Source organism: Flavobacterium tegetincola DSM 22377 (assembly GCF_000425485.1).
Classification (GTDB): Bacteria; Bacteroidota; Bacteroidia; order Flavobacteriales; family Flavobacteriaceae; genus Flavobacterium; species Flavobacterium tegetincola.
The window spans coordinates 57,672-99,034 of the sequence record NZ_AUDN01000024.1 but is presented as its reverse complement, the minus strand read 5'-3'; the positions used below and the strand labels follow the sequence as shown (position 1 = coordinate 99,034).

At 36.0% G+C, this 41,363-nt stretch carries 41 protein-coding genes and 1 riboswitch (1 of these 42 only partly in view); of the genes, 9 read left to right on the top strand and 32 right to left on the bottom strand.

Annotated features, from left to right (window positions below):
• Positions 1 to 1,224 precede the first annotated feature (1,224 nt).
• A complete protein-coding gene (locus H602_RS0107205; RefSeq protein WP_026977412.1) occupies positions 1,225 to 1,668 on the bottom strand; it encodes a DUF4268 domain-containing protein in 444 nt (147 codons plus the stop codon).
• A 59-nt stretch (positions 1,669 to 1,727) separates the two neighbouring features.
• On the opposite strand from H602_RS0107205, the gene H602_RS0107200 reads away from it, so the two are divergent.
• Positions 1,728 to 2,366: an NUDIX hydrolase gene (locus H602_RS0107200; RefSeq protein WP_026977411.1), complete on the top strand. Its 639-nt coding sequence runs from the start codon at positions 1,728 to 1,730 to the stop codon at positions 2,364 to 2,366.
• Between the two features lie 50 nt (positions 2,367 to 2,416).
• Positions 2,417 to 3,229, top strand: coding sequence for a lysophospholipid acyltransferase family protein (locus H602_RS0107195; RefSeq protein ID WP_026977410.1), 813 nt, complete (start codon positions 2,417 to 2,419; stop codon positions 3,227 to 3,229).
• On the opposite strand, the gene H602_RS0107190 is transcribed toward H602_RS0107195, so the two are convergent.
• From H602_RS0107190 to H602_RS0107175, 4 genes are read right to left on the bottom strand one after another with little or no spacing between them, the layout of a single operon-like run.
• Positions 3,226 to 4,077 carry a TraB/GumN family protein gene (locus tag H602_RS0107190; RefSeq protein WP_026977409.1) on the bottom strand — a complete coding sequence of 284 codons (852 nt, stop codon included), beginning with the start codon at positions 4,075 to 4,077 and terminating at the stop codon, positions 3,226 to 3,228. The two genes, H602_RS0107195 and H602_RS0107190, sit on opposite strands and share 4 nt — an antisense overlap.
• A 52-nt stretch (positions 4,078 to 4,129) precedes the next feature.
• Positions 4,130 to 4,774, bottom strand: a complete 645-nt coding sequence (locus H602_RS0107185) for a hypothetical protein (RefSeq protein ID WP_026977408.1) — start codon at positions 4,772 to 4,774, stop codon at positions 4,130 to 4,132.
• Between the two features lie 14 nt (positions 4,775 to 4,788).
• Positions 4,789 to 5,283 (bottom strand): RNA polymerase sigma factor, encoded by a 495-nt coding sequence (locus tag H602_RS0107180; RefSeq protein WP_026977407.1) that lies wholly within the window; start codon positions 5,281 to 5,283, stop codon positions 4,789 to 4,791.
• Between the two features lie 48 nt (positions 5,284 to 5,331).
• Complete coding sequence (locus H602_RS0107175) at positions 5,332 to 6,399, bottom strand: DUF3810 domain-containing protein (RefSeq protein WP_026977406.1); 1,068 nt, start codon at positions 6,397 to 6,399, stop codon at positions 5,332 to 5,334.
• A 395-nt stretch (positions 6,400 to 6,794) separates the two neighbouring features.
• Here H602_RS0107175 and H602_RS0107170 point away from each other — a divergent pair, with 395 nt between their 5' ends.
• The 4 genes from H602_RS0107170 (at position 6,795) to ung (ending at position 10,035) form a co-directional block, all read left to right on the top strand.
• A complete protein-coding gene (locus tag H602_RS0107170) occupies positions 6,795 to 7,049 on the top strand; it encodes a (2Fe-2S) ferredoxin domain-containing protein (protein ID WP_026977405.1) in 255 nt (84 codons plus the stop codon).
• Positions 7,050 to 7,125: 76 nt separating this feature from the next.
• Complete coding sequence (locus tag H602_RS0107165) at positions 7,126 to 8,589, top strand: aminoacyl-histidine dipeptidase (protein ID WP_026977404.1); 1,464 nt, start codon at positions 7,126 to 7,128, stop codon at positions 8,587 to 8,589.
• A 189-nt stretch (positions 8,590 to 8,778) separates the two neighbouring features.
• Positions 8,779 to 9,318: an NADPH-dependent FMN reductase gene (locus H602_RS0107160; RefSeq protein ID WP_026977403.1), complete on the top strand. Its 540-nt coding sequence runs from the start codon at positions 8,779 to 8,781 to the stop codon at positions 9,316 to 9,318.
• Between the two features lie 42 nt (positions 9,319 to 9,360).
• Positions 9,361 to 10,035, top strand: coding sequence for a uracil-DNA glycosylase (gene ung, locus H602_RS0107155; RefSeq protein WP_035759099.1), 675 nt, complete (start codon positions 9,361 to 9,363; stop codon positions 10,033 to 10,035).
• Between the two features lie 911 nt (positions 10,036 to 10,946).
• Here ung and lysM read toward each other — a convergent pair.
• From lysM to H602_RS18345, 7 genes are all read right to left on the bottom strand, one after another.
• On the bottom strand, positions 10,947 to 11,405 hold the full coding sequence (gene lysM, locus H602_RS0107150; RefSeq protein ID WP_026977401.1) for a peptidoglycan-binding protein LysM: 459 nt from the start codon (positions 11,403 to 11,405) through the stop codon (positions 10,947 to 10,949).
• A 276-nt stretch (positions 11,406 to 11,681) separates the two neighbouring features.
• Positions 11,682 to 12,614 (bottom strand): hypothetical protein, encoded by a 933-nt coding sequence (locus H602_RS0107145; protein WP_026977400.1) that lies wholly within the window; start codon positions 12,612 to 12,614, stop codon positions 11,682 to 11,684.
• A 22-nt stretch (positions 12,615 to 12,636) separates the two neighbouring features.
• Positions 12,637 to 13,485, bottom strand: a complete 849-nt coding sequence (locus tag H602_RS0107140; RefSeq protein WP_026977399.1) for a substrate-binding domain-containing protein — start codon at positions 13,483 to 13,485, stop codon at positions 12,637 to 12,639.
• A gap of 39 nt (positions 13,486 to 13,524) precedes the next feature.
• Positions 13,525 to 14,391: a nucleoside phosphorylase gene (locus H602_RS0107135; RefSeq protein ID WP_026977398.1), complete on the bottom strand. Its 867-nt coding sequence runs from the start codon at positions 14,389 to 14,391 to the stop codon at positions 13,525 to 13,527.
• A gap of 139 nt (positions 14,392 to 14,530) precedes the next feature.
• The gene (locus tag H602_RS0107130; RefSeq protein ID WP_026977397.1) at positions 14,531 to 14,863 is read right to left on the bottom strand and encodes a translation initiation factor; all 333 of its coding nucleotides are present in this window, start codon (positions 14,861 to 14,863) and stop codon (positions 14,531 to 14,533) included.
• 78 nt (positions 14,864 to 14,941) lie between these two features.
• Positions 14,942 to 15,892 (bottom strand): isopenicillin N synthase family dioxygenase, encoded by a 951-nt coding sequence (locus H602_RS0107125; protein WP_026977396.1) that lies wholly within the window; start codon positions 15,890 to 15,892, stop codon positions 14,942 to 14,944.
• A gap of 124 nt (positions 15,893 to 16,016) precedes the next feature.
• A complete protein-coding gene (locus H602_RS18345) occupies positions 16,017 to 17,246 on the bottom strand; it encodes a DUF2254 domain-containing protein (RefSeq protein ID WP_035759097.1) in 1,230 nt (409 codons plus the stop codon).
• 464 nt (positions 17,247 to 17,710) lie between these two features.
• Here H602_RS18345 and H602_RS0107115 point away from each other — a divergent pair, with 464 nt between their 5' ends.
• Positions 17,711 to 19,687 carry an alpha-ketoacid dehydrogenase subunit alpha/beta gene (locus H602_RS0107115; RefSeq protein ID WP_026977395.1) on the top strand — a complete coding sequence of 659 codons (1,977 nt, stop codon included), beginning with the start codon at positions 17,711 to 17,713 and terminating at the stop codon, positions 19,685 to 19,687.
• 134 nt (positions 19,688 to 19,821) lie between these two features.
• Here the strand turns inward: H602_RS0107115 and H602_RS18340 are convergent, their stop codons facing one another.
• From H602_RS18340 to H602_RS19320, 13 genes are all read right to left on the bottom strand, one after another.
• Entirely contained in the window at positions 19,822 to 21,636 is a 1,815-nt protein-coding gene (locus H602_RS18340) for a M14 family metallopeptidase (protein WP_084404219.1), read from the bottom strand.
• A 134-nt stretch (positions 21,637 to 21,770) separates the two neighbouring features.
• Entirely contained in the window at positions 21,771 to 23,015 is a 1,245-nt protein-coding gene (locus H602_RS18335; RefSeq protein WP_051224245.1) for a serine hydrolase domain-containing protein, read from the bottom strand.
• Between the two features lie 180 nt (positions 23,016 to 23,195).
• The gene (gene rplT, locus H602_RS0107100; RefSeq protein WP_026977394.1) at positions 23,196 to 23,540 is read right to left on the bottom strand and encodes a 50S ribosomal protein L20; all 345 of its coding nucleotides are present in this window, start codon (positions 23,538 to 23,540) and stop codon (positions 23,196 to 23,198) included.
• A 178-nt stretch (positions 23,541 to 23,718) separates the two neighbouring features.
• Positions 23,719 to 23,916 (bottom strand): 50S ribosomal protein L35, encoded by a 198-nt coding sequence (rpmI, locus tag H602_RS0107095; RefSeq protein WP_022827375.1) that lies wholly within the window; start codon positions 23,914 to 23,916, stop codon positions 23,719 to 23,721.
• A gap of 96 nt (positions 23,917 to 24,012) precedes the next feature.
• Complete coding sequence (gene infC / locus H602_RS0107090) at positions 24,013 to 24,561, bottom strand: translation initiation factor IF-3 (RefSeq protein WP_084404218.1); 549 nt, start codon at positions 24,559 to 24,561, stop codon at positions 24,013 to 24,015.
• Between the two features lie 22 nt (positions 24,562 to 24,583).
• Positions 24,584 to 26,530 carry a threonine--tRNA ligase gene (thrS, locus tag H602_RS0107085; RefSeq protein WP_026977392.1) on the bottom strand — a complete coding sequence of 649 codons (1,947 nt, stop codon included), beginning with the start codon at positions 26,528 to 26,530 and terminating at the stop codon, positions 24,584 to 24,586.
• A gap of 377 nt (positions 26,531 to 26,907) precedes the next feature.
• A complete protein-coding gene (locus tag H602_RS0107080) occupies positions 26,908 to 28,698 on the bottom strand; it encodes an ABC transporter ATP-binding protein (protein WP_026977391.1) in 1,791 nt (596 codons plus the stop codon).
• 85 nt (positions 28,699 to 28,783) lie between these two features.
• Positions 28,784 to 29,467 (bottom strand): DUF421 domain-containing protein, encoded by a 684-nt coding sequence (locus H602_RS0107075; protein WP_035759092.1) that lies wholly within the window; start codon positions 29,465 to 29,467, stop codon positions 28,784 to 28,786.
• 15 nt (positions 29,468 to 29,482) lie between these two features.
• The gene (locus tag H602_RS0107070) at positions 29,483 to 29,695 is read right to left on the bottom strand and encodes a hypothetical protein (RefSeq protein WP_026977389.1); all 213 of its coding nucleotides are present in this window, start codon (positions 29,693 to 29,695) and stop codon (positions 29,483 to 29,485) included.
• Between the two features lie 10 nt (positions 29,696 to 29,705).
• The gene (locus tag H602_RS19855) at positions 29,706 to 29,864 is read right to left on the bottom strand and encodes a hypothetical protein (RefSeq protein WP_157504954.1); all 159 of its coding nucleotides are present in this window, start codon (positions 29,862 to 29,864) and stop codon (positions 29,706 to 29,708) included.
• Between the two features lie 102 nt (positions 29,865 to 29,966).
• Positions 29,967 to 30,911 (bottom strand): L-histidine N(alpha)-methyltransferase, encoded by a 945-nt coding sequence (locus H602_RS0107060; RefSeq protein ID WP_035759088.1) that lies wholly within the window; start codon positions 30,909 to 30,911, stop codon positions 29,967 to 29,969.
• A gap of 7 nt (positions 30,912 to 30,918) precedes the next feature.
• A complete protein-coding gene (gene egtB / locus H602_RS0107055) occupies positions 30,919 to 32,124 on the bottom strand; it encodes an ergothioneine biosynthesis protein EgtB (protein ID WP_425402320.1) in 1,206 nt (401 codons plus the stop codon).
• A gap of 439 nt (positions 32,125 to 32,563) precedes the next feature.
• Positions 32,564 to 32,908, bottom strand: a complete 345-nt coding sequence (locus H602_RS19320) for a DUF5763 domain-containing protein (RefSeq protein ID WP_051224242.1) — start codon at positions 32,906 to 32,908, stop codon at positions 32,564 to 32,566.
• Positions 32,909 to 33,120: 212 nt separating this feature from the next.
• A riboswitch (cobalamin riboswitch) is annotated at positions 33,121 to 33,322 on the top strand.
• Positions 33,323 to 33,496: 174 nt separating this feature from the next.
• Between H602_RS19320 and H602_RS18325 the strand changes: the two genes are divergently transcribed.
• Positions 33,497 to 34,798, top strand: a complete 1,302-nt coding sequence (locus tag H602_RS18325) for a T9SS type A sorting domain-containing protein (protein WP_051224239.1) — start codon at positions 33,497 to 33,499, stop codon at positions 34,796 to 34,798.
• Positions 34,798 to 35,775: a T9SS type A sorting domain-containing protein gene (locus H602_RS0107035; RefSeq protein WP_026977385.1), complete on the top strand. Its 978-nt coding sequence runs from the start codon at positions 34,798 to 34,800 to the stop codon at positions 35,773 to 35,775. Before H602_RS18325 ends, H602_RS0107035 begins: the two co-directional genes overlap by 1 nt.
• Before the next feature lie 272 nt (positions 35,776 to 36,047).
• On the opposite strand, the gene H602_RS0107025 is transcribed toward H602_RS0107035, so the two are convergent.
• The 7 genes from H602_RS0107025 to H602_RS0106995 form a co-directional block, all read right to left on the bottom strand.
• Positions 36,048 to 36,701, bottom strand: coding sequence for a lipase chaperone (locus tag H602_RS0107025; RefSeq protein WP_026977384.1), 654 nt, complete (start codon positions 36,699 to 36,701; stop codon positions 36,048 to 36,050).
• A 111-nt stretch (positions 36,702 to 36,812) separates the two neighbouring features.
• A complete protein-coding gene (locus H602_RS0107020) occupies positions 36,813 to 37,265 on the bottom strand; it encodes a hemerythrin domain-containing protein (RefSeq protein ID WP_026977383.1) in 453 nt (150 codons plus the stop codon).
• A gap of 135 nt (positions 37,266 to 37,400) precedes the next feature.
• Positions 37,401 to 37,613 (bottom strand): HU family DNA-binding protein, encoded by a 213-nt coding sequence (locus tag H602_RS0107015; RefSeq protein WP_026977382.1) that lies wholly within the window; start codon positions 37,611 to 37,613, stop codon positions 37,401 to 37,403.
• 54 nt (positions 37,614 to 37,667) lie between these two features.
• A complete protein-coding gene (locus H602_RS0107010; protein WP_026977381.1) occupies positions 37,668 to 37,880 on the bottom strand; it encodes a dodecin family protein in 213 nt (70 codons plus the stop codon).
• A gap of 305 nt (positions 37,881 to 38,185) precedes the next feature.
• Positions 38,186 to 40,480: a DNA topoisomerase 3 gene (locus H602_RS0107005; protein WP_026977380.1), complete on the bottom strand. Its 2,295-nt coding sequence runs from the start codon at positions 40,478 to 40,480 to the stop codon at positions 38,186 to 38,188.
• 205 nt (positions 40,481 to 40,685) lie between these two features.
• Entirely contained in the window at positions 40,686 to 41,069 is a 384-nt protein-coding gene (locus tag H602_RS0107000) for a DUF3037 domain-containing protein (RefSeq protein WP_026977379.1), read from the bottom strand.
• On the bottom strand, positions 41,047 to 41,363 hold the 3' end of the coding sequence (locus tag H602_RS0106995) for a HipA family kinase (RefSeq protein WP_026977378.1). It continues 466 nt past the right edge of the window; the window shows 317 of its 783 coding nt (coding positions 467–783); its start codon lies beyond the right edge, outside the window; the stop codon is at positions 41,047 to 41,049. Before H602_RS0106995 ends, H602_RS0107000 begins: the two co-directional genes overlap by 23 nt.

The following is a 41,363-nucleotide window of genomic DNA, read 5'->3' as shown; positions in this document are numbered from 1 at the left end:
TTTATCCTGAATTTATTTTAGGATCTTTAAAAACCCTTATCCTTGCGGATAAGGGTTTTTTGTTTTATAAAATAGTATAGTTTTGTGGGACCGCTGATAGCTATCCGAGGTCATCGCCTTTCTTTATTCGAACACTGTTATAATTTTTATCAAAGTCTCCATAAAATGAGGCTACTTTTGTTTAAATAACTCTCGAATTTAGTGGGATTGCTCTAACTATATTGAGGAATAGTTAAAATTAAAAAGAAATAAATTTTAAATGTTGTCAAATATTCGTGCTATTTTACATTTTGATAGATAAAAAGCTATCTTTCTTAGTACTTTAATCTGACTTCTCCACACTTTTATTCTTGCGTTACAATAAGCTGTAGAGGCTTGGGGTATCTAATGATCACATTCGTTCTTGAAAGACTCTTGCTTCAATTATCCCAAAATTACAGTGACTTCCGTACACTATCTGTTTGTTTTAATTAATTAAGCTCATTTTTCCGTGTATTAAGCACTTTTTTTTAAAAATATCCGTAATTCCATTAGAATTATTTTCTACCAAGCAATGTTATTATAGTACACGACGAATTTCCCGCTCGAAATTTCCTGTCGAATCCTAATAAATGATAAATAATCATCTTTTAACGTTTTCAATTTTCATATAAATTTCTTTTTTCAGCCAAATGGAGGTTTTAAAGTATGACAATCGTGGACATTTTGCACTGTAATGGAGAAAATTTCTACTCTTATTTTCATACTAAATTTAGAGTAGTTTTGATTTCCTAGATGTACTAATTTAGTTGGGAGTTTGAGTTAAAAGAAAAAACCTTACATTTAACATATTACAGAGGAGTGAAAAATTTTTGACGCAGCATTTAAAATAAAAGCTTTAAAAGTTAGCAATTAAGGTTCCAACATAAATAAATTTGCCAGAGAATTAGGTATCCGATGAATATTTAAGTTTTTATGGATACATTGAAAGATGATATGATCAAAAAAGAAGATTTTCAGTTTTAAAATATCGTGAAATAAGGGAATATCACAATTAATCAATTAGTCATATTAATGTTGCTTAACTTAAATTTGCAATATAAGATTTGTAACTGGATTGCTTAAAGTAATTTCACACAAATAAAACTGAATTGCTACTCAAATTTTTAATACAATTAATGGACTAAACAAGTTCACAAAATTTATTATAAACGCCTTATATTTTACGATTTTCGTTTTTAACCTTTAAACATTCATTTCTAAATCCTCAATATAATCTTTGTATTCATAAAAAAACAACTCAAAAACACTCATTTTTTCATTGAAAAAGGCGAAAATTTCAGGCCATGTATTTTTATTAAATACACTGATGCCGGTTTTTTCAACCCAAATTTTACTAATTACTTTTCCCGTTTCCAGATGGAAGTTGCGCTCAAAAATGGCATCACTCATAAAATCATCATGCAAAATCTGCTTCAGAGATTCGATTTTCTCAAAGTAAATTTTTCTTTTTCCCTCATCTTTCGGTTCGATGTCCAGGGTTACTTGTGCTCTTTTATTATCAACATAAAATTTAAAGCTGAAATCTTTTATTTTAGTATCGTATAATAACCATTTTCTTGGATATACTTCGGCAAATTCAATCCAGAATTCTCTTTTAATTTTTTGGGAGTCGGCTTTACTAAACATAATTGGAAAGGCTAAAAATGAAGGAATTTTTGTAATTTAGATTTTTAAAACAAGTAAAAATGATTTTTACCGATTTTCTCAAATATGTTCCAAAAATAGCAAAAGAAAACCTCATAGGCGAAGAAGCACACCAAAAAATGTCGCCTCCCGAAAGATTAAATTTTGTAAAAGAAAATAAAGACGCAATTTTAAATTCAAGAAAGGCAGCAGTTCTGATGCTTTTCTATCCAAAAAATACTCAAACGCATTTGATTCTAATTGTCCGAAATGCATATCCTGGTGTACATTCCTCTCAAATTGGTTTTCCTGGCGGTAAAGTGGAAGCGTTTGATATCAATTTGGAAGCCACAGCTTTGCGGGAAACGCACGAAGAAGTGGGTATCGCTCCCGAAAAAATTTCAGTAGTTAAGGCGTTTACACAATTATATATACCACCGAGTAATTTTACCGTGTTTCCTTTCTTAGGCTATAGTACTGAGGAATTGGTTTTTAAACCCGATCCTCGAGAAGTTTTTGGAATTATTGAAGTGTCCCTGAATGATTTTCTAGATGAGAATAATTTTACCACAGAAAATTTGCAAACTTCTTATATGAAAGAAATTGAGCTTCCAGTATTTAAATTTGATGATAAAATTGTTTGGGGTGCTACTGGAATGATGCTTAGCGAACTTAAAGAAGTCCTAAAAAAAGTGTTGTAAAAAGATAGTTTTCGTATGTTTGTAACTTAACTTCTAACATAAATTTAGGTATGAGGTGGTTCAAACGCAGTCCTTTTGGTCAATTACTTTTTCTGAAAAAATGGATTATTCGGATTTCTGCTCTTCTAACGCACAGGAGGTACCGCGGTTTTAATGAATTGCAAATTGAAGGTTCGGAAATCATCACTAATTTACCAGACCGAAATGTGCTTTTCATTTCTAATCATCAAACCTACTTTGCAGATGTTGTAGCTATGATTCATGTTTTTAATGCAAGCTTGAGCGGTCGAGTGGATAGTATTAAAAATGTGGGATACATTTGGAATCCAAAGCTCAACATCTATTATGTAGCGGCAAAGGAAACTATGAAATCTGGTCTTTTACCGCGAATTATGGCATATGCAGGAGCTATTTCTGTGGAGCGTACTTGGCGCGCCGAAGGCAAAGATGTACAGCGAGAAATTAATCCAAATGATACTAAAAATATTCAAATTGCGCTAGAAGACGGCTGGGTTATTACATTTCCGCAAGGTACAACCAAATCGTTTAAACCTGTCAGAAAAGGAACGGCTCACATCATCAAGATGTATAAACCCATTGTAGTTCCCATTGTTATTGACGGATTTCGACGTTCTTTTGATAAAAAAGGTTTGCGCTTAAAAAAGAAAGGCATTCTACAATCATTTATCATCAAAGAACCGTTAGAAATTGATTATGAAAATGATACGATTGAACAGATAGTGGAAAAAGTAGAATTTGCTATTGAGCAACATCCTTCGTTTTTAAAAGTTATTCCGCCACAGGTTAGAGAAGAGGAGGAGGAACTTAATGAAAAAAGACGATACAGTTATAAGGAAGATTAATTTGCAATTGCTTCCACTATGTAACCATTTTGGCGAAGCAGACTAATTACACCTTCTTTTCCCAATAAATGTGCAGCACCTACACCAAAGAATGTTGGCTTTTCTTTACTCACTTTCTCAATGATAGGAATCCAATTTTTGTTCCGATTGGTCAGAAGCAAGTCCTCATAATCAGTCATCATGGTACTTTTAGTTTCCTTAGTCAATCGCTGCATTTCATTCAAATCCTTCATTGCGTAGCTTTTCAACATTTGATTGATTTCTTTCTTATCTTCTTTAAAATCATTTTTAATTGATTTTATTAGTTCTTCGGCTTGCAGTTGATAGGGAATTTTATCAAAAATAGACATTTGTTCCTTTACCGTTTCCAAGCCAAAAACCGGCTCGTTTTGTAAGGCAGAAATGCGCATTAGTTCCGCTTCTATAGATTGAGGTTTGCAATCGAGCAGCGTGGTCAGAAACATTGCACTGATGATAAATGGTTTATACGTATCAATCATTTTAGCAGATAGGTTTAATTTTGCCTGCATATAATCGTCCAATATATTGAAATCTTCATTGGTAAGTAGCGCGCTAATCGTAGTGCCATTTTGCATTGGCATCAGTTGCATCATTTCTGTTTGCATTGCGGCATCGTCCATGTCCAATTCCAAGTAGAGTTGAGCGGTTGCATCCAGCGCTTTATTTACCGCTCCATCCAATTTTGCATCACAAGTAATATGAATGGTTCCAAAAACATAAGAAGGTTGAATTCCCTTGCCGGAAACGCGATACAAGAGCGCATTTTCATTTTGTGCAAAAGAAACAAAGGAAATAAGGCTTAACGCCAAAATAAATATGTTTTTCATGTGCGTGTGTGTGACTTTCTACTGTTCGTAACCTCGTATGTAAAAGTGTAATTTAATAATCTATTTTTTTTAATTCCTCATAATTTTTGTACAAGCGTTTGAGCAATACACCGTAAATGAGGCGATAGAATAACCAAATAAATCCTACAAAAATGGCGAGAAATACTAAAGTAATTATAATATAAATGCCATATACTAACCCAGTGCTGTTTCCTTTTTCCGATACTTCAGCAATCATCTTCATCACTTGAGGATCATAATTAAATTGAATATAAAGTACTATAATTGAACTTGCTACGGCATATATTATATTAAACCATACATATTGATGTACCGTTTTTCTTGTTTTAAGTATGGTACGAATTAATTTTTGAGCATTGTCCGTAGCTGTGATTTTTCTGTAATTCATGAAAAATTGAAAGAAAAAGTAAAACAGTCCCACGTAACCAATAATCATAAAAGGCCTCATGATATTTTCTACATGATAAGCGTCAAATTGCTTCATGACTTTCGAATCCTTCATCAAAAAGGAAAGCGCAGACCATAATAAAAATTCTAAAATACTGATTATAAAAATCCACTTCACAATAGAGCTGGAACTCTTGTGAATCATCTTATATATTTGTTTTTCCGAAACTTGCTCAAAAGAACTTTCCTCTTTCTTCCAATGTTTCTTTAATAAATCTAACTCTTCCATATCTTTTCTTCTCCTTACGGATTTAAAATTTTCTTCAACTTCCCCTTGATTCGATTCATTTTTACCCGTGCATTTACTTCGCTAATTCCCAAAGTTTCCGCTATTTCTTCATAATTTTTATCTTCGAGGTACATATAGACCAATGCCTTTTCAATATCATTCAATTGATAAACGGCTTTATACAACAATTTTAGTTGTTCTTCCTCTTCGTAATTGTAATCTTCCGCTTTAAAGAAATGCTTTGTAGTATCGTATTCTGTAGTAGCAATGGAGCGTTTGCTTTTACGGTATAAAGTAATAGCGGTATTTAAAGCTACACGATAAGCCCAGGTAGAAAATTTGCTTTCTCCTCTAAACTTCGGAAATGCTTTCCAAAGCTGGATGGTAATTTCTTGAAATAAATCCTTGTGCTCGTCATCGCCAGAAGTATACAACCTACAAATCTTGTGGATTATATTCTGATTATCTTGCAATTGCCGTACAAAATTCTGTTCTAAAGAAACACTCATATTACCATTAGTAGGTTTTGTAGCACATTTGTTACAGCATTATTAAAATTACGATGTAATTGCATTGTTTTTGGAGTAGTTAATCAAGAGGTTTAAAAATTTACTGTAACTTTCTAAGCCGTCTTGTTGCTGGTTTGCTTTTAAAAAATGGTTGTAAAAACCCTTAGAGCCGTCCTCAATTATGCCTTCATATTCCAGCCAATGCAGCCTTGAATCTTCATAGTTATCCAAGACGCCAGCATTAATCTCTAGTACTAATTGTGCTGCAAGTGCAGGATTTCTAGCTTGCCAATTGCTCAAGCAGTACAATAAAGCAGTACTGTAACCCGCATATTTAAAATGTAAATTCTTATTTTGAGTAACCGTCAGAAACCCAATAAAATTCGCTTCACTTTCAGAGGCATAGCCAATTTGGTGCGCCATTTCGTGACAAACGGTCATCGGAAAACCAGTCATCGGAACCCGATCATTGACCTGCGCTTCATTGGTAAATGGATTTAAATAACCCGCAAATCCCATATAGGAAAGCGGTATACTCAGTAGCGATTTCTTCATACTTAAATTTTTGTACGCAAAAAAGGGATGATGTTCTGCTAAGATTTGGTAACCCTCAATGCTCTTTTCAAAAATTTCCTCTTGAGTCAAATTAGAAGTTACTTTTACTATACTATCGTTAGTTATAGCAACCTGCGTTTCATTGGTCAACCGAATCATCTCTTTTGTGAAACGTAACAAATCGGCATCGCTGTAGTCTCTTTCAATTTGCATTTTGTCAAAAAGAGGTTCTCGGTAATAATTAGTTGCCCATAGAAGGTGAAATAAAAAGTAAAAAACACTTACAGCAGCACCCATTTCAATAAGAATTGCGCTCCATTTTTTAGGCTTTCGGAACAAATTGACCACCCACAACAGCAACAGAAATCCTACAAAAAAATAAATAAAATCACCCACCGAAAATGGAATCCATCCCAATATAATTCTGGAAAAAGAACTTATATACGGAAACAGGCCATTGCTATAAAAACGCTCCACAAATGATGGAAAGAAGCCCAATATTTGCACCAATAGTACCTGAATCCCCAAGAAAATAACCCAAGCCAACCGACGGTTTTTCATACATTCTATTTATAGAAGCGAATATAATAAATACTTCTCAATTGATGCATAAACAAATGATTTAGGATTTGGAGCACAGCGCTCGGGCCCTTGTTCAGTCCATGTTCCCGTCTTCCGTTTCAATCTCCCGAAGAAAGATCGGGAGGATTTCTCACTGCAACCGGGGCTATTTTAAAAGCTTAAGGCTTCTTTTCAACTTAAGGTTTTGCGCAATACGTAAAATCTGTACACCAAAATTTTCCGTATGTAAGTAGGTCAACCCTACGGTACTACTTTTGTAATCTTAAGGAGTAACGTACAATAAAAACTTAAAATTTAATCCTTTATTTAGAATAGATTAAAATAATAATGTATTTTTGTGGCGCAATAATTTATACAACTTCACTTCACTACGAATGGGCAAGAAAAATAAAGAAAAGGTAATTCTATTTTGCGACGGCAAGAAATGCTGTAAGTACAATTCAGAGGTAAAAGAATGTTTCAAAGACTTAGTTCAAGAAGCAGGATTGTCTGATTTGGTTACCCTTCAAAAAATGAAATGCCAAGGTTTTTGTAAAAGTGCTCCAATCATTTGCATACATAAAAACGAATGTGTTGGAAACGTATCGACACAAGATGCTAAAAAACTTTTTGCAAAACACATTGCATAATTTTAGCACTATTTTTAGACCTTTCCCATGCTAACTTTGTAACTTTACGGCCATAACTTTATAATTAATTATAAGCATGAGCCAAGAAATTCGCAACCTCGAACCAAAACAACTCTGGAATAAATTTGCCGATCTTAACGCTGTTCCGCGTCCTTCTAAAAAAGAAGAACGTGTAATTGCCTTCATGAAAGATTTTGGTACTACATTAGGTTTTGAAACCATTGAAGATGAAGTAGGAAACGTCATCATCAAAAAACCGGCTACTGCTGGAATGGAAAACCGCAAAACCATCGTAATGCAGTCGCATTTAGATATGGTGCACCAAAAAAATGCCGATACTGTATTTGATTTTGACACACAAGGAATTGAAATGTATGTGGATGGCGACTGGGTTCGTGCCAATGGAACAACACTCGGAGCCGATAACGGTTTAGGAGTTGCTACAATTATGGCCATTTTAGAATCCACAGATATTGCACATCCTGCCATTGAAGCATTGTTTACCATTGACGAAGAAACAGGAATGACTGGAGCGATGGGTTTAAAAGGAGGCTTACTTTCTGGTGAAATTCTCCTAAATCTAGATACTGAAGAAGACGACGAAATAGACATAGGTTGTGCAGGCGGAATTGATGTAACTGCAACCCGTGAGTACAATGAAGAGGAAGTTCCTGAAGATGCAGTAGCGTATAAAATTACTGTAAATGGATTGAACGGCGGACATTCTGGAATGGACATTCATAAAGGTTTAGGGAACGCTAATAAAATAATGAACCGATTACTTTTTGGTGCATTTGAGAATTTCGGATTGCAAATTGCCGAAATTAATGGTGGAAGTTTGCGCAATGCCATTCCTCGAGAAAGTGTTGCAACAGTTGTAATTGCAGGTATGTACGACGAAGCATACGTTTTTGACATGCAAGAAATCATTGGCGATATCAAAACCGAATTCAAAACGATGGAACCAAAATTGGCCATCACAATAGAAAAAACGGATTTGCCCGCAAAAATTATGGATTTAGGTGTGCAAGAAGGTTTACTTCGTGCAATTTACACGGCCCATAACGGTGTGTACAGAATGAGTCCAGACATGGCTGATTTAGTAGAAACATCTAATAATATTGCTCGTGTTATCGTTAAAGACGGTGAAATTTCGGTAGGTTGTTTGACGCGTTCTTCAGTTGAAACTTCTAAAATGGATTTGGCTAACGCTTTACGTTCTGCATTTGAACTAATGGGTTGCGAAGTAGATTTTTCAGGTTCGTATCCGGGTTGGACACCAAATGTGACTTCAGAAATCTTAGATGTTCTAACCGATTTATACGAGAAACAAAACAACGAAAAGCCTAAAGTAGTAGCCTGTCACGCAGGTTTAGAATGCGGGCTTCTAGGAACTCATTATCCAGAGATGGACATGATTTCTTTTGGACCAACAATTCACGGTGCACATTCGCCTGACGAAAGAGCTTCAATTTCTTCGGCTCAAAAGTACTGGAAGTTTGTATTGGAAATATTGAAAAACATTCCGGTTAAAAATTAATCCACCCGCTTAAATATTCAAAAACCCGTTGCATCTGTAACGGGTTTTTTTATGATTTAAAATTTCATGTTGTACATTTGTAACGCTACGTACTTATAAACCAGCTTTAAAAGCAAACTAAGAAACAATTAAGGCGCTTTATGAAGATAAATGAACTGCCTTAAAGCGTTTAAACTAAAAAATAATTATATGAAAATCATCGCATTTGCAGGAAGTAACAGTTCAGTATCCATTAATAAAATGTTGGCAACTTATGCCGCAAGTCTTTTTGAAGGTGCCGATGTGGAAATCCTCGACTTGAACGATTATGAAGCACCACTTTATGGTATTGATATTGAAAATAAAATTGGACAAGCAGAACAAGCTGTACAATTTTTACTGAAATTAAAATCCGCAGATATATTTGTGCTTTCATTAGCTGAAAATAACGGCAATTATTCGGTGGCATTTAAAAACATTATCGACTGGTGTTCCCGCATTGAGAGGGATTTTTTCAACAAAAAACCTATGCTACTGATGGCAACTTCCCCAGGTAGAGGAGGAGGAAGTCTTGTTTTGGAAATTGCAAAAAGTAACTTGCCGCGATTTGATTCAAATGTAAAAGCCGTCTTTTCCTTACCGAGTTTTGAATATAATTTTAATCAAGAAACCAGTACGATTTCAAATGCTGAATTGGATTCCGAACTTAAAAAAGCCGTGAAAATCGTTCAAGAAGCAGCCCAAAATTAAATCCTAAATCGTAATTCAAAAATCTTATCACAATTCGCCTCCATGACTCCTGAAACTTTAAATATAAATTCCGTTTGGTTCAATCAGTTGCAATCTGAATTTGAAAAACCGTATTTTGAAAAATTGTGGAGCGAAGTTGCAGACGCTTACGATCTAACCACTTGCTTTCCGCCAAAGCGACTCATTTTTGAAGCGTTTAATTACTGCGAGTGGGATCATTTAAAAGTGGTAATTGTGGGTCAAGATCCGTATCATGGTTTGGGAGAAGCGCACGGTTTATCCTTTTCAGTTCCGGATGGCACACGGATTCCGCCGTCCTTGCGAAACATTTTTAAAGAACTCAACGAAGATTTGGGAACGGACTTGCCCATTTTTGGAAGTTTAGAACGTTGGGCCAAACAAGGCGTTTTACTTTTAAATGCTGGTTTGACAGTGGAAAAAGACAAAGCCAACAGTCATAAACATTTGAATTGGAGCGTTTTTACCAATGCGGTAATTGAACACATCAATCAGGAGAAAGAAGGTGTTGTGTTTTTATTGTGGGGAAATTTTGCACAAAAAAAAGGTGCTAAAATTGATCTCGAAAAGCACTTGGTTTTGACAAGTGGACATCCGTCGCCCATGAGTGCCAACCAAGGGAAATGGTTTGGCAACAAGCATTTCAGCTTGACGAACAAATATTTGCGAAAAGCAAAGAAGAAGGCAATTAAGTGGTAGTTTTTTACAATAAATGTTCAGATCAAGAGTTCATTACCTTTAAACATTTTGCTGTAGAGTGGCATAAGTGAGAAATAACACTTCGTTCCTTCAAAAAATTGTAACAGATTAAATAAGGATTAAACTATACTTCATGTGCCCATATAGGAAGATACTATAGATTACTTGCGCTAATAGCATATTCCTATAGGTAGATGCTATAAATTCCTCACACTGGTACTACCTTCCTATAGGATGATGCTATGGTTTACTTGTAATGATATTACATTCCTATGGGAAGGTGTTATAATTTCCACGCGATGCTAATACCTTCCTATAGGAAGGTGTTATAGTTTACTTGTAATGATACTACATTCCTATAGAAAGGTGCTATAAATTCCATGCAATGATAGTACCTTCCTATAAGAAGATGATGGTACTAGAAGCGGTATGGGATGTAATCATAAGGAAGTGCCACAAATGGGATAAAATTGTAGATAGGAGAGTTTAAAAATTAATTATAATTGAAGAGGACGATTATAGTATACCATCACCCATACGCTCAAAATAATTAAGTACTCCTCGAACTCTAAAAGACTTTCATTATAGGAATCACTAATTGTTATAAACTTGTTTCAGCTCAGGTTCTTTAAAAATAGCGGTACGCTTAAAATCTTCTCTTTTTCCACTTCAACTCAGCAAGAGGAGCACGTCATGTTGAAAATGCAACGTTGTTTTGCGATTTTTTTTGCTAAAAAGCACATAGAAAATAATATATATCATTAAAAGCAAAATGAGGTAGTATTGCACTTCCATCAACTCTATGAATTTTACTGCAATACACTTATATCAACTTTCTACGGTTCATTACGTACTATACAAACAAAAAAAAGAGCCGTAAAACGACTCTTTTAACAGTTATAGTATGAGTATTATAATTCGGGAATACGCAATACTTGTCCGGGATAAATCTTGTTTACATCGGTCAACATTGGTTTATTTGCCTCAAAAATACTGTTGTACTTCATTGCATCACCATAGTACGTTTTAGAAATTTTTGAAAGCGTATCGCCACTCACCACTGTGTGAAATTTAGAAACAGGTTTCGGTTCGGATACTTCCATATTGTTGTCCACCGTATCCACACCAGTTACATTTCCAACAGCAAGTGTAATTCGTTCAGAATCGGCTTGATTGGCTACTTTTCCTTCTAGAATTACGTCGTCACCGCGAAGTGTGATTTTCAAAATTTCGTATTTTAATCCTAATTTTTTTACGTATTCCATCAATTCGCCTGCCTTCAATTGGTGCGTTTCAACTGCTGGAGTGCTAGCCTCTTTTTTACTGAAAATATTTTCTCCAACTCCTTTAATAAACGAGAATAAGCCCATAATAATTTGTTTTTAATTGTTACAAAAATGATTATTACGAAGTTAGGGCTTTCATCAAGTGGGTGGGTTACACTATGAAAAACTTTTGTTGTGAGATTTCAACACTACTTTTTTAAGATCATTTATAGTTTTACTTTCCTAAACTAATATAAGTAGCATCAGCTTAAACTATGGTATAACTTAGCTTTTTATGAAGCAAAATGATTCATTACATTAGGGAATTTAAATTCAAAGTAGTTTACTATTGCACCTAATTGCAGCAAAGCAGTCACCATATTAATTCAATGTCAAAGCACCTAAAATTTCTTCGGACATAAAAGGACCTCCGGGATATTTGGCAGTGTAATCGAGGTTGAGCCAGATTTGGCCGCGTTCATCAATGTGGTAATGAATTTCTTTTCCTTTACTTTCCCGCTGAAAAAGGACTTCCTTTATGAGGTAATTAATGGTTTCCAAATCCTTTTTATCACCAATTAACATTTCAGGATAAATGTGTCCACCCGTATGAATGAGTCGCGGAGTGCCGCCAACAGCTCGGATGGAAGCCGCCATCATAATAGCATGATCGTCACAATCTCCCGAAAAATGCATCACAGATTCGCTTGCTGCGGCAATGTATTCTTTACCTTTCGGATCGTCTACGTAATTCCAACGCTGCTTTACTTCTTTAAAAACCGCAAAGCATTGGATGATCATTCGGTATTCATGATAGCCTTTTACGTCCCTAAAATTTTCAGTTGTTGCCATTAAGGCAAAGTTCCTTACTTTGGGATTCTGAAAATCAATAGCATTTAAAATCTTAGTCTTGTTGGGAAAGGGAAGCAGTTTTGAGATAATCAAATCTTGCGGGTTGGCATTGTCCAACATCAGGTACATCATGGAGCGATAATCTTCAAAGACCTCACTGAAACCGTAATTTCCGATCGTGGTTCCGTACATTAAGACCAGCAAATAAATGCCGAGTGCAATTATGGTAATGGTTCTTAACAGTCGTAATATGAGCTGAATAATGGCAATGATCGCTATAAAAAGTAAAATTCGGTCAATCTGAAAAGGCCACTCCGGATCAATGATGTTTTGGTGGATGATGATGAAAATAGGAATCGTAATCAGTATGTTTAATAGGAAAATGACGATGTTGTTCCACGGCCTTTTGAGCTGGAATTTACTTCGTAAGTGTTGAATTTTCGTTTTTGTTTCCTGAATCATGGGTGCATTTCGAAGGCTACTTTTAGCGCAAGGCCAGTTGAGCAAAAGTACCTTTTTTATCGATAATGCCGAATTCAAGAAGCTGATTTTGAACATTGTTTAACATATCTGCATCAATTGGCGCTTGAGACCACTGCGTTAGGGAAATCCAGTCTTGAATATCTCCTATTTTCTGATTGAATCTTGACGCTAAAGTGGCATTAATTTCAGGGATTTCTTTGAAAGTAGCCGTTTTTGAATTGATGGTATCTGCAATTTTTTGAATTGCACTTGGATTGTTTTTAATAATTTCATCCGTTGCCACGATAACAAAACTGGGCCACGGCGTCAAGCAATCGCCCAATCGTCTAAAAATCCCTTGATCCACGAGTGGTTTGGTCATGAAGCGCTCCCACATAAAATAATCTGCTTCGCCAGCGGTCAATGCTTTTACGGCACCATCAATGGTGTTAATGATTTCAAATTTTAAATCCTTTGTATTCCAGTTTTGATTGTGTGCGTTAACATACGCCATCAATTCTGAACCGGACCCTTTTCGGGAAATGGCGCATTTGGTGCCTTGTAAATCTTCTACGGTTTGGTAACTAGAAGGTTCAGCTACGTGAATCCCCCAAATTAGAGGACTTTGCACGTAGACTTGCAGTATTTTAGACGGATTTCCGGCCAGAATATCTTTAATGATCCCTTCGGTTAAAATTACGGCCAAATCAGTTTCGCCGTTGCGAAGCATTTGACACAATTTGCCAGTTCCCTCAGGAACATTAGTCCATTGAAGGTCGATATTTTGGTCTTTGAACTCGTTGTTTTCAATGGCCAATTGCCAAGGAAGATTAAAATGTTCGGGAACGCCGGCTATTTTTATTGTTTTCATTTTATGCTGCTTACTTCTTGATACTGTAATCGTACTCCTTTATTCCGCTAATTTATTTAAAGTATACGCAATTAGTGCGTCAACCGCTTTGTAAGGATCTTCGCTAAAAGTTCCGTTGGCACGATTGGCAACAATTGCATTTAAAGAAAGTGCTTCATGCCCTAAAAGTGCTGATAGGCCATAAATAGCTGCAGTTTCCATTTCTAAATTTGTAATGCGGGTTACCCCAAATTTAAAATTATCCATCTTGTGATTCAATGCGGGATCTTGAATGGCAAGACGCACTACGCGACCTTGAGGACCGTAAAATCCAGGTGCTGTGGCGGTAAATCCTTTGAAAATTTGGTCGCTTTCAATTAATTTTTCTAATTTTTCGCTGCATGAAATTACATAAGGTCGGCCTTTTTTCAAATCCCAATTGGTTTGAGAGATAAAAGCATCTTCAATTTCAGGATGTGTGATTTTATCAATTAAGTAGGAGTGCAGCATGTTGTCTAATCCTAAACCGAATTTGGACATCACCATACTATCCACAGGAATATCCGCCTGCAAAGAGCCCGAAGTTCCCACACGAATGATGTTTAAAGAGGTTAGTTTTTCTTTGGGTTGACGCGTTGCGAAGTCGACATTGACTAATGCATCAAGTTCGTTCATGACAATATCAATGTTATCAGGACCGATTCCTGTCGAAATAACCGACAATCGTTTTCCTTTATACATTCCCGTTTGTGTTTTAAATTCTCTTTTTTGTGTAGAAAATTCGATGGAATCAAAGAATTGAGTAATTTTCTCTACCCGATTTTGATCACCAACAAAGATGATGTCGTGTGCAATATGTTCTGGTTTGCAATTGAGATGGTAAACGCTTCCGTCCGGATTTAATATAAGTTCTGATGATTGAATCATAATTTTGTTTGATTTTTTTTAAAGTTAAAAGTTTAAGGTTGAGGAGAAAGGTTTAAAGTTTCAAATTTAAAGTTGGGCAGTTGGTCGCTAAAAGTACTAACACTATCAACTAATCCAGTTGTTGCGAAACTGAAAATTTTTATCCACCCACACGCTTCGTTTTGAAACCTTTTTCTTGTAGGTATTTCATTATTGTATCGCGGTAATTTCCTTGGATGATGATTTCTCCATCTTTGAAACTTCCGCCAACGGCTAATTTATTTTTGATTTCCTTGGCTAAAATTTTAAAGTCCTCGTCTGCTCCTTCGTATCCTGCAATAATTGTGGTTGGTTTTCCTTTTCGTTTTTCGAACTTGCAAATCATAGGCTCCTTTTGAATATAGAGTTCTTTGGGTTCATTGGAAACTTCCTCAATTTCAGTAGAAGGTTCGTGGTCGGGGAAGAGGTTTTTTAATTGGTCTTGTAGGTCCATTATTTTTGAAATATTTTAAAAACAGAAAAGACATCAAGCAAAACTCAATGTCTTTCCTTTATACTATAAAAGTAAAACTTATTTTTTAATTAATCCCAAATCTACCAAACGTTCGTGCAAGAATTCTCCTGCAGAAATGTCTTCGTATAATTTTGGATGCTCTTCATCAATGCAGTTCTCTAAACAATCCAATCGCATGTCGCTCACGGGATGCATAAAAAACGGAACTGAATATCTTGAAGTTCCCCACAATTCTCTCGGCGGATTAACCACTTGGTGAATCGTAGATTTTAATTTGTTATTGGTATGACGAGAAAGCATATCGCCCACATTGATTACCAATTCGTCCGGTTCTGCAATCGCATCCAGCCATTCACCTTCGTGATTTTGCACTTGTAAACCACGGCCTTGAGCACCCATTAAAAGTGTAATCAAGTTGATGTCGCCATGAGCTGCTGCACGAATGGCATTTGCTGGTTCTTGTGTAATTGGAGGGTAGTGAATTGGTCTAAGAATTGAATTTCCTTCTTTTCCGTAGTTGTCAAAATAAAATTCATCTAAACCTAAATGCAAGGCTAAAGCTCTTAAAACGTAGATACCTGTTTTCTCCAGCATCTGATACGCTTCTTTTCCCACTTTGTTGAAATTAGGAAGTTCTTTAACTTCCACATTATCGGGATATTCATCAGCCCATTTTGAATCTTTGTCCACGTATTGGCCAAAGTGCCAAAACTCTTTCAAATCTCCTTCTTTTCGGCCTTTGGCATGTTCTTTTCCAAAAGATACATAACCGCGCTGTCCTCCAATACCTGGAATTTCGTACGAATATTTGGTTTCTACTGGTAATGCAAAGAAATTTTTGATTTCTCCGTACAATTCAGTTACCAATTGGTCCTCTAAAAAGTGACCTTTTAATGCGACGAAGCCAATGTCTTCAAAAGCCCGTCCGATTTCATTTACAAATTTTTGTTTACGTTCCGGGTTGTCCGAAAGGAAATCACGCAAGTCAACACTAGGAATATTTTGCATACTCTTTAATAATATATGTTAATAACTTTGCTCAAGGCTTAAAACCTTGCTGTTACAAAGATATCAAATTTATTGGAATGAGTATTTTTAAAGTTATGAACAATAAATACTAAGCACGTCTGATTTAAGAAATGCGCGTGTTTTCGATTTTTGCAATATAAGTGTCAAATAATTTTGAATAAAGTTGTTCGCCGTCAGCGTCCTTGAGCTGTTGAATTAGCGCAAGTAATTCCTTTTGAATCGACTGGTCATTCTTTCCGTAATTCCAAATAGGACCGATGCATTCCTCAAAAATGGTTTGAAAATTAAGTACGGGAAAATGAATTCGTGGCATTTTATTAAGGTCTGTAAAAAGAGTTGGACTGCTTTTTTCAAGGCGATAGCAAAGCAAACTGATCAAAGATTGCAAAGCAATTACAGCTGTTCCGGGATCATTAATTCCTGGACTTAAGGCTTTAATTGCAATTTCCGAAAGTTGTCGGTAACCGTAGTCAGCATTTACATCAATTGGCTGGCCGTTATAAAATTCAAAGGTGGCTCTGATGCTTTTCTGACATTCATCGCTTATGGTTTTTTCGGAATATATTTTTATAAGTTCCATTCCTTCTAAAAGAAAAGTTCCTTTAGGTTGCATAATAGAGATGAAGAGGTTTTCGGACTGTGCCAGTTCTAAGAGTCGCTTTTTGTCAAAATTTTGAAAGTAATTGGATTCTTGTGTTTTTAGGGTAACAAAGGGTAGGTTTAACCAAGGAATTACTGGCGTTTCTAAGCAAACAAAATCCTTTTTCATGGTCGTGAATGTCTGCTTCATGACGCGTTCAATAACCGTTTCAAATTTCACGGTTCGTGTTACGTAATCCAGAAAGTAAATGAATAAAAAGATCGAAACGATGGTAAAGAAAATCAGTAAATAAATACTCAACGCTGGGATGTAAATGCCGCTTGTAATATCGCGAATGGTGCTTAAAAGGAACAATGCATAAACTATAGTCCCAATATAAAACCCTAAAACCAATTGCTGAAAACGATTCTGAATCATGCTGTTCAACACCCGATTACTCATCTGTGAAGCGGCTTGATTCAAGACAATCATTACCATCGAAAAACTAAATACGGTTAATGAAATGACCGCTCCAGCAATAGTAGAAATGATGGATCGTGCCGTTCCAGGGTCTTGAAGTCGCAACCATTTGAAGCCGGTTTTCAACTCTTTTCCCCAATCTGAAAAGTCCAATTCTAGCATTCCCCAAGACAAGAGTAAAAATCCCAACGCCATAAATGCAGGATAAAATGCAATACTGCTAATCATATTGTTGTAGTAGAACTTAAGCCATTTTTTTAAATTGTCAATCATGCAGTTTGGTGTTTGAGAAAATGTTTGCGGTTTATAAATCGTAAGATATTTAAATTTCAGCAGAAAAACTACTTTGTACTTGTGAATTAATCGCCATTACGAAACGAAATAAATTTTCGAACTTAAAGATAAAAAAAATAAATCTTTAGCAACGCGCACAATAGTTATACCTTTTGTGGAATGTAAAGCAGTTCAGTTATTAATTTCAATATTGTGTAAGTTGATAGATGAAGAGAAATGCACGGAACAGTAAATTAAATAATAAATGATTCGTTGTAAGATGTAGTGTTTCAGCAATATATTAAAGACAATTATTATACTTGCTCTTAATAAAAACAGTTAGAGTTTTTAAATTTATTTGGAATACAATTAAAGAGAAAAATATGAAAACATTTCAATCTTATACCTTTATTTTTCCCTATTTTTGGGACGTTAAAAAACAACCCAACATAAGTTAGATTATTATGATTTTCGATAAAAAAGAGTTGAGCAACGATCAATTAATTGATTTATACAAACGCATTTTAAAGCCTCGAATGATTGAGGAAAAAATGTTAATTCTAATCCGTCAAGGTAAAGTTTCCAAATGGTTCTCAGGAATCGGGCAAGAGGCAATTGCTTGTGGAGTAACGGCCGTTTTGGATAATGACGAGTACATATTGCCAATGCACCGAAACTTAGGTGTTTTCACAGGGAGAAATATTCCTTTAAACCGATTGTTTTCGCAATGGCAAGGAAGAGCAAACGGTTTTACCAAAGGACGCGATCGCTCGTTTCACTTTGGGACGCAAGAATATAAAATTATCGGAATGATTTCGCATCTAGGTCCACAAATGGGTGTGGCGGACGGAATTGCTTTGGCAAACAAGTTAAAGAAAAACGGAAAAATCACCGCTGTTTTCACGGGTGAAGGAGCAACAAGTGAAGGCGATTTTCACGAAGCCTTAAATATTGCAGCTGTTTGGGAATTACCAGTAATGTTTGTAATTGAAAATAACGGTTACGGACTTTCCACACCTACAAATGAACAATACCGTTGCGAGAATTTAGCCGATCGTGGTGTGGGATACGGAATGGAATCGCACATTATTGATGGAAATAACATCTTAGAAGTGTTTAATAAACTGTCGGAATTAAAAAAGTCGATGATTGAAACGCCAAGACCTGTTTTATTGGAATTTAAAACATTCAGAATGCGTGGTCATGAAGAAGCGAGTGGTACCAAATATGTGCCGCAGGAGTTGATGGACATGTGGGCTGCGAAAGATCCAGTGGAAAATTTCCGAACATTTTTAAAAGATGAAAAAGTACTTACAGATGACGTTGACAATGAAATTCGTGCAGAAATCAAGTTAGAAATCGATCAAAATTGGGCTATGGTCCAAACGGAACCGGATATCGAAGCTACTTTTGACGGAGAAATGAATGATGTTTACAAACCTTACGATTTTGAAGAATTTGCACCTTCAGAAGACGTGGAAAATATTCGTTTTATAGATGCAATTTCCAATAGTATGCGAGAATCAATGGTACGTCATGACAATTTAGTCATCATGGGTCAAGACATTGCTGAATATGGTGGTGCATTTAAAATCACCGATGGTTTTGTAGCTCAATTTGGAAAAGGAAGAGTAAAAAATACTCCAATTTGTGAAAGTGCTGTAGTTTCTGCAGGAATGGGACTTTCGATTAACGGTTATAAAGCGATTGTAGAAATGCAGTTTGCTGATTTTGTGTCAACAGGTTTCAATCCAATTGTAAATTTATTAGCAAAATCACATTATCGTTGGTTGGAAAACGCTGATGTTGTAGTGAGAATGCCGTGTGGTGGTGGAACGCAAGCCGGTCCCTTTCATTCGCAAACCAATGAAGCTTGGTTTACTAAAACACCAGGTTTAAAAGTGGTTTACCCAGCATTTCCTATAGACGCAAAAGGTTTGCTGAATACGGCAATTAATGATCCGAATCCAGTAATGTTTTTTGAACATAAACAATTGTACCGAAGCGTTCACCAAGACGTACCTAAAAATTATTACACCATTCCGTTTGGAAAAGCGGCGTTATTGAAAGAAGGAGAGGATGTAACAATTATTGCTTTTGGAGCAGCTGTGCATTGGGCATTGGATACGTTGAAAAACAATCCTGAAGTCAATGCTGATCTATTGGATTTAAGAACGTTGCAACCGCTGGATACCGAAGCTATTTTTGCATCTGTAAAGAAAACAGGTAAAGCAATTATTTTACAAGAAGATACAATGTTTGGAGGAATTGCTAGTGATATTTCGGCTATGATAATGGAACATTGTTTTGAATATCTGGATGGTCCTGTAAAAAGGGTTGCCAGTTTGGATTCGCCAATTCCATTTACTAAAGCGTTGGAAGATCAGTTTTTAAGCAAAGGTCGTTTTGAAGAAGCGTTGAAAGAATTAGTAGCGTATTAATAAATGAAGAGAAAAATAGAAAAGGGAAGCAAATGGTTAGATTTGCTTCCCTTTTTTTGTGTCTGATATTTAAGTTTGTAACCGACTCATTTAAAATTGTATATCAATATATTGATTTTTATTTCATCAACAAATTATAAAACCCTTCCCACAGGATACAATAAATACCTGCTGTCATAATACTTTGTTTTACTATAAAACCAGGTTAGAATTGCATTTTGGTTTTTGGCAAAGGCCGGATCGTGCTGTTTCTTTAACTCAAATTCCTTTTGCAATTCAGGCGAATCCGCTAACATTTTTTTTGCCAAAGGTTCCATAATGTACTGTTCCATATATTCGGTGCGCTGAAAGATGGTATGAAAAAATCCCCAACTGAAAAATGAATCTTTCGACGAAGGTTCGAGCAGCAACATTGCCAAATCTCCTAAAGGTTGATCGGTAGAAATGTAAACGGATCCTGCTGGATATATTTCAGTCTTAATTTCTGTTTTGGTTTGTGCATTTACCATAAAACGTCCTTCAAACGGTAGTGATCTCTGATTTTCATCTTCAAATTTATAATCGGTAATGCGGTAAAGTTGCACTTGTACTTCTTGTGGTTCGGTACTGGTTTTCATTTGAATGCCATGCAGGTGCAATCGTTCAATAACGTCTGCATTAGAAGCCGGAATCCAATAGCCTTTTGGACGGATTACAAAATTGATTGCTTCATTAGCAACATAATTTGAAACTTTGATAGAAACCGGCTTTCCCAACCATTCCACGTAATCTGCACCAGTTACGGTTGACTTTACTATTTTGGAGTCGATTGCTAACAAGTCGATGCTATTATGTACTACCCATTTTTCACCATCTGAAGGAATTTTCCAAGCCATATTCAACTTTTCGGCACGCAGCGCTTGGTCTTTTTGGATATTTTGCTTCAGTAAATTCCCTTCCTTAGCTAAAATGTTTAACGCACTTTCCAGCAAAACGTACGTTCCTAAAACGCGTTGCTTGTATGGTTTCAAGGAATGATTTTCAACTAAAATAGAAGGAAGATGACGTAAATCTCCGTAATCTGCAGAATAACGTGGACTTCCTTTAAATGATATATTTCCTTCGGCAAATCCAAAATTACTTGCGGCATTCAAAAATGGGCCGGGTATATGTCCGTTTTTTTGCAATTCAAGATCAACCGCTGGCTTGAATATTTTGGATAACCAAACTTCACTTGATGGTGAATAACTGTTTTTATCACCAAAACCATAAGTAACATCATATTGATAATCAGCACCATCTGTGACATGAATATCCATATACAGCGAAGGATTGTAAGTATTCATTACTTTTACAACTGCCCGAATTTCTTGGGTGTCTAATTTTGCATAATCTCTGTTGAGGTTTAAATTTTGTGCATTCGTTCGCCAACCCATATTTTCAGGTCCACGTTGATTCGGTCTGTTGTAAACTGAAGAACGTTCGTGTCCGTCCACGCTCAATATTGGAATAAATAAGAAGTTAACTTTGTCTAATAACGCCTTTTTTCCGCCAAATGCAATGTCCCGTAACAACATCATTCCAGCATCTTTACCGTCAATTTCGCCCGAGTGAATTCCAGCTTGTGCGAGAAACAAGGATTTGGTAGAATTTGTCAAATCTGCTGCAGATGTAGTGCTTTCAGATGATGCAATAATCATAATGATATCACGTCCTTCGACACTTTTTCCAATCGAAATCATATTTAGCAAAGACGAACTGTCACACAGCTTTTTTAACCAAACCATCGTCTCATCGTAAGTTGGCGTTATTTCAAAATTGGATTTTTCAACTGGAGTAATCCATGGATTTTTAGCGTTGACAATCAAAGATTCACTTTTTCCACTCCATTTCATCGCTGGTGGGAGAATGGATTGCGCGGTCAATTGCAGTGTACAACTTATAAATAATGCTGATAAAAGTGTTTTCATAATGCTTGCTTATTACTTTTTCTGTTGACTTAATGGGCTCTGCGTTCTCAAAGGAGTTAAAATTTCACGGTATTATTTTTTGAAAAGTAGTAGAAGTAGTGTTCTATTAATTAAAAATTTGTCACATCAATCCATTACCTTGTCACATCTTTTTTAGTTGCTTTTACTGAGTGATTTAAATGAGCTAATTTTCTAAATAACGCTAAATGAACTTCTGATGAACGGTATGGATTGCTACCATCGTAGTAATTTTGATTCGCTGAATTTTTTACAATAACAGTTTTTGTAGTAGGATTAATGTAAATGTATTGATTGAAAATACCAATTGCCATATATTCACCTTCATTCCCACTAGGAATCCACCATTGGTAGCCGTAACCGGTTCCACCATTTGTAGACGGTAGTAAGTGCTTTTCTGTAGCTGTAACTGAACTTTCAATCCATGCGGCTGGAACAATTTGATTTCCATTGTGCATCCCTTTATTTAAATAAAGTTGACCTAGTTTTGCATAATCACGTATCGTGGCGTTCAATCCCCCTAACGCCATTTCCATTCCTTCGCCGTCCACGAGCCAATACGCATTATATTCGGTTCCGAGCGGTTTCCAGATTTTCTCTTGCAAATAGTTCGTTAAACTTTTTCCAGTCGCCTTAATAATAATCATCGCCAAAACGTGCGTATTAATGCTTACATATTGATTGTATTTCCCAGGTGGTCTTTGATTGAGTAACGTACTGGCAAACTCATCTTGTGACTTTCCAGAAACAAATCCATTCCAATAAACATTGATATCTGCCTTTGGATTGCTGTAATCTTCATTAAATCCAATACCGCTTGCCATCTGCAAAACGTCTTTTATTTTTATGCCATTATATCCTGAGTGCTTTAATTCTGGCAAATATTCGTCCACAGTTTGATCGATATTTTTAATGTAACCTTCCTCTATTGCAATCCCAAATAAAGCAGAAACATACGATTTTGACATGGACCAAGAAATGTGTCTACTGTCTTCTTTTTGTCCACTCCAATAGTTCTCATATTGAATTGTATCATTTTGAATCCAAATGAAGCCCTGTGTGTACGAAGAGTCGATGTACTTTTGAGCATTATAAGTTGATCCTCTGTATGCGAAATTTGTGGGCAATGGTCTATTTTCTACTTTAGGAAAAGGAGCAGGGTTTGCAGATTTTTCTACTGTTTTTGATGGAAAGTAATCCTGCATATTCAGATAAGAATGGGCAATATTTTTTAAATCCAAAACATCTTTCAACGTTTTTGGATCCTTAATTTTAGGGGTGTGGATCTTTTCTGGGGTTACTTGTGCAATGGACGTGGAAAAACTGAACGACAGAAAGTATATAAATAGTAAGTATTTCATTTTAGAGGAATTTTTATAAGTAGTAAATCAAATTTAGACCTAATAGTTTAGTTTTAAGTTCTAACAGAGTAGGAGCTAATATATGAAACAAAGATATCAATTTTTGAAAAAAAAAATCCCAATCTTTCGATTGGGATTTTCTATATAAGTAAGAAGTAAATTAGAGTTTGACAAACGTTCTTATTTTACTTTATTGATAACAGCTTTGAAAGCTTCAGGGTGATTCATTGCTAAATCAGCAAGAACTTTACGGTTCAATTCGATACCGTTAGATTTTACTTTCCCCATGAATTGAGAATAAGACAATCCTTCCAATCTAGCTCCAGCGTTGATACGTTGGATCCACAATGCACGGAATGTTCTTTTGTTCTGTTTTCTATCACGGTATGCATAGCACATTGCTTTTTCTACCGCATTTTTTGCAACTGTCCAAACGTTTTTACGTCTACCAAAGTAACCTTTGGCTTGCTTCATTATTTTTTTTCTACGTGCTCTTTTAGCAACTGAATTTACCGATCTTGGCATAATTTTAATGTGTTTTTGTAGCAGGCGTCCTGAATTAAATCAAAGGAACTTAAGGCCGTACTCCAAGGTTATTGAATAATTTGTAACCTAAAGAATCTTTAAAAAAGTATTCAGTGTTCAGAATTTTAGTGTTCAGTTTTGAAACTGCAAACTAACGTACTGACAACTGCAAACTAATTTAGATAATTCTTAATTGTTGTTTGATGCTTTTCATATCTGTCTTGTGAACAAGTGCAGAGTGTGTCAAAGCTAATTTACGCTTTTTAGATTTTTTAGTCAAGATGTGACTTTTAAAAGCGTGCTTTCTTTTAATCTTTCCAGAACCAGTAACTTTAAATCGTTTCTTGGCGCTAGACTTGGTTTTCATTTTAGGCATTTTTCCTAGTGTGTATTTAATTTATTCTTACTTACTTTTTATATTAGCTATCAGCTTTTGGCCAATAGCTTTCAGCTAAAGGCTACCGCCTAGAACTTACTTTTTCTTCTTCGGTGCTATAAACATAATCATACGTTTACCTTCCAAAACCGGCATCGCTTCCACTTTACCGTAATCTTCTAAATCTTGAGCCAATCTCAATAAAAGAATTTGTCCTTGATCTTTATAGATAATAGAACGTCCTTTAAAGAAAACAAATGCTTTTAATTTTGAACCTTCCTTAAGAAACTTCTCTGCATTCTTTCTTTTAAACTCGTAATCATGTTCATCTGTTTGAGGTCCAAAACGGATTTCCTTTACAGTAATTTGAGTAGATTTCGCTTTTAATTCCTTTTCACGCTTTTTCTGCAAGTAAAGAAATTTCTTGTAATCCATGATTTTACATACAGGAGGTTCTGCATTTGGTGAAATTTCAACCAAATCAAATTCCTGTGCATCAGCCATTTTCAAGGCCTCAGATGTTTTGTAAACTCCTGGTTCTACATTATCTCCTACTAGACGTACTTCTGGAACACGAATTAAATTGTTAATTCGGTGTAAATCTTTTTTTTCTACTCGAGGCTGGTAACCTCTATTGTTTCTTATTGCTATGGCCTTAAAATTTAAGTTAAACGTTGAATGTTTTTAATGTTTTGCTGATCTCTTCTTTTACCATTGCCGCAAATTCCTCAATAGTAACGCTAATATTTCCTTTTCCTTCTTGACCGTGTCTACGTACAGAAATCGTACCATTTTTTTCTTCTTCCTCGCCTACAATCAGCATGAATGGGTACTTTTGTGTTTCTGCATCGCGAATTTTTCGACCAATAGTCTCATTTCGGTTGTCAATCACGGCGCGAATTTCGTCATTTTCTAGCAAATCTAAAACTTTTTTAGCATATTTTTCATATTTCTCACTCAAAGACAATATAATAGCCTGTTCTGGCATCAACCAAATTGGGAAATTACCTGCTGTATGTTCGATTAAAATAGCTATAAAACGTTCCATTGAACCAAAAGGTGCTCGGTGAATCATTACTGGACGGTGTAATTCGTTGTCTGAGCCTTTGTAAGTTAAGTCAAAACGTTCAGGTAAATTGTAGTCTACTTGAATCGTTCCCAACTGCCATTGACGTCCTAAAGCATCCTTCACCATGAAATCCAATTTCGGACCATAGAAAGCTGCTTCACCGTATTCAATAACGGTACTTAAGTTTTTATCTTTAGCCGCATTGATGATTGCATTCTCTGCTTTTTCCCAATTTTCATCAGAACCAATGTACTTTTCTCTGTTTTCTTTGTCGCGTAGCGATATTTGAGCAGTGAAGTTTTCAAATCCTAACGAACCGAAAACATATAATACTAAATCAATTACTTTTTTGAACTCTTCGTCCAATTGTTCTGGTGTACAAAAGATATGAGCATCATCTTGCGTAAATCCACGAACTCGTGTCAAGCCGTGTAATTCACCTGATTGTTCGTAACGATAAACAGTTCCAAATTCAGCATAACGTTTTGGTAAATCCTTGTAAGACCACGGGCGAACGTTGTAAATTTCACAGTGGTGTGGACAATTCATTGGTTTCAACAAAAATTCTTCACCATCTGTTGGCGTTGTGATCGGTTGAAAACTATCCGCTCCGTATTTTTCATAATGTCCAGAAGTGACATACAATTCTTTTTGACCAATATGTGGCGTAGCTACTTGTTCGTAACCCGCTTTTTTCTGTGCTTTCTTCAAAAATTGCTCTAATCTTTCGCGCAAAGCAGCTCCTTTTGGCAACCATAACGGCAAACCTTGACCTACTCTTTGTGAGAAAGCAAACAATTCTAATTCCTTACCTAATTTTCTATGGTCGCGGCGTTTTGCTTCTTCAATTAATAAAAGATACTCCGTCAACTCTTTTTGTTTTGGAAATGATATTCCGTAAACACGTGTCAACTGCTTGTTTTTCTCGTCACCACGCCAGTAAGCACCAGCAACACTCATGATTTTGAATGCTTTGATGATTCCTGTATTTGGGATATGACCACCACGACACAAGTCGAAGAAATCAGAATGGTCACAAAAAGTGATGGTTCCGTCTTCAAGATTTGAAATCATTTCGGTCTTGTACTCGTTGTCTTTGTAAATTTCTAATGCATCTGCTTTTGAAACCGAACGCATTGAGAATTCATATTTACCACGTGAAATTTCTAAAACGCGGTCTTCCACTCGTTTGAAATCGGCATCCGTGATTTTTTGGTCACCAAAGTCAACATCATAATAAAAACCGTTGTCAATTGCAGGTCCTAACGTTAGTTTGATCCCAGGCCAAAGTTCTTCTAAAACTTGTGCCATCACATGAGAAGTAGAATGCCAAAAAGCTTTCTTTCCTTCTTTGTCGTTCCAAGAATATAAAATAAGCGACCCGTCCGTCGTCAATGCGGTCGTGGTTTCTACAGCAGTTCCGTTGAAAGAAGCCGAAATAATATTTCGAGCCAATCCCTCACTTATGCTTTTTGCCACTTCCATCGGAGTTGTTCCTTTCGAGAACTCCTTAACTGACCCATCGGGTAACGTAATTTGTATCATCATAATTTATTTATACTGCAAAGATAGATTTTTCTTAAAATCCACACAAGGGGTAAATTTAGGAATTTAGAATTAAGATTTATGAATTGAAGTAGTAATAAGCTTTGAATTTTTTAGAATCACGGCTTTCGGCTTTTTTTAATCCATGTTCCCGCCATCCTCCCACATCTGCCCTAGATTGCTTCGTACCTCGCAACGACTAGGTCAGGATGTTCCTACCTGTCGGGGATAGTAAAACCATCTTTCGGCTTCTTTTTAGCTTTTTGATTTTTTTCCTACAAACAATCCTGCTATCTTTTTTTCTTAATCTTAATAATTCCCGTCTTTCAATCTTTCATTCATTTTGTCTTAATATTCACTACTCTAATCTTAATTTGCTATTCGTTACTAAACTGTAACGAACTCAAATTTTTATAGGTTCCATTTTCCAAGGCAATTAACTCTTGGTGGGTTCCTTTTTCAGTAATTTTTCCGCCGTCAAGGACTAGGATTTGGTCGGCTTTTCGGATGGTGGAAAGTCGGTGAGCGATGATGAAACTGGTTCTGCCTTGCATTAAAATTTCTAGGGCTTCTTGTACTAATTTCTCGCTTTCGCTGTCTAGAGAAGATGTGGCTTCATCTAAAATTAGAATACTTGGGTTTTTTAATAAGGCTCTTGCAATGGCTATTCTTTGGCGTTGTCCGCCTGAAAGTTTGATGCCTCGTTCGCCAACTAATGTTTCCATTTGTTCTGGAAAACCTTCGATAAAGTTGAATGCGTTGGCTTGTTTTGCCGCTTCCATAATTTCTGCATCAGTAGCAGATGGTTTTCCGTAGGCGATATTTTCTTTGATTGTTCCTCCAAAAAGAATGACATCTTGGGGAACGATACTCATGTTTCCTCTTAATTGTTCGAGTTGAAATTCGTTGATGTTCTTACCGTCAATTAATATTTCTCCTTTGTCAATGTTGTAAAAACGAAGTAGGAGTGAAGCAATGGTTGACTTTCCGGCACCACTTGGTCCTACGATTGCAATTTTTTGACCGAAGTTTACCTCAAAATTTACGTCTTTTAAGACTTGGATTTCAGAGCGCGATGGATAACTAAAAGATACATTTTGAAACATTACATTTCCCTGAATTTTCTCGGTAGTAGGATTTGGTGTTGAATTGATTTCTTCGGGAGCTTCATCTAATAATTCAAAAACACGTTCGGTAGCACCAACGGCTTTTTGGATTTGTGCATACATTTCGGCGATTCCACCAAAGGAAGCACCGATAAACGTGGTGTAAAGAATGAATGAAATTAAATCGCCAACACCTTCTACTTCACCTTTAATGGTCAATGTAATTCCGTACCACACCACGGCAACCACACAACCGAAAAGACACAGAATGATAAAGGATGCAAAATAACCACGGTAGACTCCACCTTTAATGGCAATTTGTACAATTTCTTTGATTTTATTTTTATACCGCTGGATTTCATACCATTCATTGGCAAAAGCCTTAACATTGGTTATTCCTTGTAGGGTTTCTTCTACAATAACTTGACTTTCGGCAACTTTATCTTGCGTTTTCTTACCATACTTTCGAATGAATCGACCAAAAATAACAGCGCCAACTGCAACTAATGGAACAATTGCCAACATCATTAAGGTTAGTTTGGGACTGATGCTTCCTAGAATAATAAATCCGCCAATGATTAAAATGAATTGGCGTAAAAACTCGGCAATCGTGGTTGTAAAAGTGTCTTGCAATTGGGAAATATCAGCACTAATTCGGCTGTTCAATTCGCCTACGCGCTTTTGTGAGAAAAACGTCATCGGTAATTTAACCAAGTTTTCGTACAAGGCAAATCGAATATTGGATAACGAATTTTCGGTAAAATTCACAAAAAGTGAAATCCTAAAAAAGGAGAAAACGGCTTGCAGGATCAGAACGCCCATTAATAATAACGCAACGTAATTGGCTTGATCCAAATCTTTATTTGTAACACAATCCACCAACATTCCCATCAATTTTGGGAAGGCTAAAGCGGTAGCACTCGTTAAGAGTAAAAAAACCAATCCGATGTAAAATTTCCATTTATGACCTTTGCCGTATTTGAAAATCCGTAATGATTTTTGAAGAGAATTGGAGGTTAATTTAGCTTTTGGTAAATCGTTATCTTTAGAATGTCGCGCCATCGTATATATTTAGAATTGCAAAGATAAGATTCTTGAGTTTGATTTCCACAATTGCAAAGCGGTTATAATTGAATTCAACAGGGATTTACGTAATTCGTGGACAATTAATAGACTGTACCCACTTCGTGTGCTTGCAGTTTGGGCAGGTATGGAGCGGTTTTGCTCCAATTATTTCTGTAAATCCACAGTAAGTACAAGAGTAATGAGCCTCTTCCGTAATTTCACAAATTTGCTTAGTAAATAAATTGGGCAAAATTGGCAAGCCAAAAAGCACGTCATTATCTTCATAAAAATACAAACTCATCTCCCCAGATATTTCTAGAATAGCAATATCAATTTGCCCTAAATGAGCAACACTTTGCTGACGCATTTCCGCAAAAAACTCATCATAACCCAAATGTTCTTTGTTGAATTTTTCAATTAAGAACACGCCGTCTTCGATTAAATAGATGGGTTCGCCTTCTAGAACTTTTTCAACTGCAGCAAATTTAAATACTAGAAATGTAGTTATTTTATAGCAAATAATGATAAATACAAACACGGCTAATGCCGGAAGTAATCCTACCTCTTTATAAAACATTGGGTCTCCGGCGGCAGAGCCAAAGCTAATGATGATTACAAGCTCAAAAACCGAAAGTTGTTTGACCCCTCTCTTACCTAATATCTTTAATGCAAGCAATACAATTAAAAACATTACAACAGTTCGAATTGCGATGTCGTCTATAAAAGAAGCGTCCAAATCGCCCCACAAAAGCTCTTGCCAATTCATTACTAATAAAATGTTTTAATCACTATCGGCGGATTTTGCTGATCCAGATTCTTCACGCAATTTAGTATTTTCTTCCTCTTTTTCAAGTTCCTTAAAACTCTCCTCAATGGCTTTATCAAACTCTTTTTCATCAGTTGTAATCCGATTTAAATTGATGTAAACACCATCAGAAATCTCTTTTACTTTCGAACTTCCGTCCGAAGGTAAGGGTAATGCATTTTTTTTCATAGTACACGATTTATTTATGTCGACCACTCTGATTATGTTCTGCATTCCAATCCGTTAAACTATTCTCTAGATCTCTATTATCCTTTACGTCCGAAACCTCTTTAGTTTCAGGTTCTTTTTCAGGTAATTTAGATGTAGTAAGTACTTTTTTGGTATTTGAAATTTTCATAGCAATTTTTTTGAACATTCAGATTACTACAAATTTAGAGTACTTCATTTTAAACGTCTTATGTTTTCAAACGGATAACTTGCAACATTTGAATAGCAAAAATTATTTCTTCCAAATGGCATTGCAATAATAATGGTTTGAGTCGTAAAAGTAAGGTTGTTTTTCAAAGCCATTACGCATTGCAATTCGGTCAATATCCTCAATCGAAAACTTTTGAGAAAGCTCCATATCAATAGCCTCAAACGCATTAAAATGAATTTCGGTTCCATCACTGAACTGCACGGTTTGCGGTATCTGACTGATCAAAAAACTTCTACAAGCGCCCGTTAAAGGATTATAAATCGGAAAATGTTCAAAATTTGAAACATCAAAGTTAGCTCCTAACTCATTGTTGATTCTCTCAAGCAAATTCAAATTAAAATCGCGCGTAATTCCTTCAGAATCATTGTAAGCTTTTAAAATTTGATGCGGATTTTTCTTCAAATCAAAACCAACCAATACTACGTCGCCCGTTTTTATTTCATCGTAAAGTTTGCGCAAAAAGTTATGTGCTTCATGCAATTCGAAATTTCCAATACTGGAACCCAAAAACAAAATTACTTTCTTTCTTTTTGAGAGGTGATGAGCTTCTCTAACTTGCTCTAAATATTCGCCAGCCAAACCGTGTACCTTTAAATTCGGCACGCGTTTCGGCATGTCATTTTCCAAATAAGAGATCATTGAGGATGAAATGTCAATAGGATAATAGGTGAAATCAGCACCAGAATTTTGCCATTCTTGTAGTAAATAAGTCGATTTTGTGGCGTCTCCAGCACCTAATTCCAATACATCAAAAGGTTCGTTTCCCGTTTGAAGGGCTTTCGCCAAATCTTGTGTTTGCTCTGAAAAGATTTCATTGTCGGCGTTGGTCAAATAGTAGTCATCGGACGCCATAATTCTTTGAAAAAGAATATCTCCTTTTTCATCGTAAAAGTACTTGGATGAAAGGGATTTTGGATTACTTTTTAAACCTTCGTAAATATCGTTTTTAAACGTGTTTTGAGTCATAAATGAGTTATTGGGCAAGTCGGATTCCGGTAAATTGCCATTGTAAATTGGTTTGAAAAAAATTGCGATACGTTGGTCGAGAGTGGTTTTCAGCCGTAGCCACTGATGCTCCTCGAAGCACCATTTGGTTTACCATAAATTTGCCATTGTATTCGCCTGTAGCATCGTCTGCCTTGGTAAATCCGGGATAAGGTAAGTAAGCACTTTGGGTCCATTCCCAACGTGATCCCCAATCAAATTGGCCTTGAGCAACTTCCCATTCTGCTTCTGTAGGCAAACGTTTGCCCGACCATGACGCAAAAGCAAACGCTTCATAAAAATTAATATGTGTAACTGGAGCGTTCAAGTCAACCAATTGCAGGCCATTTAAGGTGTAGTTGAACCATTGGTTTTCAATGTAATACCAATACATCGGCGCTTTGGACTGATTTTTTTGAACCCAATCCCAAGCTTCTGAATGCCAATGTCGGAAATTTTCATATCCGCCATCCTTCATGAATTCTAAATATTCCTGATTGGTTACCAATTCTGATGCAATTTGGTACGCGTTCAAATACACTTTGTGGCGATTGAGCTCATTGTCAAAGCAAAATTCGTCCCCTTGAAAACCAATTTCATAAACTCCTTCGTCCATTGCTATCCATTTAGAAGCAGAAACAGGAGTTGTGGCAATTTCTGCTTCATTTTGGTAAGGCGGAAACAACGGATTATTCCCTAAAATGTACTTGATATCGGTAAGCAATAATTCTGGGTGTTGCTGCTCATGCAGCAATCCAAGTTCAAGTAGTGGCGCTAATTCTGAAGGCACTTCAGTTTGCAAAAAAATTTGCATTGCCTCATCCACATATTTTCTATAGTGGTAAACATTTTGAACCGAAGGACGACTTAAATTGCCGCGATCAGTTCGGATCACGCGTGCTCCAACGCTTTCATAATAGCTATTGAAGATGAAATTATAATTGGCATCAAATACTGCATATCCGGGAAAATGGGGTACGAGAATCATGGTTTCAAAAAACCAAGTCGTGTGTCCCAAATGCCATTTGGGCGGACTCACATCTGCAATAGGTTGCACCACATAATCTTCAATTTCTAGTGGTTGACAAATGCTTTCCGTTTTTTGCCGAATGGACTGAAATCGTTCCTGAAACATTTGATTTTTAAGTATCTCTCTTTTTTCTTGCGGAATCAATTCGGAACTTATATTGGACATAGTATAATTTTGTTATTTGCACGAAACCAAAGAATGGACTGCAAATAAATTCAGAAGCACTAAATTCGTTAATTTAAATTATAACAAATTACTTTTTAACACTATTTTAAATCGCGTTTAGTTTTTACAATAGGTGAATCACGTGTGGATAAAACGCAATGGTTGTGAGAAAATTGAGAGAAACCTTCCGAAAAATCGCTTGTACTTACTTCCGACTTTTCGTTCGATACCAATACGTGTCTGATGGAAATTTGCAGAGTAAAACTACAAATTGATTTTAAATTTCTCGTAAACCATTCACTAAAATCTTTTAAATCAGATGGATTCCGTACCAATTCAGTAGGGAAGATTTAGCATTAATCACATTTGCTTTTTTCGAATTCATGCCAAGTAGATTCAACTTTTCTACTTGTCAAATAGCGTTGATACAAGGCATCAATTACTTATCAGGATTGTGTTGAAAACAATACCCATTTCCGATACTTGTTCGGTGTTTGCAACGCGTACCTTTTTTTGTATTCCCTTTGCATTGCACTGTTTTTGCCGTGCCTTTTGCGCTTTTGGAAGCAATTGTACTGGTTTTTTGAACTAACGGCGGTTTACATATTTTACATGGCGCTAGTCCGAGTTTTAAAGCATCACTTATAGAAATCGCTTTCGAAACATTGTTTACCGTACGGCAGTTTTCTAGATGATATTTTGCTCCAGACGGCGTTTTGTAAACCGTTTGACTCTGTGCCGCAACTGCAAATAGAAGTAAAAAGAAGACTTGTAGGTTTTTCATTATAAATTAAAAAAGGAAACAGTTTGAAAGGTACTATATTTTTCTTTGAAATTACAAGTGTGTAATACAGTACTATTTCCATAGCGAATATTCCACATAGTGGTAAATAAATCTCAATACAATTTCACGCACTCCAATATTGTGTACGCAACTTACATACTAAGCCACTATTTTAATAATCTAAATTTGCAATAAATTCCATTTTAATAAAGTACTTTTGCGCAAAATTAGGTTGAGTTATTGTCTTTGCAATACCTCATTAAAAGGGAATTTGGATAAATACCAAAGCTGTTCCCGCAACTGTAAGCTATAAAGCTTGTTGTTATCTACAAAACCACTGTTTCTTTTATTAAGAGATGGGAAGGTAAACAACAAGACGCAAGCCAGGAGACCTGCCTCTTTTTCAATCAAATAAACGAATCTTCGGGAAAAAGATTTAGATATAATGACTAGACATTCAATGTATACCGTTGCCTTTTTAAAAAGTGTCGCTTTTTTAGCGTCGCTATTGGCTATGGTTGCAATCGGAATTTTGACATCAGTACTTTTAATCCAAAACAATCACTTTATATTTTAAAACAATTCACTATGAAAAAGAACTTTACTCGTTTTACATTATCGGCCGCATTTTTATTTTTATTACAATTTACATCTGTTTTTGCACAATATACAGAAGGTGTTTTTGTGCTAAATGAAGGTGGCGCTGGAGGTGGAAATGCAACTGTTTCCTTTATAAACAACAATGCCAATACAAACGATATTTATGGAATTGTAAATCCTTCTCTTTCTGGCTTAGGAGATACAGCACAAAGCATGAGTTTTAATGGGGATTATGCGTATGTGGTTTTAAATATTTCCAATACGGTTAAAGTGGTAAATCGGACTACATTTGCTTATGTGGCAACAATTTCTACAGGCTTGAATAATCCAAGATATATGGCTTTTGCCAATGGAAAAGGTTTTGTAACCAACTGGGGAGATGGAGGAAGTGCGTCAGACGATTATGTAGCAGTTATTGATTTGACTACAAATACCGTAGAAAGCACGATTCCTTTAGCAGAAGGAGTAGAGCGTATTTTGTACACAAATAATAAACTTTACATCGCACACCAAGGTGGATATGGTGCCGGAAACACTATTTCTGTTGTGAATCCTGTGACCCAAACTTTAGAGCAAACCATAACAGTTGGCGATGTGCCAAATTCAATGTTGGTAAACAATAATTTTTTATACGTACTTTGTGGTGGAAAACCGTATTGGTCTTCCGAGGAAACGGATGGACAGCTCGTTAAGATTGACCTGACAACAAATACCGTGTTAAGTACTTTGAATTTTCCAGACATGCACCCGAATAATTTAGAAATTAATGCAAGTGCTACTTCCATATTTTATACAGTAGATGAAAATGTATATACGAATGCGATTGATGCAAGCACTTTGCCAACAACCTCTTTATTTTCATTAACCGCACAAGGTGTTTACGGAATTTACGGAATGGATTTGATTGAAGACAAATTGTATATTGCTGATGCTGGAAATTACAGCAGTCCAGGAAGTGTATATGTGGTTTCCACTAGCGGAAGTTTATTGAATACGTACATGGTGGGAGTAATTCCAAACAGCTTTTACAAAGCGGAAAATACTCTTTCTACTTTTCAACCAGAATCAAAGTTAGCAGTACATCTCTATCCAAATCCAGCGTCAAATGTGTTTTACTTGAACACAGATGTCGCTTGCAATTTGAAAATGTACGACACAGCGGGAAGAGTAGTGAAACAAATGGCGTATGCTACAGCCGGAGTTAACGTTTCTGATTTAAAAGCAGGAATATATTTCGTAGAAATCACAACTGAATCTGCAAGAACAGTTCAACGCTTAATTGTTAAGTAATGAAAAGCAAAATTAGCGCATTGTTTTTGGCTTTAATACCCATTTTTTCCGTTGCACAAAGTTATGCTCCAGCAGCAGGTTTGCCTGGTTCTACGGCAATTCATAAGAATAGCCCGCTGTTTGTACAGTGGGCAAATGGCATTACTGTAGAACGAGGTTTAATCGACAAATCGAATCCGGCTGCGTCGGCATCTGGGAGTTCGTATGCCACATTTGGTTTGCCCAACGATGCTCTCGGCAGTCCTTCAGGTTCCGTAGTTAGTTTAGGCGATGGAGGTTTTGCAATTCTGACATTTGCAACTCCAATTTCAAACAGGCCAGGATTTGATTTTGCAGTTTTTGAAAACGGAAGTACCGCTTATTTGGAATTAGCTTTCGTGGAAGTGAGTTCCGATGGAGTGCATTACTTTAGATTTCAAAACCACAGTCAAACGCAAACGCAAAATCAATTGAGCACATTTGCTTCTCCAGAGGCAACTTACATTAATAATTTGGCTGGAAAATATAGTTCAGAATATGGGACGCCGTTTAATTTAGACGACTTGCCAGAAAATGAGCTACTTGACAAATCCAATATCCTTTATGTGAAAGTAATTGATGTGGTGGGTTCTATAAATCCAGTATTTGCCAGTTACGACAGTTATGGAAACGCGATAAATGATTCATTTCCTACACCATTTAATTCGGGTGGTTTTGATTTACAAGGCGTTGGCGTACTGGATATGACATTAAGTAGTGCGAATTTTGATAAAAAAAATAAAATAGCACTGTATCCAAATCCTTCTAATGGAGTTGTTTATCTTTCCAATGCGCAAAATGCAGGTATTGAGATTGTTGATTTAAATGGACGAAAAGTGATTACTGTGGCTCATTATCAGCAACAAGCGATTTCTATTTCACATTTTTCAAAAGGAGTGTATTTGGTTATCGTAACTGTTGATGAAAATGCACATCAAATTAAGCTAATTGTAAATTAATAAAGTCAATGTACGAGTGAAAACAAAATATAATTGTACTTATTTTTTTTACCTAAATTATTTGTAAATAAAATCCCTAATCCGCCACCGCGCAAAAATCCAATTAGAAAATCTATAGCGTCATTTACAAAAGTAAAAGGCAGTACAATTGCAATATTGATCAATATAGTTCCGACTAACTGTGCTTTAGTATTTAATCATACTTTAAACTATTTTTATAGCAATGTCATGCTTTTAAATAGCGATATAGATTCTAATAAATGAAGTATGTTTTACTTCCAAAGACCTTTTAACCGTTGTTCTTTAAGTACTTTTTCTGTTTTTTCTCGAAAATAATTTGGCTGTTCTGCAAGAATCGTATCTATTGATTCGACTTTATCTTTTAGGGAAATAAGGTATTTTTTCAGTCGCTTATCTTGTATCGCATTTGAGCATAACGACCATTCTGCCGTAGAACCTGCTAAAAATAAAATTAAATTTTCCCTTTCATCAGCATATCGAATATTGGAAATGATATTGTCGACGTATTTTAAATTTCCACTAGCGAAATAAGAGGCCCAATTCATATCATTGTAATCTGTAGTTCGCTGCAATTTTGCGTAAGCGGAATCAATGCTCACTCTACTTAACGAAACAAGAAATTCTTTAATTTGTACCGATTCAACCTGTTCTAAATTTGCAAGCACTTTTTCCTTTATCGTTGGGTCAGCTTCAAATAGAGCACCGTAAAAACCGCCTATAATAGGTTCTAACTGGTTATAAGTCATATTTGTCTTGTTGACAAAATCAATTGATTTTTCAACAACATCTTTATCCTTAAATAGATAATAGGATTGCAATATATCGCCAATGTTTCTTCCAGTTGTCTGCGAAAAGCCAGTAGTTCCAAAAAATAAAATGGCAAGTAATAGGTAAATTGGTTTCATAGTTTTGAATTTGGAATGTGGTAAAATTTGTTTTATCCGTTCATATTAACTGATGTAAGAAAGTGTGTAAATACTTAAAAAGATGATAAATATATTAATTTTAGATGAGGTTTACAACCAAAACGCATCTTCAACATTATCCACAAATTGCTCTTCCGTATGATGCATTTTAATTCGTTCCAATTGTTCTGCCGTAGCCACTTCCTGAATTTCAGTAAACAGTACTCGTTCCTCAAAGCGAATATGAGTTTCCAATTCTTCTTCAATAAGTAGAATATTGTGAATCAAGTCAGTTTCAGTTTCAAAAAGGCGCGTTAAGCTTCTGTGTTCGGCAATAGCTTTCTGAATCAATTCATGTTCATTTCCAAGAATAGGAAAAATATATTTTTCTTCAATTTCAAAGTGGGGAAAAAGGTGTTCCGTGTAAAACCAGTTTAAATATTTTTTGATTCGAGCAGGTGCAACTTCTTTCTTAATTCCAGCTCTGATTTTCCAAGAAAGCAGTAAGCCATGATGATGTTCGCGGCTAATGGGTTGGAGAATTTCATGTCTTTTTAATGGCATTTTCTAATTGTTTTAATAATATAAAGATACAATAAATCGTTTGGATTTTTCATGATCACGTTTACTACACATGTATCTTAAAAAAAGGGTATCGTTTCTCAACAATACCCTTTCTCAATCTCTTTTAGAAAATAGTTATTTCCCAAACATTCCGCCTAAACCGTCTTTCAAGCCTCCAGCTAAATCGCCTAAACCTGACGTATCGCCTTTCAATAATCCATCCAATTGGCTTCCCATTCCTGCAGGAAGTTTATCTTTTAAGAAATCAGTTACTACGTTTACTGCAGTTGCTGCTTGTTCGTTTGAAATACCTGTTTTTTCAGTGATCATTTTAATAATTTGTTCCATATTTTATTGTTTTAATTGATATTATAAATTTAAATTGTCCACTTGTTTTAAAATTTAAGCGTCTTCACCGTCGATGCGAAAAGACACTTTGCAAATCACGCCCCAAGAAACAATTTTACCTTCTTTTACGTGTACTTTCGTATCCTTGATCCAAACCGAATCAATATTTCGTACTGTTTTTGAAACCTCATCTACTGCTTGTTGTACCGCATCTTCAATTCCTTTTTCAGATGATGCAATTACTTCAATAACTTTTACGATTGCCATAATGTTTAATTTTTAAGTGAATGAATACTTTTATTGGTTGATTTATAGTTCAGAATTGTACGCACAAAACCATTTAAAAAGGTTTGGAAGCGCAAAACCGATTTTTAAAGGTAGTGATTTCTGTTGAAGAAGAAAAGGCTGATTACAACTTTTAAGATTATGCTGAACGTAAATTAGCTTCGTTGCTAGGTTTGCGAGGCTTTAATTGTGGACGTTTAAATTTTATGCACTTTAAGTTCGTAACGAGATTTGTTTAAAAACGGACCGAGTTAAAATAAGGAATAAATTGGATGATAAAATGAATTTTACTTCACCGATTCCTTCAAAATAGTATGCACCAATTCCTTCGATACTTTCTGGTTTCCAATTTTATTCCGAACTTCTTCAAAAGTTACTTTAAAGTCGCAACCGCTTTTATAACCACTACATCCATAGGCAGTTTTTCCTTTTAAAACGGTTCCACTTTTACATTTTGGACACGTTAAAGCGTCGGAAGTTGGTTTCTCAATTGTCTTTTTGGGTTCTAATTTAAGTTGGAAATTTTCGTCAAAGCGAAGCAAACCTTCTACGGTTCCATTTTCGGTTTTGAACTCTTTCAAATTCACCGTCGAACCTTTTTGCAGCAAACGCACGAATTGATTTTCTGATATTTTCTTTTCGGAAAATGAAAAAGGTAATTTAAATTCGCAACCAGACTTGTATGCACTGCAACCGTAAGCTGATTTTCCCTTCAATAATTTTCCTTTTTTACATTTGGGACAGGTTTCTGCAGCAATTCCGGAAGCTTTCTTTTTTTCAACAGTAGCTACTTTTTTAGGCGTGTTTTCTGTGTGGGAAATATTCGCTCCTTTTCGTTCCAATCGTACTTCTGAAACCAAATGATCTACCATTTGCTTCATGTTTCTGATAAAGGCAGAAGCGGTAAATGTTCCTTTTTCAATATCTTTCAACTGTTTTTCCCAAGAACCTGTGAGTTCGGCAGATTTCAGCAATTCATTTTGAATCGTGTCAATCAGTTGAACGCCAGTTGGAGTAGGTAACAACTGTTTTTTGTTTCGAACAATATACTGACGTTTGAATAAAGTTTCGATAATATTCGCACGAGTGGAAGGTCGTCCGATGCCGTTTTCCTTCATTAAATCGCGTAAATCTTCGTCGTCAATTTGTTTTCCTGCCGTTTCCATCGCTCTTAATAAGGAGGCTTCGGTAAAATAATTAGGTGCCTTTGTTTCCTTTTCTAAAAATGAAGGTTGGTGTGGTCCTTTTTCGCCAACGATGAAACTTGGTAGTAAATCGGCTTCTTTTTCTTTAGCATTTGGGTCTTCAAAAACAACGCGAAAGCCTTTTTTAATAATTTCTTTTCCAGTCGCTTTAAAGGGAACTTCGGCTGCTTTTCCGAAAACTGTGGTATTGGCAACCAAGCAATCATCATAGAAAACGGCAATAAAACGTTTGGTAATAATATCATATACACGTTGCTGGTTGTATTGCAAATTCTGTTGAATTCCCGTTGGAATAATCGCGTGGTGATCGGTTACTTTTTTATCATTGAAAACTTTGGTTGATTTCTTGATTTTCTTTGCTAAAAGCGGTTGCGTTAAATTGGCGTAAGCCGTCAATTTCTGCAAAATACCGGCAACTTTTGGATACACATCGTTTGGCAAAAAAGTGGTATCGACTCTGGGATAGGTAATTACCTTTTGTTCGTATAAGGTTTGCGCTATTTTCAAGGTTTCTTCGGCTGAAAAGCCAAACTTGGTATTGCAATAGACTTGCAAACCTGTTAAATCGAATAATTTTGGAGCAAATTCATTACCGTTCTTTTTTTCAACAGCTATAATTTCGAAATCACTTTCTTGGACTTTTTGTGCCAATAATTCCCCAGCTTCTTTCTTTAAAAAACGACCTTCTTCATAGCTGAAAAGGGTGTCTCTGTATAAAGTTTGCAATTCCCAATAGGGTTGTGGTTTGAAGTTTTCTATTTCTTTGAAACGTTCCACAACCATTGCTAATGTTGGCGTTTGTACGCGTCCGATGGATAAAACTTGTTTGTAACCGCCGTGTTTTACGGTATACAATCGAGTGGCGTTCATTCCTAAAAGCCAGTCGCCAATGGCTCGCGAAAAACCTGCATAATATAAATTGTCGTAATTAGTTGACGGTTTCAAATTCTCGAAACCTTCCCGAATAGCTTCCATGGTTAAGGAAGAAATCCACAAGCGTTGCACTTCGCCTTTGTACTTGGCTTCGTTCATGACCCAACGTTGGATGAGTTCTCCTTCTTGACCCGCATCACCACAATTGATGACCAAACTGGCTTTGTCAAAAAGACTTTTAATGATTTTAAATTGCTTTTGAATACCCGAATTTTGAACTACTTTAGTTTCAAACTTTTCAGGAAGCATGGGTAAATTGTTCAAATCCCAACTTTTCCAATGCGGTTTGTAATCGTTGGGCTCTTTTAAGGTACATAAATGTCCAAAAGTGTACGTAACCGCGTAACCGTTGCCTTCAAAGTAACCATCACGCTTGGTATTGGCTCCTAAAACAGTTGCAATTTCTCGAGCGACACTTGGTTTTTCAGCAATACAGACCTTCATTTTTCAGTTCAATTTTGGAAGCGCAAAGTAAGGAATTGAATTCTTAAAAAGGTGCAAAAATTGAGGTTTAAAGTTTAAAAGGTCTAGGTTTTATAGTTTGATATTTTGGAAAGCAAAAATTTGATTTACATTATCGAAACTCCTATCTTATCAAGTAATTTTACAATCTTTTGTAGCTCAAGTCTTTCGATCCTTGAATCCTTCCTTATAAAACTAATTCTCGAAACAACTTCTCAAATGTTTCATCTAAATCTTCACTTAATCCAGCATGTGGACGTGAGGTTTGCAAAACAGAACTTCGAACAGCGGTCAACCATCGGAAGCGTTCAGGTGTTTCCAATTGGCCAATTCTGCCGCCTAATGTGTTTCCTTTAGCCGTATTTTGAAAAGATTCAAGATAGTGGTGCAAATCATCCAACCCAATTTCAGTATCAAAAAGGTTAAATTTGGCTTCATTGATTTGAAATTCCATTCGAATGTAACGCCGTCTTTTGCAAAACAAAATCAAACCTACATTGAGGAATTCCTCGCGTTCTACTTTTGGCACCACGCGAATTACGGCATACTCATATAAGTGCGGTTCGTGCATGTTGTGCTTGATTTACAAAAGTAGCTGCGTGTGATTTTCGCAACACTAAAAATTGATAATAAATGGCTCTAATTTCATCTGGAGATTGATCATTTCCTTCCCAATCCAACCAGTCATCGGGGAGAAGTGCTACAATTTCCTTTAACTTTTCATCGGTTATAAGCGCTTGAAATTCCAAATTGACTTCTTCCAATAGAGATGCTTGTGGGAGTAAAACGTGGTCTTTGATTAAGGCAAACGGACTCATAGCATGCTTTTCCCAATTTTCCCAAGAATGATGAAAATAGAAAGCAG

Bases quoted from the DNA above. Each gene is read 5' to 3' on its own strand.
- H602_RS18345 (WP_035759097.1), bottom strand. From the start codon at position 17,246: ATGATTGACAATTTAAAAAAATGGCTTAAGTTCTACTACAACAATATG.
- H602_RS0107145 (WP_026977400.1), bottom strand. From the start codon at position 12,614: ATGATTCAGGAAACAAAAACGAAAATTCAACACTTACGAAGTAAATTC.
- H602_RS0107195 (WP_026977410.1), top strand. From the start codon at position 2,417: ATGAGGTGGTTCAAACGCAGTCCTTTTGGTCAATTACTTTTTCTGAAA.
- rplT (WP_026977394.1), bottom strand. From the start codon at position 23,540: ATGCCAAGATCGGTAAATTCAGTTGCTAAAAGAGCACGTAGAAAAAAA.
- H602_RS0107165 (WP_026977404.1), top strand. From the start codon at position 7,126: ATGAGCCAAGAAATTCGCAACCTCGAACCAAAACAACTCTGGAATAAA.
- H602_RS18340 (WP_084404219.1), bottom strand. From the start codon at position 21,636: ATGAAAACACTTTTATCAGCATTATTTATAAGTTGTACACTGCAATTG.
- H602_RS19320 (WP_051224242.1), bottom strand. From the start codon at position 32,908: ATGAAAAACCTACAAGTCTTCTTTTTACTTCTATTTGCAGTTGCGGCA.
- H602_RS0107020 (WP_026977383.1), bottom strand. From the start codon at position 37,265: ATGCCATTAAAAAGACATGAAATTCTCCAACCCATTAGCCGCGAACAT.
- H602_RS0107005 (WP_026977380.1), bottom strand. From the start codon at position 40,480: ATGAAGGTCTGTATTGCTGAAAAACCAAGTGTCGCTCGAGAAATTGCA.
- H602_RS0107035 (WP_026977385.1), top strand. From the start codon at position 34,798: ATGAAAAGCAAAATTAGCGCATTGTTTTTGGCTTTAATACCCATTTTT.
- H602_RS0107010 (WP_026977381.1), bottom strand. From the start codon at position 37,880: ATGGCAATCGTAAAAGTTATTGAAGTAATTGCATCATCTGAAAAAGGA.
- ung (WP_035759099.1), top strand. From the start codon at position 9,361: ATGACTCCTGAAACTTTAAATATAAATTCCGTTTGGTTCAATCAGTTG.
- H602_RS0107025 (WP_026977384.1), bottom strand. From the start codon at position 36,701: ATGAAACCAATTTACCTATTACTTGCCATTTTATTTTTTGGAACTACT.
- H602_RS18335 (WP_051224245.1), bottom strand. From the start codon at position 23,015: ATGAAATACTTACTATTTATATACTTTCTGTCGTTCAGTTTTTCCACG.
- H602_RS18325 (WP_051224239.1), top strand. From the start codon at position 33,497: ATGAAAAAGAACTTTACTCGTTTTACATTATCGGCCGCATTTTTATTT.
- H602_RS0107125 (WP_026977396.1), bottom strand. From the start codon at position 15,892: ATGCAAAATATTCCTAGTGTTGACTTGCGTGATTTCCTTTCGGACAAC.
- H602_RS0107060 (WP_035759088.1), bottom strand. From the start codon at position 30,911: ATGACTCAAAACACGTTTAAAAACGATATTTACGAAGGTTTAAAAAGT.
- H602_RS0107200 (WP_026977411.1), top strand. From the start codon at position 1,728: ATGATTTTTACCGATTTTCTCAAATATGTTCCAAAAATAGCAAAAGAA.
- H602_RS0107015 (WP_026977382.1), bottom strand. From the start codon at position 37,613: ATGGAACAAATTATTAAAATGATCACTGAAAAAACAGGTATTTCAAAC.
- H602_RS0107140 (WP_026977399.1), bottom strand. From the start codon at position 13,485: ATGAAAACAATAAAAATAGCCGGCGTTCCCGAACATTTTAATCTTCCT.
- H602_RS0107135 (WP_026977398.1), bottom strand. From the start codon at position 14,391: ATGATTCAATCATCAGAACTTATATTAAATCCGGACGGAAGCGTTTAC.
- H602_RS0107130 (WP_026977397.1), bottom strand. From the start codon at position 14,863: ATGGACCTACAAGACCAATTAAAAAACCTCTTCCCCGACCACGAACCT.
- thrS (WP_026977392.1), bottom strand. From the start codon at position 26,530: ATGATACAAATTACGTTACCCGATGGGTCAGTTAAGGAGTTCTCGAAA.
- H602_RS0107070 (WP_026977389.1), bottom strand. From the start codon at position 29,695: ATGAAAAAAAATGCATTACCCTTACCTTCGGACGGAAGTTCGAAAGTA.
- H602_RS0107185 (WP_026977408.1), bottom strand. From the start codon at position 4,774: ATGGAAGAGTTAGATTTATTAAAGAAACATTGGAAGAAAGAGGAAAGT.
- H602_RS0107075 (WP_035759092.1), bottom strand. From the start codon at position 29,467: ATGAATTGGCAAGAGCTTTTGTGGGGCGATTTGGACGCTTCTTTTATA.
- H602_RS0107080 (WP_026977391.1), bottom strand. From the start codon at position 28,698: ATGGCGCGACATTCTAAAGATAACGATTTACCAAAAGCTAAATTAACC.
- egtB (WP_425402320.1), bottom strand. From the start codon at position 32,124: ATGTCCAATATAAGTTCCGAATTGATTCCGCAAGAAAAAAGAGAGATA.
- H602_RS19855 (WP_157504954.1), bottom strand. From the start codon at position 29,864: ATGAAAATTTCAAATACCAAAAAAGTACTTACTACATCTAAATTACCT.
- H602_RS0107000 (WP_026977379.1), bottom strand. From the start codon at position 41,069: ATGCACGAACCGCACTTATATGAGTATGCCGTAATTCGCGTGGTGCCA.
- H602_RS0107180 (WP_026977407.1), bottom strand. From the start codon at position 5,283: ATGAGTGTTTCTTTAGAACAGAATTTTGTACGGCAATTGCAAGATAAT.
- H602_RS0107115 (WP_026977395.1), top strand. From the start codon at position 17,711: ATGATTTTCGATAAAAAAGAGTTGAGCAACGATCAATTAATTGATTTA.
- H602_RS0107170 (WP_026977405.1), top strand. From the start codon at position 6,795: ATGGGCAAGAAAAATAAAGAAAAGGTAATTCTATTTTGCGACGGCAAG.
- H602_RS0107190 (WP_026977409.1), bottom strand. From the start codon at position 4,077: ATGAAAAACATATTTATTTTGGCGTTAAGCCTTATTTCCTTTGTTTCT.
- H602_RS0107160 (WP_026977403.1), top strand. From the start codon at position 8,779: ATGAAAATCATCGCATTTGCAGGAAGTAACAGTTCAGTATCCATTAAT.
- H602_RS0107205 (WP_026977412.1), bottom strand. From the start codon at position 1,668: ATGTTTAGTAAAGCCGACTCCCAAAAAATTAAAAGAGAATTCTGGATT.
- H602_RS0107175 (WP_026977406.1), bottom strand. From the start codon at position 6,399: ATGAAAAACCGTCGGTTGGCTTGGGTTATTTTCTTGGGGATTCAGGTA.
- lysM (WP_026977401.1), bottom strand. From the start codon at position 11,405: ATGGGCTTATTCTCGTTTATTAAAGGAGTTGGAGAAAATATTTTCAGT.
- rpmI (WP_022827375.1), bottom strand. From the start codon at position 23,916: ATGCCTAAAATGAAAACCAAGTCTAGCGCCAAGAAACGATTTAAAGTT.